Consider the following 57,547-nt stretch of genomic DNA (forward strand, 5'->3'; position numbering starts at 1 on the left):
GATCAGCGCCCACGCCTTGTGGCCCTCGGGGTTCTTGAACGTCGACCCGCCCGTGCGCGAGCGGAGCGGCTGCGACGCTTCGCGCTCCGCGGCGATGCGGTCCATCTCCGCCTGGACCACGGCGGGTTCCTCCGGATGCCCGCGGAACGTCGCGCTGACGACGACGCAGCCTTCGGGCAGCGTCGAATGCCGATAGCTGTACCCAAGCTCCCCGACCGACAGCACCCGCCGCTCGCCAGACCGCAGCACGATCTCGCATTCGACCAGCACGTCCCTGGTCTCGCATCCGTAGGCGCCGCCGTTCATCCGCACGAACCCGCCGACCGTGCCCGGGATCGAGCGCAGGAACTCGACCCCGCCGATCCCGGCGTCGCGCGCCGACGAGGATACCAGGATCCCGCTTGCCCCGCCTCCGCACACCAGCGTCGTCGCGTCGATCGCCGCGACCTTGGCAAACGGCTTGCCGAGCCGGATCACCACGCCCGGTACCCCGCCATCGCGGACGATCAGGTTCGAGCCCAGCCCGAGCGGCATCACCGGCACCGAAGGATCGAGCGCCGCGAGGAATTGTGCCAGATCCTCCGCATCGCTCGGCTCGAACAGCCAGTCGGCCGCGCCGCCCGACTTGAACCATACGAGCGGCGCAAGCGGTGCATGCCGCGTCAGACGACCGGCTACGATCGGCATCGGTTCGGCCGTGGCTGCCGTCGGATCCTGATGCGCCGCCTCAGGCACGCGCCGCCTCGATCGCGCCGGCAAGACCCGCCGCCCATTTCGTGATGTCGCCAGCACCAAGGCACACGACCATGTCCCCGGCCTGGACCAGCGGGGCCAGCACCTGCGCCAGCGCGCCGGCGTCGGCGATCGTCGCCGCCGAGCGATGCCCGCGCCGCTTGATTCCCTCGACCAGCGCGTCCGCGTCGACACCCGCGACCGGCTGCTCGCCCGCGGCATAGACCGGGGTCACCAGCACCATGTCGGCATCGTTGAACGCGCCCTGGAACTCCTCCATCAGATCGCCCAATCGCGAATAGCGATGCGGCTGCACCACCGCGATCACGCGGTTGCGCACGCCCTCGCGCGCCGCGGCGAGCACCGCGCGGATCTCGACCGGATGATGCCCGTAGTCGTCGATCACCGTGACGACCCCGCCGGGCACCACGATTTCGCCGACCTTGGTGAAGCGCCGCTTGACCCCGCCGAACTGTGCGAACCCCTGCTGGATCGTCGCGTCCTCGATCCCCAGTTCGAGCGCGACCCCGATCGCGGCGAGCGCGTTCTGGACGTTGTGGCGGCCGGGCATCGGCAGCTCGATTCCCTCGATCGAGCGGCTCGTCCCGTCGCGGTGGCGGATGATCACCTCGAAGCGGTTGCCGCCCGGCACCGGCGTCACGTTGACCCCGCGCACGTCGGCCTGCGCCGCGAAGCCGTAGGTCACGACGCGCCGGTCACGGACGCGCGGGATGATGTTCTGGACCTCGGGGTGATCGAGGCACAGCAACGCAGCACCATAGAAGGGCACGTTCTCGATGAACTCGACATAGGCGTTCTTCGCATGCTCGAAGCTGCCGTAATGGTCGAGATGCTCGGGATCGATGTTGGTGACGACCGCGATCGTCCCGTCGAGCCGCAGGAAGCTGCCGTCGCTCTCGTCCGCCTCGACCACCATCCAGTCGCTCGCGCCGAGCCGCGCGTTCGAGCCGTAGCTGTTGATGATCCCGCCGTTGATCACGGTCGGATCGACCCCGCCGGCGTCGAGCAGCGCGGCGACCATGCTGGTCGTCGTCGTCTTGCCGTGCGTCCCCGCGACCGCGACGGTCGATTTGAGCCGCATCAGCTCGGCCAGCATCTCCGCGCGCCGCACCACCGGGATGCGGCGTTCGAGCGCGGCCTCGACTTCGGGGTTGCCGCGCTTGATCGCGGTCGACGTGACGATCACCGCCGCGTCGCCGAGATTGTCGGCGTGGTGCCCGATCGCGACCGGAATGCCCTTCTCGCGCAGCCCCTCGATGACATAGCCCTCGGCCACGTCGGACCCCTGCACGCTGTAGCCGAGGTTCTTCATCACCTCGGCGATGCCCGACATGCCGATCCCGCCGATGCCGACGAAATGGATCGTGCCGATGTCGGTTGCGACACCCTTCATGCGAATGCTGCCTTCTGACTGGGTTTGCGCGGTCGCGCCGCGCCGATCGGCATGTCGCCGTGAGGATTGACGAGGCTCTCGACCAGATCCGCGAGATCGCTCGCCGCTTCGGGGCGACCGCACGCGCGCGCCCGCGCGGCGGCATTCTGCAACGCCGCCGGGTCAAGCCCGAGCTTCTGCATCTGCTTGGCGAGTTCCACCGGCGTAAAGCTGCGCTGGTCGATCGTCCGCGCGCCCCCCGCCTGCGTCATTTCGCGTGCGTTGACGGTCTGGTGGTCGTCGGTCGCCGACGGCAGCGGCACGAGGATCGCAGGCCGCCCGGCGCAGGTCAGCTCGGCCAGCGTCGAGGCGCCCGCGCGCGCGATCACGACATGCGCCCACGCCAGCTGCTCGGGCAGGTCGGGCAGATAGGTCGCGAGGTCCGCCGCGATCGACAGCTCGGCATATTTCGCGCGGCAGGCGTCGATATCCTCGATCCGCGCCTGATGCGTCACCTGCAGCCGCCGCCGGAATGCGAGCGGCAGCAGCGACAGGCCGTCGGGGACGACCTGGCTCAGCACACTCGCGCCCTGGCTGCCACCGGTGACGAGCACGCGGAAGATCCCGTCTTCCTCGAGCAGCGGATACGGTTTGGCGCGCAGCGCCAGCACCGCGTCGCGCACTGGGTTGCCGACGAGATGGGTCTTGGCGCGCATTCCCGGCTTGAGCCGCTCGACCTCGGCATAGGAGGTGGCGATCGCATCGACCTTGCGCGCGACCAGCCGGTTGACCCGGCCCAGCACCGCATTCTGTTCGTGCACCGCGGTCGGGATGTTCTGGTTGAACGCGCCGAGCAGCGCGGGGAGCGCGGGGTAGCCGCCGAAGCCGATCACCGCGTCGGGGCGGAAGCTGCGGTACAGCTGGATCGCCATCGCGCGGCCCTTCAGCATCGCCGAGGCCGCCTTGGCATAGCCGATCGGCCCACCCCCCGGTCGCCCGGCGGGGAGGATATGCGTCTGGATCCCCTCGAACAGGCCGGAGAAGCGCACGCCGCGCTCGTCGCTGATCAGCGCAACATGATGGCCGCGGCGCATCAGTTCGGTCGCCAACGCCGCCGCGGGAACCATGTGCCCGCCGGTCCCCCCGGCGGCCAGTACGAAATGTCTCGCCACGCTCATTCGCCGCTCCATCGTGCGATATATTTGGATCGCATGACGAACGGATTGCGTCGGGTAAACGCCAGCAGCAAGCCCATTCCGATCGACAGCGCGACCAGCGACGACCCACCATAGGAAATGAACGGCAGCGTCATTCCCTTGGAGGGGGCGATCCCGGTGTTGACCGCCATCGAGATGAGCGCCTGCACGCCGAACTGCGTCGCCAGCCCGGCCGCTGCAAAGAGCCGGAATTCGTCCTGCTCGTCCAGCAGCTTGACGAACACGCGCACGACGATCGCGAGGAACAGCAACGCGATGATGACGCAGGCGATCAGCCCGAATTCCTCGCCGATCACCGAGAAGATGTAGTCGGTATGCCCCTCGGGCAGCCGGAACTTCATCGTCCCGCCGCCCGGCCCGGTCCCGCGCCAGCCGCCCGCGGTGATCGTGTCGTGTGCGGCATTGGTCTGGTAATGGTCGGCCGCGCCGACGCCGTCATGGTCCGGGAACAGGAACGCGTTGATCCGCGCACGCGCCGTACCGTAGAACATATAGGCGGCGGTCAGCCCGGCGGGGACCGCGGCGAGCAGCCCCGCGATGATCCTGGGCGACGTCCCCGAGATCAGCAGCAGCGCCATCCACACCGTGCAGAACACCACCGTCTGCCCGAAATCCGGCTGGAGCATCAGCAGCACCGCGACGAGCGCGGTCATCCCCGCGGTGATCGTGACCACGGGAAGCGATTCATCCTGCGCCCGCATCGACAGCACCCAGGCGGCGGTGACGATGAAGAAGGGCTTGAGGAATTCGGATGGCTGGAGCAGCGAAACACCGAGATTGAGCCAGCGCGTCGCGCCGTTCTTCTCGACGCCGAACACGGGGACCAGCATCAGCAGGACAAGGCACGCGACCGTCCCGATCAACGCCATCCGCCGCGCGACCGGAACCGGCAGCATCGATACGGCCAGCAATACCGGGAGCGACACGCCGACCCACGCCAGCTGCCACCACAGATAGAAGAGCGGCGCGACGTGGTGCTTTTCGTCCGAATAGCGCGTCGCCGCGGCGGGCGACGCCGCACCGACCGCGACCAGCCCGACCGCGATCAGCAGCAGCGTCAGCAGCAGCAGCATCCGGTCGATATCCCAGAACCACGTGCCCAGCGGCGACCGGTCGCCGCGTCCGCCGCGACCCTTCATGCTTTTCCACAATTTCGGCGGGCTATTGCTCATGTCGTTCACGCGAGCGCCTCGACCAGAGTGCGGAACTGGTTCCCACGATCCTCGAAATCACGGAACTGGTCGAACGACGCACATGCCGGCGACAGCAGCACCGTATCGCCGGGGGCGGCGCTGCGCGCGGCGGCGGCGACCGCGGTGGCGAGATCGCCGCAGTGTTCGACCGGCACCTTCCCCGCGAGGATCGCGGCGAAGCGCGGGCCGGCGGCGCCGATCGTATAGGCGCTCGCGATATGCCCGAACTGGGGCGCGCAGGCGTCGAGATCGTCGGACTTGGCTTCGCCGCCGAGGATCCAGTGGATCCGCTCGAATGCGGCGAGCGCGGGGGCGGTGGATTCGGGGTTGGTCGCCTTGCTGTCGTTGACCCAGGCGACGCCGTTGTGCGTGCGGACGCGCTCCATCCGGTGCGGCAGGCCGGTGAAGCTGCGCAAACCCGCGTCGATCGCGGCTTCGGCGACGCCGAGCGCTTGCGCCACCGCGATCGCGGCGAGCGCGTTCTGGGCGTTGTGCGGGCCTTGCAGCGACGGCCAGCGCGACTGGTCCATGCACACGCCGGGTGCGATCTTGGTGAGCTGCTCGCCGCGCGCGGACAGGCTGCGTGCGATCAGCGCGGAGGGGGTATCGCCGATCCCGATGATCGCGGCGTGCTCGGGCGACTGCATCGCGAACAGCCGCGCCTTGGACGCGGCGTAAGCCTCGAACCCGTCGTAGCGGTCGAGATGATCGGGCGTGACGTTGAGCAGCACCGCGACGTCGCAATCGAGGCTCTGCGTCAGGTCGATCTGGTAGCTCGACAATTCGAGCACATAGACGCCGCCTTCGGGCAGCGGCTGCTGCTCGAGGATCGGCAGGCCGATGTTGCCGCCCATCAGGCTGGGGATGCCTGCCGTTTGCAGGATGTGGTGGACGAGTGCGGTGGTGGTCGACTTGCCGTTGGTGCCGGTGATGCCGACGACCTTGTGGCGCGGCAGGGTGCTGCGCGCTTGGGCGAAGAGTTCGATGTCGCCGAGGATGGGGACGTTCGCTGCGCGTGCTTTCTCCGCCACAGGATGGCGGTTGAGGGGGACGCCGGGGGAGACGACGAGGGCGTTGAAGGCCGAGAGGTCGAAGGTTTCGGGATCGTGGAACTCTATAAGCCCCTCCCCTTCAGGGGAGGGGTTGGGGGTGGGGGAAGTCTCACCGAGACCTGCGCCTGGTACAGCCCCACCCCAACCCCTCCCCTGAAGGGGAGGGGCTACAGAAAGAAGAGCGTCTCGCCTTGCCGCGCTGGAATCCCACGCAACGACCTCCGCGCCGCCCGCAACCAGCGAACGCACAGTCGCCACGCCCGACCGCGCGAGCCCCAGCACGGCGTAACGCCTCCCAGCCCAGGTCGGCGAAATAATCACAGCAGCACCACCACAGGAAAAAGCCCCTCCCCTTCAGGGGAGGTGTTGGGGGTGGGGGACGTCTCTCCGAGAGCAGCGCCTGGTACAGCCCCACCCCAACCCCTCCCCTGAAGGGGAGGGGCTAAAGAAAGAAGAGCGTCTCGCCTTGCCGCGCTGGAATCCCACGCAACGACCTCCGCGCCGCCCGCAACCAGCGAACGCACGCTCGCCACACCCGACCGCGCAAGCCCCAGCACGGCGTAGCGCTTCCCAGCCCAGGTCGGCGAAATAATCACAGCAGCACCACCACAGGAAAAAGCCCCTCCCCTTCAGGGGAGGGGTTGGGGGTGGGGGTGGGGCGTGTCTCACCGAGAGCAGCGCCTGGTACAGCCCCACCCCAACCCCTCCCCTGAAGGGGAGGGGCTAAAGAAAGAAGAGCCGCGCGCTTCACCGCAATTTCAACGTCGAAAGACCCGCCAGCGCCAGCACCAGCGCAATGATCCAGAACCGGATCACGACGGTCGGCTCGCTCCACCCGAGCTGCTCGAAATGGTGGTGGATCGGCGCCATGCGGAACACGCGCTTGCCCGTCCGCTTGTAGAAGAACACCTGGATGATCACGCTCATCGCCTCGATCACGAATAGCCCGCCGATGATGCCGAGCACGATCTCGTGATGCGCGACCACCGAAATCGCGCCGAGCGCGCCGCCGAGCGCAAGGCTCCCGGTATCGCCCATGAACACCGCGGCCGGCGGCGCGTTGAACCACAGGAAGGCAAGCCCCGCCCCGACGATCCCGCCACAGAAAATCGCCAGATCACCCGCATGCGGCACGTGTGGAATGCCGAGATAGGCCGCGAACTTCGCGTTGCCCGCCAGATAGACGATCAGCATGAACGCGACGCTCGCGATGATCACCGGCATCGTCGCCAACCCGTCGAGACCGTCCGTCAGGTTTACCGCATTGCCGAACGCGACGATCGTGAACGCTGCGAACACGATGTAGAACCACCCGAGCTGGATCACGGGCCCGGTATAGAACGGCAGATACAGATGCGTCCCGTTCTGGTGGACGATGATCGCGCTGGCGACGAGCGCGATCGCGAACTCGCCGAGCAGCCGCAACCGGCTCGAGACGCCCGCGGTGCTCGCCTTGCGGACCTTGTCGTAATCATCGAGGAACCCGATCGCGCCGAACCCGAGCGTCACGAAGGTGCACGCCCAGACGAACGGGTTGGACAGGTCCATCCACAACAGGCTCGAAATCACCAGACTGGTCAGGATCATCAGCCCGCCCATCGTCGGCGTGCCGCGCTTCGACAGATGCGATTGCGGGCCATCGAGGCGAATCGGCTGCCCCTTGCCCTGCCGCACGCGGAGCCAGCCGATGAAGCGCGGGCCGATCAGCATGCCGAGGAACAGCGACGTCGCCACCGCCCCGCCGGTGCGGAACGAGAGATAGCGGAAGAGGTTGAGCGCCCCCGGGAATCCCAGATATTCGGCGATGAAATAGAGCATTACTGTGTCCCGCTCCGCAGGCCTGCGACGACTGCCGCCAACCCCACGCCGTTCGATCCCTTGATGAGCACCGCATCACCCGCCGCCAGCATCGTTGAAAGGCTGGCACGCGCGGCGGCGGCGTCCGCGACATGGACGAAATCGCCCTTGCCCTCAAGCGCGTTCGCCAGCGGGACGATGCGTTCACCGACCAGAATGCCCGCTTCAACCCCCGCCGCGAGGATCGGCTCGGCAAGCGCCGCATGATAGGAATCGCTGTCGTCGCCAAGCTCGCGCATCTCGCCGAGCACGACGATCCGCCGCACGCCCTTCTCCGCCGCCAGCACCGCGAGCGTCGCGCGCATCGAAGCGGGGTTGGCGTTGTAGCTCTCGTCGATCACCAGCGCAGACCCGCCCGCTGCCGCGACCGCGAACCGCGCGCCCCGCCCCGCGAGCCCGCCCATTTCGGCGAGCGCCAGCCCGGCGGCGGCGAGATCGCCCCCGACCGCATCGACCGCCGCGAGCACCGCGAGCCCGTTCGACACCCAGTGCATCCCCGGCTGCGCCATCGTGAAGCTGAGTTCGCGCGCGCCAACGCGGGCGGTGACGAAGGTCGCCCCGCGCGCGGTCCGCATCGTCTCGATCGCATGGACGTCCGCGGCCTTGTTCAGCCCGAACGTCACGATCCGCGCCGCATATGGGGTTGCCGCCGCGATCAGCCGGTCACGGTGCGGGCTGTCATAAGGGACGATCGCGACGCCGCCGGGTTCGAGCCCGGCGAAGATCTCACCCTTGGCATCCGCGATCGCTTCCTCGCTCGCGAAGAATTCGGTGTGCGCAGGCGCGATCGTCGTGACGATCGCGACGTGCGGGCGGACGAGCTGCGTCAGTTGCGCGAGTTCGCCCGCATGGTTCATCCCCATCTCGAACACGCCGAAACGAGTCGCGGCGGGCATCCGCGACAGGCTCAACGGTACGCCCGTATGGTTGTTGTAGCTCTTGACCGAGCGATGCGCGCTACCCGGCGCGCCGCGATCGAGCGCCTCGAACAGCGCCTCCTTGGTCCCCGTCTTGCCGACCGACCCGGTCACGCCGATGATCTTGGCAGACGTCCGCGCCCGCGCCGCCCGCGCGAGCGCGTCGAGCGCCAGCGTCGTGTCCGCGACCAGCACGTGCGGATGCGGCGTCGGCTGCGACACGATCGCCCCCGCCGCGCCTTGCGCGAACGCGGCGTCGAGGAAACGGTGGCCGTCGCTGAACTCGCCATGCAGCGCGATGAACAGGTCGCCCGGCCCGACCTCACGCGAATCGAAGGTGACACCGCTGGCGGCAAAGTCGGCAGATGCATTGCCACTGGTCGCAGCGGCAACGTCGGCGGCGGTCCACAGCGGCGCGCTCATGCGCTCAGCTCCTGCGCCATCTCGCGCGCGACGCCGACGTCGTCGAACGGCAGCACCAGATCGCCGACGATCTGCCCCTGCTCATGCCCCTTGCCCGCGATCAGCACGATATCCCGCGGCCCCGCCCCCGCAATCGCCGCGTGGATCGCCGCGCGCCGCGACCCGATCTCGACCGCGCCCGGCGCGCCTTCGAGCACCATCGCGCGGATCGCGGCGGGATCCTCGCTGCGGGGATTGTCATCGGTAACGATGACATGATCGGCCTGTTCGATCGCGACGCGGCCCATGTCCGCGCGCTTGCCCTGATCCCGGTCGCCGCCCGCGCCGATGACGACGATCAACCGCCCGCCCGCATGCGGCTTCAGCGCTGCGATCGCCGCATCGAGCGCATCGGGCGTATGCGCATAATCGACATAGACCGGCGCGCCGCCGGACGTGATGACCGCGCGTTCCAGGCGACCTCTAACTGGTTGTAAATGTGCGATATTTGACAATGTCTTGGCGACATCCCCGCCGGTCGCGATCACCAGCCCAGCCGCGGTCAGCGCGTTCGCCGCCTGATACGCGCCGATCAGCGGCAGGGTGATCTTGTACGTCTCGCCATCCGCCTCGATCGTCAGCGCCTGACCCAGCAGGCTCGGCACCCGCCCGACCAGCCGGAGGCGATCCCCAGCCGCCCCGACCAGCGCCACCGCAACGCCACGCGCCTGTGCAACCTTGGCAACCTTTGCGCTCGCCGCATCGTCCGCCCACAGCACCGCCGTCCCGTCGTCTGCCAGCACTTCCGCGAACAGCCGCAGCTTCGCATCCAGGTAAGCATCCATCGTCCCGTGATAATCGAGATGATCGCGGCTGAGATTGGTGAACGCCGCCGCACGCACCGCCAGCCCCTCGGTGCGATATTGCGACAAACCGTGGCTAGACGCCTCGAACGCAACGTGGCTGACGCCTTCGCGCGCAAGCCCAGCGACATTGGACAGGAAGGTGACGACATCGGGCGTCGTCAGCCCGGTCGAGACGCGGTCGTCGCCCGTCGTCACGCCGAGCGTCCCGATCGAGGCCGCGTGATACCCCGCCATCCGCCACAATTGCCGGACCATCTCGACGGTCGAGGTCTTGCCGTTGGTCCCTGTCACCGCGACCGCCACCGCCGGGAACGGCGCGAAGAAGCGCGCTGCAAGCCGGGCGAAGGCGCGACGCGGGTTGGCATCGGCGATATGCACCGCGCCCGTCACCTGCGCCTCCGGCCGCGCGACGATCGCGATCGCGCCACCCGCAACCGCTGCTTCGATAAAGTCTTCGCCGTTGACCGCAGCCCCCTGGAAGGCGCCGAACACCGTCCCCGGCGCGACCTTGCGGTGGTCGATCGCGAAGCCGCTTACCGTGGCGTTCTCGTTTCCGCCGGTCAGCGCACCCAATTTCACGTTACATCTCTCATTCTGCGGTCGGGACGAGTTTCTTCTCCCCGGTCCATACCAGAGGCAAAAGCTTGGATACATCGATGTCTCGCGACGTATCCGGCGTCACGCCGAGCATCGCCCCGGTGCGCGAGATCACCCGCCCGACGACGGGCGCGGCGTTCCACGCGGCAGTGGTCAGGCCGAAGGTTTCCTTCGTCCCGTTGGGCGAATCGAGCATGGCGACGACGACATAGCGTGGCGCATCCATCGGGAAGGCCGCCGCGAAGGTCGACACGTTCTTGCTGCGCGAATAGCCGCCCGCGCCCGCGATCTCGCCGGTTCCGGTCTTACCGCCGACCCGGTAGCCCACGGCGTCGCCCTTGCGGCCCGTGCCGACCAGAACGACCAGCCGCAGCAACTGGCGCATCCGTGCGCTGGTCTCTTCGGTCAGCACGCGGCGCCCCTTGGGGGCAGCACCCGGCGCGATCTTCAGCAGCGTCGTAGGGCGATAGATCCCGCCATTGACGAGCGTGGCATAAGCGTTGGCAAGGTGCAGCGGCGTTACCGCAATGCCGTGCCCGTACGCGGTCGTCATCACCGTCGTCCGGCCCCAGAAGCGCGGCCAGATCGGCCCGGCGCGCTCGCGCAACTCGGTCGCGGGACGTTCACCGAACCCGAGCGCGGTGAACATCGCCGCCATCCGGTCCTTGCCCATCTTGTCGGCGATCTGCGCGGTCGCGACGTTCGACGAATAGACGAGCGTCTCGGGAATGTTGAGCCAGCGTTTGGGGTCACCGCGATCGTCATGGATCGTGAACCGGCCAACCTTGAGCGGCTTGGTCGCATCGAACCGGCGGGTCATGTCGGTGATGACACCGTCGTTGATCGCCGCTGCAATCGCGATCGGCTTGAAGGTGGAACCGAGCTCATAGACCGACTGCGTCACGTTGTTGCGCAGAGCGTCGCTGCTGGAGCCGCTGATCTTGTTCGGGTTGTAGACGGGCAGCGACACCATCGAGATGATTTCGCCGGTATGGACGTCGAGCACCACGCCGGTCGCGGCCTTGGCGTGGAACGATGTCATCGCGCGCCCGAGTTCGCTTTCCATGGCGGCCTGGACGCGCGCATCGATCGACAGCGCGATCGGCTCGCCCCGCCGGCGCGGGTCGCTCAGCCGCTCGTCGAACGCGCGCTCGATCCCGGCACGGCCGGCGATGTGCGCGTCGGTCGCGGTCGGGCCAATGTAGCCGAGCACGTGCGCCGCCATCGTCGATTGCGGATACAGTCGCTCGGGCTCGCGTGCGAAGACGATGCCGGGTTCGCCGAGCGCATGGATCTGGTTCACCAGGTCGGGCGACGCGTGCTTTTCGAGATAGGTGAACTTGCCGCGCATCGTCAGCCGCTGGAAATACCAGCTCGAATCGTGCCCGGGCAGCAACCGCGCCAGCGAGTCCGCCAGCACCTGCCGGTCGCCGAGCAGCTGCGCGGGCCGGACGCCAATCGTCCATGCCTCGATCGTTCGCGCCAGCGGCTGGCCGTTGCGATCGAGAATGTCGCCGCGCACCTGCGGGTTCGCGACCAAATTGGCGGCCCCCGCCGGCGTGCCGAGTATCCCCAGCAACGCGATCCGCCCGATCACCAGCAGGAACCCCGCCATGATCAGCAGCATCAGCATCATCAGCCGCACGTGCGCGACCGCGACCAGCGCGTGGCGCTGGTCGTTACCCCGTCGCGCGGGGACCGGCCGGGCGACGAGCGTGGTCACCGACGCGACCGGGTTTCGGCACGCGCGCCGCTGCGCAGGTCGCCCAACATGCTGTCGTCCAGCAAGGCGCGATCAAGCATCGCCACCGCCGCGCGGGGCTTGGGCGCGGCCACCGCTGCCATCGCGGTGCGTGCGACCGGCGCCGCAGCCCGTACCGGGGTCGACTTGGCGTGCGGTGCCGTAGCCACCGTTGCGACCGCCGGCTGTGCCCGGGGCGTCGACAGCGCCGCCGTCTGGACGGCGGCAGCCTGGACCGGGGCGGCCGCACCTGACGTGGTTGCGGTCGCCTCAGGCAGCGGCGCGAGCGGCTTGAACGATGCGAGTTGCGGCGCGTTCGGCGCGCTCGGCTCGATCGCGGCCAGCGCCGCCTCGTCCGCGACGAACTGGCCCGCCGACGGCGCGACGAGGCCGAGCTTCTCGGCGTTCCATTTGTCGAGCTGCGCGAGATTGGCGCGCGTGTCGAATTCGGTTTCCAGCGCGCGGATATCGCGCTCGGCCCGCGCGATATCCCCGACGGTGCGGTCGAGCTTCTTGCGCTCGGCCGCAACCTGCAACGGCACGAGCAGGAAGCCGAGCGCGACAGCGACGCTCGCCAGGAACCATCCCAGACTCTTCCAAGCCAGCCCAAGCATTACAACGCCCCTTCCGTCCAGGCGGCAGCACTCGTACGCCGTGCCGTCCGCAATGTTGCCGATCGTGCGCGCGGATTGCGCGCGATTTCGTCTTCACTGGGTCGCACGCCGCGACCGACCGCCTCGAAACTGGGTGCATGCGCCGCCGCCACTTCGGGCAGATGGCGCGACCCCGACGGCAGCCCCCCCGAGCGCTCGCGCAGGAAGCGCTTGACCATCCGGTCCTCGAGGCTGTGGAACGTCACCACCGCCAGCCGCCCACCGGGTGCAAGCACGCGTTCCGCGGCGGCAAGACCATCGGCCAGTTCGCCCAGTTCACGATTGATATGGATGCGGATCGCCTGGAAGGTCCGCGTCGCCGGGTCCTTCTTGTCGTGCGCCTTGTAGCCAAGCGCGCGGCGAACGACATGTGCCAGCTCGCCGGTCCGCGTGATCGGCCGTGCCGCGACGATCGCGCGGGCGACCCGGCGCGAGCGGGGCTCGTCGCCATACTGGTAGAGCACGTCCGCGATCGCGCCTTCATCCGCCATGTTGACGAAATCCGCAGCGCTCTCGCCTTCCTGGCTCATCCGCATGTCGAGCGGACCGTCCGACTGGAAACTGAACCCGCGTTCGGCCTGGTCCAGCTGCATCGACGACACGCCGATATCCATCGTCACGCCCTGCACCGGCACGGCATCGCGCGCGGTGAGTTCGGCTTCCAGCGCGGAGAAGGTCGCGGGCACGAGCATCAACGCACCGTCGGCCGCATCGACCATCGCCGCCCCGGCGGCGATCGCGTCCGGATCACGGTCGAACGCAAACACGCGCGCGCCGCGCGCCAGCATCGCGCGGGTGTAGCCGCCCGCGCCGAAAGTCGCGTCGACATGCACGTCGCCCGCGGCAATGGCGAGCGCGTCGATCACTTCGTCGAGCAGGACGGGGACATGCGGGGCGGTGGCGGGACGATCGCTCACAGCGCGACTCCCTTGGTCTTGCAATGATAGCGGCAAGCGGCCTGCATCACCGGATCGACGTCTTCTGCATCGAGCAGCGTCTTCGGATCCCAGATCTCGATCCAGTCGAGCGTTCCCCAGAAGAAGGCATGCTCGCCAATCCCGGCATAGTCGCGCGGAAAACCGGGCATGATGAACCGCCCCGAACCGTCGAACGGCACGGGCTCGCCGCTCGCGCCGCGACGCTTGAAATTGTAATTGGGTTCGCCGTCGGCGCCGGTGTGCGCGGCTTCGCGCGCATCGAGTTGCGCGCGCAGGATGCGGACATAGGCCGGATCGTAGGCGCGCAGGCATTTGTGCTTCGGGTGAACGCCGACAATCACCGTCCCGCCGTCCTTGCCGTCAGGACGCGGCGCGTTCGCCGCCAGCGTTGCGCGGAGCGAAGCAGGAATCGCGACCCGGCCCTTGTCGTCGACAAGGCCAAGACCGTCCCCCTGATAATCTCCGCGTTCGTCCACGCTTACCCCGCACTAGGCGGGCAAGCCTCCCCCGTACCGAGAATCGCATCTCTGCAATCTCAGCGCCGCGAAATGCAGGCGAGTTCGGTCTGCCCCTGTCGCTAAAGAGGTATCACGGGGAGCGGCGGGGATACAAGGGGAAACCCGGGGATTGGACGGGACTAAAGTCTAATCCGAAGGTTTTCGGCGCAAAAATACTTTCATCAATTTAGCCCGTTCCCGGTGTGTTCGAATGGTTGATAGCCGGAACAGAGCGAATCTCTTCCCTCAGGGGCTCGGAGCATCGGCTTTCCCGCAAATTCCCCGCCTCACCCGGCCTGATGACTCGGCCCAAAAATGCCTGGATCGCACCCATGCGAGCGATGGTGTCTGTCACCGCGCGCTTTGCGCCTGCGGTTTCATCGCATTGTCGATGGCGGTCGCGTTATCCAGCTCAGCGCTGGGGGCGACCCCAAGCTCGGCGAGCGGCTCCCGATTCGCCGCCGCCCCCGGCGCACCGGCATCGCCCGATACCATGTTGGCGACGACATCGGCGCGCGCGCTGCCGATTGCCACGACCTGGCGATCATGATTGGCCGTCGAGAAGATGGCGGCAACGAGTCCGATGAACAGCAGGACCGCGGCGAGTCCGATCATCCCGACCCGGAACCGCTGCGTCGTCTGCGCTGCGTCTTTTGCGATGATTTTCATAAGCTGTGGCATAAATGTAACGTCTTAAAACGTCTTTGTCGATGCCACCCTCAATCGGCCACCAGCCACGGCGGCACGGCGAGCCCTTTCTGCTCGAGCCAAGCCCGGTTATACAGCGTGGAAAGATAGCGGAATCCCGTGTCGCACAAGATAGTTGCCACCCGTGACCCGGGCCCCAGGTGCCGCGCCAACCGCACTGCGCCGGCAACGTTGATCCCCGACGAAAGGCCGAGGCAGAGCCCTTCCTCCGCGAGCAGGCGCGTCACCCACTCCATGCCTTCGGCATCGGAAATGCGGAATTGCGTATCGATCGGCGCGCCTTCCAGATTCGCCGTGATCCGCCCCTGCCCGATGCCCTCCGCCACCGACGAGCCTTCCGACTTCAATTCCCCGTGCGCGTAATACTCATAAAGCGCTGCGCCATGCGGATCGCTGAGCGCGATGCAGATGCGCTCGTCATGCGCCTTGAGACCAAGGCCGACGCCTGCAATCGTACCGCCGGTCCCCGCGGCGCACGTGAACCCGTCGACCCGACCGTCCATCTGCGCCCAGATTTCCTCTGCCGTGCCGGTGATATGCGCGCGACGATTGGCGATATTGTCGAATTGGTTCGCCCAGACCGCATTCGGCGTTTCCTCCGCGATCCGGCGCGAGGTGTGCACGAAATGTCCGGGATTCGAATATGGCGCGGCCGGCACGAGGACCAGTTCCGCCCCCAAGGCGCGCAGCGTATCCATTTTCTCCCGGCTTTGCGTCTCCGGCATGACGATGATCGTCTTATACCCCTTCGCATTGGCGACCAGCGCAAGCCCGATGCCGGTATTGCCCGCGGTTCCCTCCACGAAGGTGCCGCCGGGCGCGATCTGATCGCGGACCTCCGCATCCTCGACGATGCCGAGCGCCGCCCGATCCTTGACCGAGGCACCTGGGTTGGCAAATTCGCACTTGCCGTAGATTTCGGCACCAGCCGCCTCGCTGGGGCCTTTCAGCAGCACGAGCGGGGTATTGCCGATCAGGGCGAGCGTGTTCGGGGTCGTATGCATACTTGCCTAGCTATGCGTCCCGATCCCGACCCGCAAGCAAGCTTCGCTTGGCCGGCCTCATGGCAAAATGCGCGATCCCGCAGTGACGCCCGGCATAACGAGGCGGGAAGCCGCTGACCGGCCAATCGCTGACGTTTACGGCACGAGACTATGCCATGAACTACGTAATCCCGAACATCTTCCTCCATGCGACGACCGTTTACGCCTTGCTGCGGAGGAGGAGCGTCGCCCTGGAGGAATTGGATTTCTGGAAAGACGCCTAAACTTTCGCACCGGAGCCGCTGCCTCCTGTTCGGGGCGTCCTGTTCGGGGGCGCGATGTTCTGCTATCGTTCCGCAGTGATGAGCGCCGCACCCGAGTCCCCTGGCGCCATGCTGGCGTTTCCACCCCGACCGCTGCGCTGGCTGTTTCTGGACCTCAACAGCTATTTCGCCAGCGTGGAGCAGCAACTGAACCCGGCGCTGCGCGGCAAGCCGGTGCTGATCGCGCCGGTCGACAGCGACACCACCGTTGCCATCGCCGCCAGCGTCGAAGCCAAGCGCTTTGGCATCAAGACCGGAACGCCCGTGTGGGAAGCCAAACGTCTTTGCCGCGACCTGATCGTGACACCTGCGCGCCACGACAAATACGTCGAATTCCATGAGGCGATCGTTGCCGAGATCTGGCGGCATATTCCCGTCACGAAGGTCTGCTCGATCGATGAAGTGGCATGCCGCCTGCTCGACAACGAGAACAGCATCGAGGCGGCAACGGCACTGGCCTATCGTATCAAGGCCGGAATACGCGCCAATGTCGGGGCGTGCATGACGAGCTCGGTCGGGATCGCGCCCAACCGGCTGCTCGCCAAACTCGCCTCGGATCTCCAGAAGCCCGATGGCCTCATCATCTTCCATGCCGAGACCCTGCCGCAGCGGCTGTACGATCTTCAACTGCGGGACATCGCGGGAATCGGTGCGAAAATGGAGCGGCGCTTGGCGCAAGAGGGGATCAACGACATCCGCCAATATTGCGAGCGCCGCCCGCGCGACGCTGGCACCGCATGGGGCGGCACCAATGGAGACCGCTTATGGTATCTCCTGCACGGGGTCGATCTTCCCGAGAAGGCAACACAGAGCCGGTCGATCGGGCATAGCCACGTCCTCTCTCCCGGGAAGCGCGGCGCGGTACCTGTGCGACTGACCGCCCGCCGGCTGGCATTGAAGGCGACGAGCCGGCTTCGCCGCAAAGCCTATCGCGCCCGCCTGCTGGTGCTGCATGCCCGGTTCGAGGACGACAAATCGACGTGGCGCTGCTCGGTAAAGCTGCCCGCGACCCAGGACAGTTTCGTAGTCCTCGCGGCCCTCGAAACGCTCTTCCCACGCCTCCTGGCGGCCGGAAAGGCGCGACCCGGCGATTTCCAGGTCAGAATGGTCGGCGTTACCCTGGCCGAGATCGAGCCGGTGAGCGGGGAACAGGAATCGCTGTTCGGCTTGCTCGATCCTGACGACCCGCTCGCCCGTGAAACGCGCACGCTTGCGCTGAGTCGTGCGATGGACCGGATTAACGAAAAGTTCGGCAGGCACGCGGTCAGCCTGGGGCCGCAACATGGGGGAAGAATAGACCGCGTCGGAACAAAGATCGCCTTTGGACGCATCCCTGATCTCGACGAGTTTCACGAATAATGATGACGTTACCATGAACTATTTGTTGCAGCGCATGAAAGCGTGATCGGCCACGACCGTCGGGTCTTGACGCATTCTACCGCGTGCGCGAAGAAAATCGAATGCTCAACCGACTCCTCCCCGCCGCTGCCGTTGCGCTCCTCGCGCTGTCGGCCTGTGACAACAAGCCAACCGAGGTCAGCTCGGTCACGCCCGACCCGATGGCTGCCGAAATTGCCAACCGCGCGCCGGTCGAACTGCCGCCCGCGATCAAGAAGGAAGTCACCTTCCGCTGCAAGGACAATAGCCTGGTCTACGTAACCTTCTTCGAAGGCGACAAGCAGGCGCTGGTGAAGACGACCGAGACCGGCACGCCGACCAAGCTCACCGCCGAAAAGGCCGGCGACCCGCTCAAGGCCGACGGCTATGAGATGACGGGTACGGTCAAGGCCGTGACGCTGACTCAGCCGGGCAAGCCGAAGCAGCTCTGCGACCTCTAACCCGCCGCCATTGTTGCGCACTACGTCGGCATCCGTCACGATAGCCATTCCTGAGCGAAGGGCCTGCCGGTGTCGACGATTGCGATCTACAGTCTGAAAGGCGGCGTCGGGAAGACGACGCTCGCCGTCAATCTGGCCTGGTCCGCCGCGATCCAATCCGCGCGGCGGACCCTGCTGTGGGATCTTGATCCACAAGCCGCCAGCAGCTTCCTTCTGACCACCCGCAACGACGGGACCAAGCTGCGCGACCTGGCGCAGTCGGTCTTCGCCAAGGACGTCGAACCCGAGCGGTTGATCGAAAAGACTGCCGTCCCGCGTCTCGATCTGCTCGGCGCCGACGCTTCGCTGCGCGGCCTGGACTTGCTGTTCCACGAGATGGACAAGAAGAAGCGCCTGCAAAAGCTGCTGACGGGCCTTCGCAAGAGTTACGATCGCATCCTGCTGGACTGTCCGCCCGGATTGACCGAGACGAGCGACCAGGTCATGCGGGCGGCCGATCTGATCGTCGTCCCGGTCATCCCCTCGCCGTTGTCCGAGCGTGCCCTGGCGGAGGTGGTCAAGCATCTGGGCAGCCGTGCCGACATCATGCCGGTCCATTCGATGGTCGATCGCCGTCGAAAACTGCACGCCGATGCGCTGGCGCGACACCCGGACTGGCCGGTCGTTCCGATGGCGAGCCTGATCGAGCAGGTCACCGCACGACGCGCGCCGGTCGGTAGCTTCGCGCCGCGCTCCGCCGGCGCCGCCGCCTTCGCGCAATTGTGGCAGGCGATCGAGCGCCGTATCGCAGCGTGAGCAAGGCCCCGAAGCGCGCAGGCGAGGCCGAGATGCTCGACCCGAACCTCGTGCTTGGCGCCTATGCCGTGGGCGTGTTTCCAATGGCCGACAGCAGGACCGCCGACGAAATCTACTGGGTTGAACCCCAGGATCGCGCAGTCCTCCCGCTCGACGGGTTTCATCTGTCGCAATCCCTGCGCAAGACGGTGGTGCGCGATCACTTTAGGGTAACGGCCGATCGCTGTTTTGCCGACATGATGCGGCTGTGTGCCGAATCGGTCCCCAATCGGCCCGACACGTGGATCAATCCGCAGATCGAACAGGTGTTCAATCGGCTCCATACCCTCGGCTTCGCGCATTCGATCGAAGTTTGGGACGGTGAGACGCTGGTGGGCGGCCTCTACGGACTGGCGCTGGGACGTGCCTTCTTTGGTGAAAGCATGGTCAGCCGGGCGCGCGACGTCTCGAAGGTGGCGATGGCATGGCTGGTCGCCCGGCTACGGGTCGGCGGTTTCGTCCTGCTCGACTGCCAGTTCATGACCGAGCATCTCGCATCGATGGGCGCGGTCGAAATTCCGCGCGCCGCCTATCTCGTGGAATTGTCGAGTGCGCTGTCGGGCGTCGTCGGCGGCGACGCCTCGGCCTCGGGCGTCGGCGACTTCTTTGCGCTGGACCGGGGGGCTGCGGCATTGGAGGCTGCTCCCGCCGGGATCGACTCCGGCCCGCCTTCCGGGAAGCTCATCGCGCAGCTCTTGGTCCAGACATCGTAAATCGGGTGTTGGACGACGTTCAGGCCGGGACGTTCCTTGAACAACCATCCCGAAAAGACCCGACGCCAGACCTTGTCCGTGCCTGACACGTCGACCTGTACAAACGCTCCGGTGTAATGCTCCTGCTCCCAGGGGGCAGTCTGCTCACAGGCTTTCAGGTGCAGCACGACATCGCCGACGCGGACTGTCTCGCCCGGCTTCAACGTCACATCCCGCGCCTGTCCATTGCGCTTGTTGAGCAGCCCGAGCGTTGCGACACGCTGCGCCATCGGCGTGGCGCCCAGGCTCGGATCGACGCCCCCCGCGACATCGACGGTCACGACGTTCTGCGCGCTCGTATCCGCATCCAGCGCGGTTTCCGCGGTTTCCGTAGGCGTGGGCTCGGGCGCCTTGGCAGCCCGGTCACATCCGCTCGTCGCTATGAGCGCGGCCAGGGCGCCGACGCCCAGCGCGCGCCGGATCACGCGTCCGGCGTCCAGGCTTCGTAGTCGCCCGTGGCCTGCGCGCGGACCCCGCCCTTCTCGAGCGCGCCGCTGGGACGATAGGCCAGTGTCGTGCCGGTAAGATTGGGTTCGGCGGGCAATTGCCACGCACGCGGAGCAGGAAGCGCACGCGCCGGCACGTCCGCCACCTGATGATGCAACCAACTGAACCATTCCGGAGCGATACGGCTCGAATCGTTCACCCCGTTGTAGATGACCCACCGGCGCGGGTTGCCCGCGGTATCGCGGCCACCCTCGTAATAGACGTTGCCGAGCGAATCCTCGCCGACCCGCGCCTTGCCACGGAGACCGAATGCCGTGCCCCAGCTCGCGCCGGTCCACCAGGTGAAGGGATTAAGATTGATGCCCATGGTGTAGCGCTTAGCGCGCCGCGCTGTCGCCTTCAACCGGCATCAACGCGCCGTCGATGCGCGCCAGCTGACCGTGTCGCCTTCCCTTATCCCGAGGTCGAGCGATCGCCCCCCGCGGATCTCCAGGACGGCAGCCACCGGCTCGCCCGAGGATACCGGCACCTCGGACTGCGGCGCGGCATTTTCCGCGATGCGGGCGATCGTATGGTCCGCCCGGACAAAGATGATGTCCAGCGGGGTCGGCGTGTCCTTCATCCAGAAACTGGCCTCACGCGGAGGTCCATTCGGTGGATATGGCGCGAACAACATGCCGCCATCAGCAGCCAGATCGGTTCGGAACATCAGCCCGCGCCGCTGCTCTTCCGCCGTTACGGCTGGCTCGACCAGGAAGCGATGCCTTCCGTTATGGCTTGCGACCGTAACGGCGACGAGGCCGGACGCCGCATCGACGGGCGGCTTCGCTGGCGCGCCGTCGTCACAACCTCCGGTTGCGACCAGCATCGCGAAGCCGATGACATTCGCGAAACGCTGGCGCACAGGGCGACTCCTAGACTTTCTGTTCCACCGTGACCGCAAGCGGCCCCTTTTCGCCGGCCACCATGCGGGCGTAAAGAAACTGTCCGGGCTCGACCTCTTCCAGGCCGGCGCGGCGAAGCGTCTCGACGTGTACGAAGATATCGCCCGAATTGTCTTCGCGCACCAGAAATCCGTACCCCTTCAACCGGTTGAACCATTTGACCGTGACCGGCTCAAACGGTCCGGCCCCTTCGATCAAAGCCGCAGGATCCGGTCGCTGCGGCTCGCTGCGGGGCTTGGGTGGTGGTTCGACGGCATTGCTCAGGTCGATCGACAGGATTTCGCTCGCCTGCAATCCGCGCTCGCGCAGCGAAGCGATACATTCCAGGCGCGCCCCTTCCGGCAGGCTGCGTCGACCGTGCGGCCGCAGCACCGAAAAGTGAATCAGAATATCGCTGACGCCCTCCTCGTCGGCAACAAGAAAGCCGAACCCACGCGTCATGTCGAACCATTTGAGTACGCCTGTATAATGTCGCGATTCTTCGTTCGCGATATGTGCGCCGTCATCCATTCGACCCTCGCGATCCGGCTCCCCAAACGCCGGAATCGGTACATTTCGCATCGTAGAAAGTCCCCCGCTCGCGCCCATAGCATGACATACAGCCCGATCCAAAGCTCTGTAATGCCGTGTCCCACAATCTTTTCTTAAACATTACGGAAATGGGGGTTCTATATACTATGACAAGGCTATTCATCAAATGAAGGACTTTCTCCGGGCAGAAGATTCGCAATCATTCGGGCCATAGAAAAACTGTGACCGCCCCGAATCATTGCGGCGATATGTTTCTCGCGCTGTGGCCGATCCACCGGCGCCAGGGCAAACGGCCCGATCCGCCGACGCCGCGCGAAGGCAAGCGCGGTTTCGAGCGCACGATCGGCCATACCGGGAGCGATCGCGGCGCTATCGGCCTCGTCCAATCCGGCCTGACGCAACGCACCGCTGACTCGCCGCTCGCCCAGACCCCGCCGACCCATCGCCGCGGCACGCGCTTCGCCGAACGCACGGTCGTCGATATAGCCGAGCTCTGCGAACTTTTCGGCGATTTCGGCCGGGTCACGCAGCGCTCCTTCCCAGCCGCGTTCGCGGATCTTGCGAACCAGATAGGTCACGAGGCGTGCGCGGGTCGTTGAAAAACGCTCGACATAGCGTAAGGCAAGTCGTTCCAATGCTCCGCTATCTAGTGGTGGGATTGGCTTTTTTTCCCGTGTTCGGGATTGGTTCGTGGGGCGTTGGTGCATGGCGCCATCATTGTGCCACAGTCGAACCGGATTTTGAACGCTTGGCATAAGCAGGGGTGCTTGCCGAAAGGGACCATAAGCGCGGCCGCTGAATGATGCCGCGATCGAGGGCGCAGATACAGATGACAGTTGACGTTGCGGGCACGCACGACCTTGAGGCCGAAACGCCGAAGCCGGTCGCCACGCCCACCGAAGATTCGCTGCCGCGGCGCTTCGCGGATTTCGAAACGCTTGGGGCGGCCCTCGATTACGCCGCCACAGGTCAACGCGGGCTTAATTTTCACGACGCGCGTGGCGCACTGACTCGCGCCTATCCGTTTGCCGAACTTCAAGGCGATGCGCTGGCAATGGCACGGCGCCTGGTCCATGCCGGCATCAAGCCGCAGGATCGGGTGGCGATCGTCGCCGAAACGAGCCCGGAGTTTGCCGCGTTGTTCTTTGGTGCCGTCTATGCCGGTGCGTGGCCCGTTCCATTGCCCTTGCCAACGTCCTTCGGCGGCCGCGATTCCTACGTCGAACAGCTGCGTGTCCAACTGTCGAGCTGCGAGCCGGTCGTCCTCATCTATCCGCCCGAACTCGCGCACATGGGCCAGGACGCTGCCCGTGCCGCTGGAACCGACGGTATCGACTGGTCCGAACTGGGCCAACGCCCCGCCCCGATGATCGCCCTACCCGAAGCAAGCGGCCAGGACGTCGCCTATCTCCAATATTCGAGCGGCTCGACCCGGTTTCCGCATGGCGTCGTGATTACCCATCACGCGCTGCTCAACAATCTGACCGCCCACGCCTATGGCATGCAGCTGGTCGATCGGGACCGCTGCATCTCGTGGCTTCCCTGGTATCATGACATGGGCCTGGTGGGCTGCTTCCTGTCGCCGGTCGCCAACCAAGTTTCCACCGATTATCTTAAGACCGAGGATTTCGCACGCCGTCCCCTGGCGTGGCTCGATCTGATCAGCCGCAATCCGGGCAATTCGATCAGCTACTCGCCGACGTTCGGCTATGACATTTGCGCGCGACGCATCTCGAGCCAAACCAAAGCGTCAGATCGCTTCGACCTGTCGCGGTGGCGGCTGGCGGGCAATGGGGCGGACATGATTAGGCCCGACGTGATGCAATGTTTCGTCGACGCCTTCGCCGACGCCGGGTTCAAGGCCAGTGCATTCCTGCCCAGCTACGGCCTGGCCGAGGCTACGCTGGCGGTGTCGATCATGCCCCCCGCCGAAGGCATTCGCGTGGAACTGGTGGAGGAAACACAACTTTCAGGCGTCGCGGCAGGCGAGGATCGCCCGCAGCGATATCGCGCGATCGTCAATTGCGGGAAGCCGGTCAAGGACATGAAGGTCGAGATCCGCGAGGAGGACGGCACGCCCTTGCCGGAACGCGCGATCGGCAAGCTCTGGTGCTCCGGCCCCTCATTGATGGTCGGTTATTTCCGCGATCAGGCGGCGACCGACGCCTGCCTCGTTGATGGCTGGCTGGACACGGGTGACATGGGCTATCTCTCCGATGGCTATGTCTACATCGTCGGCCGCGCCAAGGACATGATCATCGTCAACGGTCGGAATCACTGGCCGCAGGACATCGAATGGGCGGTCGAGCAGCTACCGGGGTTCAAGGCGGGCGACATCGCGGCTTTCGCGATCACGACCCCGGGCGGCGAGGAAACGCCGGCCGTGCTCGTCCAGTGCCGCAGTTCGGACGATGCCGAACGGGTACGCCTGCGCGAGGAAATCCGTGAGCGGGTCCGTTCGGTCACCGGAATGAACTGCGTGATCGAGCTGATCCCGCCCCGGACCCTGCCGCGCACCAGTTCGGGCAAGCTCAGTCGGGCAAAGGCGCGCAATCTTTATCTCAGCGGCGACATCAAACCCTACGATCTGGCGGCATAATCAAGCGAAATGATGGGTCAGCGCGCCCAATCCGGGCCATGGCGTACCGCTCTAACGATCCGCTAACCTTAGGGGGCGTATCGGTGTGCGGGTGAGCAACTCATCCTCCTCCCAATTCGCCAAGCCGCGCATCGACGCACGCGCGCTGCTGGGTCTGCACGATCCGGCGGACACGACGGACTGGGGGCCCATTCGGGCAGCCCAGCTCCATGCCGGAAGCCAGCTGGCACTGTTCCTGGTTGCAGCGAACGTCATCGGCGCCGCGCTGGTGACGCTGACGCTCGCGCATTGCGCGCCGCTCTGGGCGCTCGCCTTGTGGGGCACGGTTGCCGCCGTGGTCAGCGTTGCGGTCGCCGTTCGCCGCCTCGCCACCCGTCACCGCGCCGCCTATACCGCAAGCCTGCATGACGTGCGCGCCACGTTGCTCGACGGCCTGCTGCTTGGCCTGGTCTGGTCGATCCCACCCTTCGCCTGCGGCATCCGGGCCGATACGACGACCGCCCTCAACCTCTGGGTGGTCCTGTCGCTGCTGATGACCGCCTCCGCGGTAGCCATGGCCGCGTTGCCGCTTGCAACGCTGAGCTTTCTCGGCATTCTGGGCGTCGCGATTGCGGCGATGATGCTGTGGACGGGAGGACCGGTCCTGGCGTCTGCGGTGGTGCTGTTCACCGCATTGCTGATGATCGGCTGCTTCACGCGCGCAAAGGCGCTGGTCGTCGTTCGCGCCAGCGAGATCGCGCTTGGGGAACGGGACGAAACCGTCAGCTTGCTGCTGCGCGAGGCCGAGGAACATTCGTCGGACTGGTTATGGGAAACCGACGCGCAGCGGCGCGTGGTGCGCGCTTCGCCGCGGTTTGCCGAGTCGGTCGGGCTCGACACCACGACGGTCAACGGCAAGTCGCTGCTCGAGGTCCTTGCCGGCCCGACCTGGGAGGCGGGCAATTTCGCCTCGGGGCTGCGGGACCTCGCTGAATATCTCAAAGGTCGCGAGCCATTTCGCGGGCTGTTGTTGCCGGTTCAGGTCGGCGAGAGCGAGCGCTGGTTCGAGATCGCCGCCAATCCGCGCTACGATGAACGCGACATCTTCATCGGGTTTCGCGGCGTCGGCTCGGACGTCACCGAACAGCGCGCGTCCGCCGACAAGATCAACCGCATGGCGCGCTTCGACACGCTCACCGGCCTGCCCAACCGACTCTACATCAACGAATCGCTGGCGCACGCAATGACGGATGCGGCGAAATGGGGCAGCCGCTGTGCCTTCATGATGATCGATCTCGATCGCTTCAAGGCCGTGAACGACACGCTGGGACATCCGATCGGCGACCGGTTGCTGGGCCGGGTGTCGGAACGGCTCGCCGTGCTGATGACCGAAAACGAAATCATCGGACGACTCGGCGGCGACGAGTTCGCCGTCGTCGTGCGGGACGCGAGCGACACGGCGCGGGTCGAACGGCTCGCGCAGACGATCGTGGATGCGCTCTCGCGTCCGTACGAACTGGACCAGCACACGCTTTACACCGGCGCCAGCGTCGGTGTCGCCACTGGTCCACGCGACGGTCGCACCGCCGAAATGCTGATCCGTTCAGCCGATCTGGCGCTCTATCGGTCCAAGGACGCCGGCGGCGGGACGTACCATTGCTACGAACCGCAACTGCACATTGCCGCAGAAGAGCGCCGTGTCCTCGAACAGGCACTCCGCCTCGCCCTGCAAAAGGACGAATTGCACATCTGCTACCAGCCCGTGGTCGATGCCGGGAGCGAACAGCTGACCGGGTTCGAGGCGCTGGTGCGCTGGACGCACCCGGAGCTCGGCGTCATATCGCCGGCCAAGTTCATTCCGCTCGCGGAGGATGCGCGACTGATCGCGCCGATCGGCGAATGGGTACTCCGCAATGCTTGCATGGAGGCGGCGCGCTGGCCCGGACAGGCGCGGATCGCGGTCAACGTCTCGCCCGAACAGTTGCACAACCCCGGGTTCGTTGCCGTCGTCACATCGGCGCTCAGCAATTCGGGCCTTCCGGCGGGCCGGCTCGAACTGGAAGTGACCGAGAGCGTCTTCATGCGAGACGATACCGCGGCGGTGAAGGTGCTCGAGCGGATCCTGGATCTTGGCGTACGGCTCAGCCTGGACGATTTCGGAACGGGATATTCCTCGCTCGGCTATCTCAGCCGTACGCGATTCTCGACGATCAAGATCGATCGCAGCTTCGTGACCGGCGCCTCGAAGGGCGTCCGCGAGGCGCTGGCGATCGTCCGCGCCGTCGTGGCGCTGGCGCAGAGCCTGGGCATGGCGACGACCGCCGAGGGGGTTGAGACCGAGGAGGAGCATCGCATGGTGCAGAACCTCGGCTGCACCAAGGTCCAGGGCTATTATTTCGGGCGCCCCCTCCCGGTCGAGGATGCGCGCGGCGTGGCACAGCGGGCCGCGCGGGATCGCGCCGCTGCTTGATCCGCTTGCGATCCGCAGATTGTCGCGATAGAGAGGCCCTCGATAGGGGTGTAGCTCAGTTGGTTAGAGCGTCGGTCTCCAAAACCGAAGGCCCACGGTTCGAGTCCGTGCTCCCCTGCCACCTATTCCGATTCGCTCCCGTTCCGCCCGCAGCTTGATTTAAACGCCGGCGCGGATTAGGGTCGTATCATTCCGAAATTGGGAATGACCGTCATCGGCCCTTCACAGGGCCGGGCAGCGGGCCCATGTCCCATCCTTCGGCGAAAAACACGAGTGCAGCACAGTGGCGAAGACGACCCCTCTCGAATTCATCCGTCAGGTCCAGGCCGAGACCAAGAAGGTCGTCTGGCCGACGCGACGCGAAACCCTGATGACCGGCGTGATGGTCGTCATCATGGCGACGCTGCTGGGCGTCTTCTTCTTCGTCATCGACACCGCGTTCGAGGCGATCGTCCACCTGCTGCTCACCCTCGCGAAATAACGGACAGACAGACGACATGGCACGTTGGTACATCATCCACGCCTATTCGGGTTTCGAGGGCAAGGTCCGCGACGCGATCATGGCGGAAGCGACCCGCATGGGGCTCGAGCAGCTGGTCGAGCAGATCGAGGTTCCGACCGAGACCGTGACCGAAGCCCGCCGTGGCAAGAAGATCGCGGTCGAGCGCAAGTTCATGCCGGGCTATGTCCTCGCCAAGCTAAACATGAACGACGACGTCTATCACCTTGTCAAGAACACCCCGAAGGTGACCGGCTTCCTCGGGCCTAACGGCAAGCCGCAGGCGATTCCGGAATCGGAAGCCGCGCGGATGCTCAACACCAAGGACGAGGCCGCCGCCGCTGCACCCAAGCAGAAGGTCAAGGTCGACTTCGAGATCGGCGATTCGGTCAAGGTGCTTGACGGCCCGTTCGCGAGCTTCAACGGCATCGTCGAGGAACTCGATTTCGATCGCAGCCGCGTCAAGGTGTCGGTGTCGATCTTCGGTCGAGCCACCCCGGTCGAGCTCGAATTCGAGCAGGTCGAGCGCAGCAAGTAAGCGCCCCTCTGGCCGGGCCCATGTGTGCCCGGCCGTTCGGCATATTTCTCTATGTGACTGACTTATTGCTGTAATTGTACATCGTTAACGCCGCGTTCATCTTTTACGAACGCGTAGGACAGGTGTATGATGATCCGTTTCCGCTCGGCTGCAATCACGGTTGCCGCGTTGCTTTCCGTTCCCGCGACCGCCGCGCCGATCTACCTCGCCAACGGCTCGATCAACGGCAGCAGCGCTGGTGCCAACGTCGATCTGTCGGGGCTGACCGGGACGCTCGAGAACGGTCTGCCGGGGAATATTCTCGGTGGGATCGGCTCGGGGCTGGCCTATGCCGGCGGCAACACCTTCATCGCCACGCCGGACCGCGGCCCCAACGCCACCGCGTATAATTCTGCGGTCGACGATACCACGTCTTACATCAGCCGCTTCCAGACGCTGTCGCTCGCGCTGACCGCCAACACCTCCGGCAGCGGCCTGCCGTTCGGCGTGACCGCCGCGCTGACCGGTACGACGCTGTTGTCGAGCCCGACCGCGCTGAATTACGGGACGGGCGCTGGCCTCGGCAACAGGATCGACGGCACGCCGCTCGGTTCTGGTGCGCCTGCCCAGAACAGCGCGGGCGCTTATTATTTCACCGGTCGCTCGGACAATTACGCGTCCGGCCTGTCGACCGATTCGGCGAATGCGCGATTCGATCCGGAGTCGGTCCGTGTCTCGAACGATGGCAAGAGCGTCTTCGTCTCGGACGAATATGGCCCCTATGTCCGCCAGTTCGATCGCGCCACCGGCAGCCTGGTCAAGACCTTCACGCTCCCGGCCAACCTCGCCGTGACCAACCAGTCGCCCAGGGGCGACGTCGAGATCGCGGGCAATACGGTCGGCCGCGTCGCCAACAAGGGCATGGAAGGCCTCGCGCTGACGCCGGACGGCAAGACGTTGGTAGGGATCATGCAGGCACCGCTCGAGCAGGACCCGGCGAAGTTCGTGCGGATCGTGACGATCGACGTCGCGAGCGGCACGACGCATGAATATGGCTACAAGCTCACCACCGGATCGGGCGTCAGCGACATCGTCGCGATCAATGACCACGAATTCCTGGTCGACGAGCGCGACGGCAAGGGCCTCGGCGACGGCACGAACGCCGCGGTCAAGCAGTTCTTCCGGATCGACCTGAACGGCGCGACCGACATCACCGCGCTGTCAGGGACCGACGCAAGCAAGGCGACAGCGGTTACCAAGGGAACGACGCCGTTCCTCAACCTCGTCACCGCGCTGACCGCGGCGGGGATCCCCGCTTCGCAAATCCCAGCGAAGATCGAAGGTCTCGCGTTCGGGCAGGACGTGACTTACAACGGACAGCTGCTCCACACGCTGTTCGTCGCGAACGACAATGATTTCGTTCCGGCATCCGCCGGGCAGAACCAGTTCTTCGTGTTCGGGTTCAGCGACGCGGACCTGCCCGGTTTCGTCGCGCAACAACTGACCGGCGCCGTGCCCGAGCCTTCGACCTGGGCGATGATGCTGGCGGGCTTCGCGGGCATCGGTGCCATGGCGCGGCGGCGCAAGACGACCGTCCGCTACGCTTGACGCTCGGCACAGCCTCGATCCCGGCATTTTGCCGGGATCGACCGTAGTTCCCGGTCCCCGAACGGGAACCTGACGTAGCGGGTGCCGGAACAGTCCCGGCCCTTCGGGTGGCGGGTAGCGCGACCGTGTCACTGCGCCACGCGTCGCTGAAAGCAGTCCGCCAAGCCTATCCGCCGGCCTCCGATCCGCTATATGTCCCGCGATATAGCACCCGATCGGACTTCCATGAACCGCCGCACTCTTCTGACATCCTTTGCCGCGATCGCCGCTGCGATCGGCTGCGGAACGGCCCAGGCCGCGCCCCCGCCCCCCGTTACCGTGTTCGCCGCGGCGTCGCTGACCGACGCCCTGCAGGCCGTGGGCAAGGCCTATACCCAGCGTACCGGCGTTCCGGTGCGCTTTTCCTTCGCTTCGAGCAGCCTGCTCGCACGACAGATCGAATCGGGTGTCAAAGCCGACCTTTTCGTCTCGGCCGATCTCGTCTGGATGGACCATGCACAGAAGGCCGGGCGAATCGACGTCGCCAGCCGAAGTACGCTCTTGCGGGGCCGCCTCGCCTTGGTCGCGCCGGCCGACAGCAACGTCAACGTGCGGATTGCGCCGCGCTTTCCGCTTACGACACTGCTCGGACACTCCGGTCGGCTCGCCGTTGGCGACCCCGCCTATGTCCCCGCCGGAATCTATGCCCAGACCGCACTGACGCGGCTAGGCGTCTGGGCGAGCGTGCAGGGCCGGCTCGCCCGTGCGGACAATGTCCGGGTCGCACTGTCCTATGTCGCCCGTCACGAGGCACCGCTCGGGATCGTCTATGAGACCGACGCACGCGCCGAACCGGGTGTACGAATCGTCGGCATCTTCCCCGAAGCCAGCCACGCCCCGATCGATTATCCCGCTGCCCTCGTGCGCGGCGGAAGCGGGGCGGCGCGCGGCTTCCTCGGCTATCTCCACAGCCCGGCCGCACTGGCGGTGTTCCGCCGCTATGGCTTCCGGACGGCCGGCTAGAGCGTGCTCACCGCCGCCGAATGGGACGTGCTGGGGCTCAGCGTATCGATCGCCGGCCGTGCCGTGCTGGTCGCGCTGCCGGTCGCGCTGTTGCTTGGCTGGATGATGGCGCGGACGCGATTCCCAGGGCGTACCGTGCTCGACGCGGTGTTGCATTCGTCGCTCTTCCTTCCGCCGGTGGTGGTCGGGTTCGTGCTGATCCTGCTGTTCGGCGCGGACGGACCGATCGGACGTTTCCTGGCCAGCCTTGGCATCCGGCTGATCTTCACTGCCAATGGTGCGGCGCTCGCGGCCGGCGTGATGGCGTTCCCGCTGATGCTGCGCGCCTGCCGGCAGGCGGTCGAGGCGGTCGACCCCCGGATCGAGGCGGTCGCGGACAGCCTTGGCGCAGGCTTCTGGGATCGGACGCTGTCGGTGACGCTGCCGCTCGCCGCGCCCGGGCTGATCGCCGCCGCGGTCATCGGCTTTGCCGCCGCGCTTGGCGAATTCGGCGCGGTCATTACCTTTGCGGCCAACATTCCGGGCGAGACGCAGACACTCGCGCTGGCCATCTATGCCGCGCTCCAGCAACCCGGTGGCGAGGCGGTCGCGTTGCGCCTGGCGGGGATCTCGTTCGGCGTGGCGATCGTCGCGCTGCTCCTGTCGGAGGCGTTGCTGGCCTATGGCCGGCGGCGGAGTGGGCAATGATCTCGGTCGCGATCAAGCGCAGGCTCGGCGAATTCACGCTCGACGTGGCGTTCGAGGGTGCGGCCAACGGCGTGACAGCGCTGTTCGGCCCTTCGGGCGCCGGCAAAAGCGCGACGCTGGCCGCAATTGCCGGGAGCGGCATGATCGAGGCGGGGCGGATCGTGCTGGGGGACCGCGTGCTGTTCGATCATGGTTCCCGGGTCAACGTACCGCCGCGCGCGCGCCGGATCGGCTGGGTGTTCCAGGACGCGCGGTTGTTCCCCCACCTGCGGGTGGATGCGAACCTGCGTTACGGACTGAAGCGCGCGCCGGGGCCGCATCGCATCGGGTTCGACCAGGTCGTCGCGACGCTCGACATCGGCCATCTGTTGCGGCGCGGCGTTCGCGACCTGTCGGGTGGCGAGCGTCAGCGGATCGCACTCGGCCGCGCGTTGCTGAGCCAGCCCGAGCTGCTTTTGCTGGACGAACCGCTCGCCGCGCTAGATGGCGCGCGCAAGGACGAGATCCTGGCGTATATTGCGCGGCTCAAGGCCGATTTCGCGCTGCCGATGCTGTATGTCACCCACAGTCCGGACGAGGTCCGCGCGGTTGCGGATCACGTTGTGATGCTCGAGCACGGGCGGGTGGTGGCGACCGGAGGGCCGTCGATCGTCGGAGGGGATCGCATCACCGCCCGGATCGTCGCGCGCGATCGCGACGGGGTGCTGATCCGCGTGCCGCGCGGGGACGTGACGACGGGCGACCGGCTGGATCTGCTGATCGATCGCTGATGTGACGCCCCACGCCTCCCGATGACGACCAAGCCCCGGCCGTCGCCGGGGAAGCGCGGTGCCTGGTTCCCTCGAACGCCCAGCCTAGACGTTCACGCGCCCGGTCCGCACCAGCTTGCCCCATCCCACGCTTCGTCCGCGCAGCGCCTGGGTAATCGCCTTCAACACGACATAATACATGATCTGGCGATAGCCGAAGCGCTGCGGCACCAGCAGCCACAACAGCCGCCAATCCTCGCGCCGTTCCAGCGCGAACGCGACCGTCGCGGCGAGCAGGTCGATCAGCGTGAAGACCAGCCAGTAGATCAGCATCTTCTCGACATCATGCTGCGTCTGCGCCCAGCCATGCGCCAGCACGGCGAGATAGGTCATGACGAAACTGACGATCAGCGCGAGATCGATGATCGGTGAGATCGCAGCGAACACGATCTGGAACAGGATCGCCTGCGGCAGCCCGACGCGCGCGAGCCCGCGGGGTTTGCCCGTGGCCATGATCACGCCGTGCTTCCACAGGCATTGCAGCGTCCCGAACGCCCAGCGGAAGCGCTGCTTGGCGAGGCCCTTGATCGTCTCGGGCGATTCGGTCCAGGCGACGGCATATTGGTCATAGGTGACCTTCCATCCGGCGCGCTGGATCGCAATCGTCAGGTCCTGGTCCTCGGCGAGCGTGTCGTCCGGGTAGCCGCCGACCTGCTTGATCGCTGACAAACGCCACGCACCCACCGCGCCTGGCACCACCGTCATCGCATCGAGCCGCGCGAGGGCGCGCCGTTCGAGGTTCTGCGCGGTAATGTATTCGACCGCCTGGAACCGCGTGAGCAGATTGACGCGGTTGCCGACCTTGGCATTGCCCGCGACTGCCCCGAGCGCGGGGTCGACGAACCAGCGCGCCAGCCGCGCGATCGTGGTCGGCTCGAACTGCGTATCGGCATCGAGTGCGATCACGATCTCGCCGGTCGCCAGCTCGATTCCCCGATTGAGCGCGCGCGCCTTGCCGCCATTCTCGAGCGTCAGCAGCTTCACGCGGGCATCGCCGGCAAATGCGGCCTGAATCACCGCGCTGGTCCCGTCGGACGAGCCGTCGTCGATCACGATCACCTCGACCCGGACGTCGGTCGACGCGAGCACGCCGCGCACCGCGCGCTCGATCACCAGTTCCTCGTTGAACGCGGGGATCATCACCGTGACGAACGTGGTCGGGTCGATCGGCGGGAACACCATCCGCCCCTCGCGCCGCGCCTGGATCAGGGCAAGCGCCGACAGGACGATCGCGCGGGCGATTCCGATCGAGATCGCAAAGAAGAAGATCCAGCCAAGCGCGATGACGATACCGCCCAGCGCGCTGAAGATGAACAGGTTGAACTGCGCAGCGACCTGTTCGCTCTCGGTGATCGGCGGCATCGCGAGGTTGCGCGGGATGCCGGCCAGTTCCGACACCGGCACGAAGCGGTACCCCTTGGCCCGGAGCTGATCGATGATCTGCGGCAGCGCAGCCACGGTCTGCGAACGATCGCCGCCCGCGTCGTGGAGCAGCACGATGTTGCGGCTGCACTGCGGCTCACCGTCACCCGTGCACCGCCCGACCGGATCCGTGACGTCGTCGACCGTGCTGTCGATGATCGACTGCGTGCCCGGTCGTTTCCAGTCACCCGGATCGACGTGCAGACCGACCGAGATGTAGCCGCGGTTCTGCGCCTGCAACGCCGGATCGATTTCGTCCGCGGTGGTCGGCTCGGCATCGCCGAAATAGGGCGCGCGGAACAGTCGCAAGGAATGCCCCGTGAACGCCTGGAACAACCGTTGCGTGGTGTTCAGCTGGAAGCTCGTCTCGGTTTCCGAGGCACCCGCCAGATTGGGGTGGGTATAGGTGTGGCTGCCGATCTCATGGCCTTCGCGCATCATCCGTTCGAGCAGGCGGCGCTGGGTCAGCGCATTCTCGCCGATGATGAAGAACGTGCCCGGAACCTTCTTTTCCTTCAGGATGTCGAGAATGCGCGGGGTCCAGGTAGGATCGGGCCCGTCGTCGAACGTCAGCGCCACCAGGCCGGGGCGATACCCGGTCCGCGCGACGATGTACGGCGATGGCAACTGGACGAAACGAACGTCGCCGATCCCGCCGCGCGCATTGGCCACCGCTTGGCGAACACCCGCGACCGGTACGCCCGCGATCTTGAGGATCTCGCCGCTGCCCTCGATGTCGACGTCGGTACCCGCCGGGATCGCGTTGATCGTCGAAGGCGCGGGCAACGTGCGGTGCGAGCGACCGAAGACGGACCAGAGCCCGGGATCCTCCGCGCCCAGGCGCCACACCGCGACGCCGTTCAGCCCGACGCGGTTGAGGAATTTCATCTCGTTATACGCGGACGCCGCATCGAGCAGCCAGACGACATGGCGACTCTTGCCTTCCATATAGGCGAAGCTGGTGTTGCCGCTCGCCTTGTCAAACACCGGCATTGCGCTCGATTCGCGCGCGTTCTGCCATGCCTCGTCGATCGAGAGCGGTTCGCCGCCGCCGTCGTGCCAGTCATAGCCATAGCTGCCGATCGCGACGACGATCTTGCTGCGCGGGACACCGCGCACCGCGCGTGCGACCGACTGTTCGAACCACCCCTGCGAGGCGATCGGTCCGGACTCGCCGCCGACCTCGTGCTCGTCATAGGCCATCAGGAACACGCGATCGACGATGGCGGCGAACGCCCCGATGTTCCAGCCGTCCTCGCCCTCGGCCGCCCCGATCGGGACCGCGATCGCGATGACCCAATTGTGCCTGGCGAAGCGCGCCTTGGTTTCGCGCAGGAAGGTGCGGAAGTCGGCCTGCCCGCGCGGGCTCAGTTCCTCGAAGTCGAAGAACGCACCACCCGCGCGATTCTGCGCCAGCCAGGGTTCCAGTCGATCGAGGAACGCCTTGCGTTGCGCAGCCGAGCGCAACATTGCCTCCATGCCCTTCGCGTCCCAATTGCCGTCCTTGGCGTTCTGGATCATCGGCAGCAGCAACGGGCGATGCGGCGAGCGGTTGAGGATCTCGCGCCCAGCGGTATCGCGATAGACGGTGATGTCGTGCGCGGCGCCCGTCACCGATACCCAGCCGGGGATCAGCCAGTCGAGTTCCCCGATGTGACGCCTCAACGACGCGACGCTCGACTGATCCCATGGCACGTGAAAGGCGATCGCCAGCGGCTGGTCGACCGCTGCCCCGACCCCACGCGGCGGCGCGGCGCCCATCAACCGTGCATAATCGATGATCCTCCGCCGCGCGCGCTTGAGCAACGGATCGTGCGGCGGGGGCAGCTTGGTAAAAGCCGCATGTTCCGCTTCGACGGGCAGCAACGGGGGCGCCGGCACCGCACCGATCGACACCCCGAGCGCGGCGATCGACAGCAGCAGCAGCAATATGAAAGCTGCCACGGCCATGGCAAAGCGACGACGCCGGCGACCCGAGGCATCATAGAAAACGGGCGCACGGCTCATCGGCGAGACTTCCTTTGTAACAGCCTGACACAATCGCATCGGTCCCTTCGCATGGCCATAGCCCGACGCCAAGATGACATTGAATTCATTCGGCCCTTCGCGGGCGGCGGATCGTTGCGGCCGGGCTTCATTGCTTGCCCCGTTGCGACATGCGGCTACGATCGACCGACAGGAGAACGAACGACATGCGCCACATCGCAATCATCGGTTCGGGACCGGCCGGATATTATACCGCCGAGGCGTGCCAGAAGGCGTTCGGCAGCGATTGCCGGATCGACATCCTCGATCGGCTGCCGGTGCCTTATGGCCTGATCCGCACCGGCGTCGCCCCGGATCATCAATCGATCAAGGGCGTCGCGCGGCGCTACGAAGCGGTCGCGTTGAGCGATACCGTGCGGTTCGTCGGCAATGTATCGGTCGGGGACGATGTCGCGATCGCGGAACTGCTCGACCTGTACGATGCGGTCGTGCTTGCGACCGGCGCGCCGGCGGACAAGCCGCTCGGGGTGCCGGGGGACGATTTGCCGGGCGTGATCGGCTCGGCGGCGTTCGTCGGGTGGTACAATGGCCACCCTGATTTCGCGCAGCTCGATCCCCCCGTCCACGGACTGGACGCCGTCGTCGTCGGCGCGGGGAACGTCGCGCTCGACGTCGCGCGGATCCTCGCCAAGACCGAGGCCGAATTCGGCGGGTCGGATATCGTCGGCCATGCGCTCGACCGGCTGCGGGCGGCCGAACATGCGACCGTGACCTTGCTCGCGCGGCGTGGCCCGCACCAGATCGCGATGACACCCAAGGAACTCGGCGAGCTGGCGCATCTGACCCGGGCCGTCCCGCTGGTCGACCCTGCCGACCTTCCACCGATCGCGGCGGATGCCGAGCTCGAACCAGGGCTGTGCAAATCGGTCGCGTATTTGCGCGACTTCGCAGCCGTGCACGATGACAAGCCGGTACGGATCGTGTTCGATTTCTTCGCCCGCCCGGTCCGGATCGAAGGCGACGCCAGCGCAGAGCGGGTCATCGTCGCCCGCACGCGAATCGATCCGACGGGTCGCGTCGTCGATACCGGCGAGGAATATGCCATCCCCGCAACGCTGGTGGTGAGCTGCATCGGTTATCGCACCCCCCCGATCGCCGGCGTGCCCTATGACGATGCGCTGGGCCGCTTCGCCAATGTCGACGGACGCATCGCGCCGGGGCTCTATGCGGTCGGCTGGGCACGGCGCGGCCCGACGGGTACGATCGGGACCAACCGCCCGGACGGCTTCGCGATCGCCGAGTTGATCGCGGCGGACATCGCAGCCGGCAGCGGCAAGCCGGGTCGTGCCGGGCTCGATGCGCTGCTCGATCAGCGCGGCGTCGATATCGTCACCTTCCGCGACTGGCAGAAGATCGAAGCCGCCGAAATCACCCGAGCGAGAACAGGCGCGCCGCGCGAGAAATTCGCGACGATCGCCGAGATGCTCGCCGCGCGTGCCTAGCGTTCGGCGGAGCGATCATCGCCAACCGCCACTTTTCGCTTGATCGCAGCCCGCCGCCCGGCTAACCGCTCGCCCCTGCAATGTGTCGGGGCGTGGCGCAGTCTGGTAGCGCACTGGTCTCGGGGTCCAGGGGTCGTAGGTTCGAATCCTATCGCCCCGACCATTGCAGCGATAGCTTCGCCCTGGCGGCTCGAGGCGTGATCCCCGAAAATTTTTTGATAGTCTTGTACACTTCCCCGGCGAAGGCCGGGGCCCAGTAGCGGGCGTTTTGCCTGCGGGCGCTGCGCTACCTTACCTCGACCTTCGCTACTGGGCCCCGGCCTTCGCCGGGGTGGTAGAACTTTGCTGTAAAACCTCAGCCCTTGTGCTTCGCGCGCCAGTCGCGAACCGCCTGGAGTGTCCCCTCGACATGGCCGACCGGGTTGTTCTGGGTGAGCTCGTAGATCACCTCGCCGGTCGGCGCGATGACATAGGACGTGCGGCTCGTGATCTTCGAGCCCGCCGCATAGGACACGTCATAGTTGCTGATCATCGGCGGAGTCGCGGCGGCGACCGGGAAGGCGCTGCGGCATTCTTCCTTCGAGAAGGCATCGATCTTGTCGATCCCGCCCGCGGTCAAGCCGACCAGCGTCGCACCCGCCTTCTTGAAGTCGGCGGCGGCCTCGGCGAACTTGTGCGCTTCGATCGTGCAGCCTGCAGTAAAGGCGGCGGGGAAGAAGTAGACCACGACCGGGCCCTTCTTGAGCGCCGATGCGAGCGAGAAGGTGAACGGCTTGCCACCGAGCGCGCCCTGCGTGGTGAAGTCGGGGGCCTTCGCCCCGACCTTGAGCGCAGCCGTCGCCGGGGCGGCGAGCATCAGCGTGCCGGCAAGCGCGGCAGCGGCGTACGAACGGGCGAGCTTCATCCAAATTCTCCTGTCGATTTGATCCGGAGCGTAGCTCGCCCCCTGCCCCGCCGCCAGCGGCAATTGTGCCGCTGCGACTCGCGCGATGTTGCGTTGGCCCGCGTGCATGCTATCGCCACGAGCATGACCACCCCGCTCGACCGCATCCGCAACTTTTCGATCATCGCGCATATCGACCACGGCAAGTCGACGCTTGCCGACCGCCTGATCCAGCAGACCGGCGGCCTCACCGCGCGCGAAATGTCCGAGCAGGTGCTCGACAATATGGAGATCGAGAAGGAGCGCGGGATCACGATCAAGGCGCAGACCGTGCGCCTCGCCTATCACGCCAAGGACGGTCTCGATTACGTCCTCAACCTGATGGACACGCCCGGCCACGTCGACTTCGCCTACGAAGTGAGCCGCAGCCTCGCCGCGTGCGAGGGCGCGCTGCTGGTGGTCGACGCGGCGCAGGGCGTCGAGGCGCAGACGCTGGCCAACGTCTACCAGTCGATCGAGCATGACCACGAGATCGTGCCGGTCATCAACAAGATCGATCTGCCCGCCGCCGAACCCGAAAAGGTCCGCAAGGAAATCGAGGACGTGATCGGCATCGACGCGTCCGGCGCGGTGCTCGCGTCGGCCAAGTCGGGAATCGGCATCGAGGACATCCTCGAGGCGATCGTCACCAAGATCCCGCCGCCCAAGGGCGACCCCGAAGCGCCGCTGAAGGCGATGCTGGTCGACAGCTGGTACGATCCGTATCTCGGCGTCGTCATCCTCGTCCGCGTGATCGACGGCGTCCTGAAGAAGGGCCAGCAGATCAAGTTCATGCAGACCGGCACGATGCATCTGGTCGACCGGGTCGGGTGTTTCCGCCCCAAGATCGAGCAGTTGACCGAACTCGGCACGGGCGAGATGGGCTTCATCACCGCGCAGATCAAAGAAGTCGCGCAGACTCGCGTCGGCGACACGATCACCGATGCGAAGCGCCCCGCGCTCGAGGCGCTGGCGGGCTTCAAGGAAGTCCAGCCGGTGGTGTTCTGCGGCCTCTTCCCGGTCGACGCCGCCGAGTTCGAGAAGCTGCGCGAGAGCATCAGCAAGCTGCGGTTGAACGATGCGAGCTTCTCGTTCGAGATGGAGACGTCGGCGGCGCTCGGCTTCGGCTTCCGCTGCGGCTTCCTGGGGCTGCTGCATCTGGAGATCATCCAGGAGCGCCTGACGCGCGAATATGACCTCGACCTGATCACCACTGCGCCGTCGGTGGTGTATGAGATCGAGCTGACTCACCCCGATCCTGCGGGCACGACGCAAATCGAGTTGCACAACCCCGCCGACATGCCCGAGCCCAACAAGATCGCGACGATCAGCGAGCCGTGGATCGAGGCGACGATCTACGTCCCCGACGAATATCTCGGCAGCGTATTGAAGCTGTGCCAGGACCGCCGCGGTATCCAGAAGAACCTGACCTATGTCGGCGGCCGCGCCCAGGCGACCTACGAGCTGCCGCTCAACGAAGTGGTGTTCGATTTCTACGATCGGCTGAAGTCGATGTCGAAGGGTTATGCCAGCTTCGATTATCATCAGATCGGCTATCGCGAAGGCGACCTCGTCAAGATGAGCATCCTCGTCAACGAGGAGCCGGTCGATGCGCTGTCGATGATCGTCCACCGCGGCACCGCCGAAGTGCGCGGGCGCGGCATGGTCGAGCGGTTGAAGGACCTCATCCCGCGGCATCTGTTCAAGATTCCGATCCAGGCGGCGATCGGCGGCAAGGTGATCGCGCGCGAGACGATCAGCGCGATGCGCAAGGACGTCACCGCGAAATGCTATGGCGGCGATGCCAGCCGCAAGCGCAAGCTGCTCGACAAGCAGAAGAAGGGCAAGCTCAAGATGCGCGAATATGGCTCGGTCAGCATCCCGCAGGAGGCGTTCATCGCCGCGCTGCGGATGGGCGACGAGAACTGAACGGCCTTCCCAGACGATCGGAAGGTTAGGGGAAAGTTAGGCGGAATCGTGCGGCATCCGGGCGCTGTTCCGCTGTGCCGTCGCTATGTGTGCCAGTGCTGTCAAAGAGCCCGGGGACCCTATCAGAGACGCGCGGTGTAGGAGACCGTCGCAAGCGGGCCGCGTGCCGATAGCGCTCCTGCAGCAAACCAGCCCCTTGCGCTCGACTGCTTCATTTTAGATGCGTCGGCCTTTGTCCCCGCTCGAAACGGACGGATAGGACGTCCCGGGCAAGGGTCATTTCGCTCCAAGCGCACCAGCCCCAAAACGCCAAGACCCCGACGCATCGCGCCGGGGTCCTGGGTATTCTCACATCTGCGAAGCGATCAGTTGCCCTGCGGCGGTGCTCCGTTCGGGCCGCCCGCAGGCGCTCCACCGGGGACGCCGCCCGGCGGCATCCCGCCCGGCGCGCCGCCGCCCTGCATCATCTGCTGCTGCATCTGCTGCTGTTGCTGGAGCTGCTGGACCGCCGCCTTCGACAGGAAATCGAGCATCTCGATATCGAAGACGAGCGTCGAGTGCGCCGGCATCCCCGGACGCGCGGTATCGCCATAAGCAAGGCTAGGCTTGATCCAAACCCGATACTTGCCGCCCTTGGGGATCAGCGACAGCGCTTCCTCGAAACCGGGAACGACCGCATGCTCGCCGAGCGGCACCGGGAACGGGCGCTGGCTCTTGTCGAAGGTCGTGCCGTCGACGAACTTTCCCTCGTAATTGACGAGCGCGACGTCCTGGTCGGTCGGCGGCGTACCCGTGCCCGGTGTCAGCACCTGATATTGCAGGCCCGACGGAGTCTGCTTGACGCCCTTGTTCTGCGCATTGTGCGCAAGGAACGTCGCCGACGGATCGACCGGAGTCTGCATCGCCAGCGCCCCAGCGCCGACCGCGGCCACCGCGATGCCGGCCCACAGATACACCAAGACACGCCGCTTGACGGGCTTCAGCGGAACGGCGGTGATCGACATGGGAGCTCCCGGGTGGGCGGTCGGTTCAGGATCGGCAAGTCAGGATAGCAGCGGGCCAGACTGGCCCGCCCGGAACACGGGTCTTACCGTGCGCCGTCACGCTCCATGCGCTTGCGCTCGAGCTTGCGCGCGCGGCGAACGGCAGCAGCGCGCTCGCGCGCACGCTTCTCGCTCGGCTTCTCGTAATGACGGCGCAACTTCATTTCGCGATACACGCCTTCGCGCTGCAGCTTCTTCTTGAGCGCGCGCAGCGCCTGGTCGACATTGTTGTCGCGAACGATGATTTGCATAAACCCGAACAGCTCCGAATCGATAGAAAAGCGCCGCCGCGGACATCAGGTCCGCGTCGCAAGGCGTGCGCCCTACACGGGTGGGTTGTAAGTTTCAACCCGTGGCGCAGCTTTTACGTGACTTGCCGGCCCTGCGCTCGCTAAGCGAACACCATGACCGGAACACCCCTTACGCTCTATAACAGCCTTACGCGAACGCTAGAGCCGTTCGTGCCGATCGACCCGCGCGTGGTGCGAATCTACACCTGCGGCCCGACCGTCTATAACTATCAGCACATCGGCAACATGCGCGCGTTCCTCTTCGCGGACACGCTGGGGCGGGTGATTCGGTGGAAGGGCTGGCCGACCAAGCACGTCATCAACATCACCGACGTCGGCCACCTGACCAGCGACGCGGATGCGGGCGACGACAAGATGGAAAAGGCCGCCGCCGCGCAGGCCAAGTCGATCTGGGACATCGCCGCGCATTATACGGCGGCGTTCAAGGACGATGTCGCGCGGCTCAACATCGAGCCGCCGGCCGAATGGACCGTCGCAACCGACCACATCCCGCAGATGATCGACTTTGCCAAGACGATCGAGAAGGACTGCTACCTGATCGAAGGCGGCCTGTATTTCGACACCAGCAAAGTGCCGCATTATGGCGCGCTCGCGCGGGCTACGACGGATCTCGACGAAAGCCGGGGCGAAAGTCGGATCGACCCGGTATCGGGCAAGCGCAACGCCGCCGACTTCGCGATCTGGCGGCGCTCGCCGCCGGGCGAGCAACGCCAGATGGAATGGGATTCGCCGTGGGGCAAGGGCGCGCCGGGCTGGCATCTCGAATGTTCGGTGATGAGCCTCCAGCATCTCGGACATCCATTCGACATCCATACCGGCGGGATCGACCACCGCGAGATCCACCACCCGAATGAGATCGCGCAGAACCAGGCGTTCTGCTCGTGCGAGGATACCGGTGCGCGAATCTGGATGCATAACAACTTCCTCGTTGATCGCGGGGGAAAGATGTCGAAGTCGAGTGGCGAATTCCTGCGCTTGCAGACGCTGGTCGACGCAGGCTTCCACCCCCTCGCCTACCGGCTGATGTGCCTGCAGGCGCACTATCGCAGCGAGCTCGAGTTTACCTGGGAGAACCTCGCCGCCGCCCTCACCCGGCTGAAGCGGCTGGTGATCGCGCTCGACGCCCTGCGCGCGCGCGACGACGGAACACTCAAGGGCAACGCCGAACCCTATCTCGCGCGGCTCGAGGAAGCGGTGGCGGACGATCTCAACACGCCGCGCGCGCTGACGGTGCTCGACGAGATGATCGCGGACAAGAAGCTGTCGCCGGCGGTGCGGACTGGCGCGATCGGGGATTTCGATGCCGTGCTGGGGCTGCGGCTGGCGGACCTGACCCGGTCCGAGATGCGAGTGCGCCCGGTGGAAGCGACGATCGACGCGGCAACGATCGAAGCGCGGATCGCGGAACGCAGGCAGGCGCGGGTCGACAAGGATTTCGCGGCGTCGGATGCGATCCGCGATGCGCTTGCGGCGGCCGGCGTCGAAGTGATGGACGGCGATGCGCTGGGGTGGGACTGGAAGCTGGGGGCGGCATAAGACGGCTGCCGCCGGCCCGCCTACCCCGAACCTCGCGTTCCGGGATGAACCCGCGGCTCGGGCATTCTCCCATTCCCCGGGGGTGCAGGACCGTCGGCACCACACCAGCCGAACCTGCACCGACCCCGTCGGATCCCCCCACGAATGCACTTGTGGAACACGTCTGGTAGCGCTAACTTTGTCTGGAACACGCGACAACGAGCGCGGGATTCGGGAGAAGCAGGATGACGAAGGGCATGTATATCGCCGCACTATGCGGCATGGCTGGCATTGGCCTCGCCGCGACGACCGCGCTGGTCGCGCAAGACAAACCCGCGAACGCCAAGCGCTTCCTGTCACAACCGCTGGTGAAGTCGATCTACACGGCCGACCCGTCGGCCCACGTCTTCGCCGGCAAGATCTACGTCTACCCCAGCCACGACGTCCCGACCGCAATTGCTGACGATGATCTCGGCAACGAATATGCGATGCACGACTACCGCGTCCTCAAGATGGACCGGATCGGTGCGCCGGTAACGGTCGGCCCGGTCGCGCTTGACGTGAAGCAGGTCCCCTGGGCGTCGCAGCAGATGTGGGCGCCCGACGCCGCGTACAAGAACGGCACTTATTATCTGTACTTCCCGGCGCGCGACAAGACCAAGGACAAGAACGGCCTCGGCAAGTTCATGATCGGCGTGGCGACGTCGAAGAGCCCGATGGGCCCGTTCAAGGCCGACCCCAAGCCGATCGCGGGCGCGTTCTCGATGGATCCGGCCGTGTTCACCGACGCGGACGGCAAGAGCTACATGTATTTCGGCGGGATCTGGGGCGGACAGCTTCAACGCTGGAAGGACGGCAAGTTCGACCCCAACGGCAGCGATACCGATCTGCTGCAGGACGGGCAGCCCGCGCTGACCGGCAAGGTCGCGCGGATGAACCCCGACATGAAAAGCCTCGCCGAGACGCCGCGCGACGCGGTGATCCTCGACGCAAACGGCAAGCCGATCCTCGGCGGCGACCATGAGAAGCGCTTCTTCGAGGCGTCGTGGATGTTCAAGCGCGGCGGGCAATATTATTACACCTACTCGACCGGCGACACGCATTTCCTCAACTATGCGACCGGGACCAACCCCTATGGCCCATTCACCTATCGCGGGCATTTCCTGCTGCCGGTGCAGGGTTGGACGACGCATCATTCGATCATCCAGACCGGCGGCAAATGGTGGCTGTTCTATGCGGACACGCAGTTGAGCAACAAGAACCACCTGCGCAACGTCAAGGTGACCGAACTCCATTTCAACAATGACGGGACGATCCAGACGATCGATCCGTTGGTCAAATAAGGCAGCCGATGTTCTTGGGAATCGATATCGGCACGTCGGGCGTCAAGGCCGTCGTCCTCGACACGCATGGCGCGGTCGTCGGCCAGGGCGTTGCCGCGCTCACCGTCCAGCGCCCCCAGCCCTTGTGGTCCGAACAGGACCCCGAGGACTGGTGGAAGGCGACGACCGCCGCGGTCCTCGCGATCGACCCGGAGGTTCGCCGTTCGGTGCGCGGGATCGGGCTTGCCGGGCAGATGCACGGCGCGACCCTGCTCGGCGCGGACGATAAACCCTTGCGCCCCGCGATCCTGTGGAACGACGGGCGCTCCTTCGCCGAATGCGCGGCGCTGGAAGCGGTCACGGGTGATTTCCGCACCGTCGGCGGCAACATCGTGATGCCGGGCTTCACCGCGCCCAAGCTCGAATGGGTCCGGCGGCACGAGCCCGAGATCTTCGCGGAGGTCGCGACCGTGCTGTTGCCCAAGGACTATGTCCGGCTGCGAATGACGGGCGAGAAGGCCTCCGACATGTCGGATTCGGCGGGCACCTTGTGGCTCGACGTCGCCGGACGCCGCTGGAGCGAGAGGTTGCTCGCGGCGTGCGGGCTGACCGAGGCGCAGATGCCGCGGCTGGTCGAGGGCACCGACGTCGCGGGGAAGCTCCGCGCCGACATCGCCGAGGCCTGGGGCATGGCGCAGGTGCCGGTCGCGGGTGGCGCTGGCGACAATGCCGGTGGTGCTGCGGGCGTTGGCGTCGTCACCGATGGCAAGGCGTTGCTGTCGCTCGGCACGTCGGGCGTCATCTTCGTCGCCAATGATGCGTTCCGGCCCAACCCGGCGCGCGCGGTCCATGCGTTCGCGCATTGCCTGCCCGACATGTGGCATCAGATGGCGGTCCATCTCAGCGCCGCCTCGTGCATCGACTGGGTCGCCCGCCTGACCGGCGCGAGCGGTGCCGCCGAGCTGTTCCAGCGCGCCGAAGCGGCGGGTGTCGCGAACGGTCCCGAGATTTTCCTCCCCTATCTCTCGGGCGAACGCACACCCCATAACGACGCGCAGGTCCGCGGCGCGTTCTTCGGGCTAGACAATGACACCGACCCCAACCGGCTCGCGCAGGCGGTGCTCGAAGGCGTCGCCTTCGCGCTCGCGGACGGGCTCGACGTGCTGCGCGAAGCCGGAACGCAAGTCGCCGAACTCGCGGTCATCGGTGGCGGCGCACGCTCGCGCTACTGGGGCGAGACGCTCGCCGCCGCGATGGAGGTGCCGCTGGTGTATCTCCAGGGCGGCGAAGTCGGCCCCGCGCTCGGCGCAGCCCGGCTTGCGCAGATTGCGGTCGACGGCGGGACCCCGGCTGAAGTCTGCGTCGCCCCACCCGTTTCGCACCGGATTGCGCCCGATGCGGAATTGACCGCACGGCTTGCGCCCAAGAAGGCTGCGTTCCGCGCCGCCTACGCCCGCATCGCCCCCCTCACCGCATCCAACTGACTTTTCGAAGGAGCGCCCCAATGGCCAATGATTTCTTTGCCGACATTCCCCAGATCGCCTTCAAGGGCCCCGAGACCGACGACGAGCTCGCCTATCGCTATTACGACAAGGACCGGGTCGTCATGGGCAAGCGGATGGAAGACCATCTGCGCTTCGCCGCGTGCTTCTGGCACACCTTCTGCTGGCCGGGTTCGGACGTGTTCGGCGGGGGCACGTTCAACCGCCCGTGGCATGCCGGTGCCAACGATGCAGCCGCCGCCGCGCAGAAGCGCGAAGTCGCATTCGACTTCTTCACCAAGCTCGACATCCCCTTCTATGCGTTCCACGACGTCGACGTGATGGCGGATGCCGCCAACATCACCGAGCATCGCCGCAACTTCGCCGAGGCGGTCGATCACCTCGAGAAGCTGCAGGCCGCGTCGGGCCGCAAGCTGTTGTGGGGCACCGCCAACCTGTTCAGCCACCCGCGCTTCGCCGCTGGCGGCGCGACCAACCCCAACCCGGAAGTGTTCGCGTTCGGCGCGATGCAGGTGCGCGACGCGCTCGAAGCGACGCATCGCCTCGGCGGCGCGAACTACGTGCTGTGGGGCGGTCGCGAGGGCTATGAGACGCTGCTCAACACCGACATGAAGCGCGAGCTCGACAATTTCGGGCGCTTCCTGTCGCTCGTCGTCGAGCACAAGCACAAGATCGGCTTCACCGGCACGATCCTGATCGAGCCCAAGCCGTTCGAGCCGACCAAGCATCAATATGATTTCGACACCGCGACGGTGTACGGCTTCCTCAAGCGCTACGGCCTCGAGAATGAAGTGAAGGTCAACATCGAGGCGAACCACGCGACCCTCGCCAGCCACACGTTCGAGCATGAGATCGCCACCGCCGCAGCGCTCGGCATCTTCGGCTCGATCGACGCGAACCGCGGCGATCCGCAGAATGGCTGGGATACCGACCAGTTCCCCAATTCGGTCGAGGAACTGACGCTCGCCAATCTCGAGATCATCCGCGCGGGCGGCTTCACCACCGGCGGGTTCAACTTCGACGCCAAGGTCCGCCGTCAGTCGATGGACGCGGTCGACCTGTTCCACGGCCATGTCGGCGCGATCGACGTCGTCGCCAAGGGCCTGCTTAATGCAGCGGCGCTGATCGAGGACGGTCGTCTCGATGCGGTCAAGACCGAGCGGTATGCCGGTTGGGATGCCGAGTTCGGCCAGAAGGTCGGGTCGCTCGACCTGGCGGGAATCGCGGATCTCGCGGTCGAGCAGGGCATCGACCCGCAGCCGCGCTCGGGCCGTCAGGAGCGGATCGAGAATCTGATCAACCGCTTCCTCTGATCGCAACGATCCCGTGATGGATACTGGGGCGCAGGCACATCGTGCCGCGCCCCCTTTTTTTTTGCCTGCGTTTCAGATGCAGCGCGCTGCCAAACCTGTTCTAGCCCCAGGTTCGTAACGCGAGAAACACTGTGATCGCCCAAACGGACACGACACCGCAAGCGGCCGTCAAAGCCCTCGCGGGCGGCTCAGCTACCATGATAGAAACCCGATTATACGGTATGATGAGCGCAACGAAGGGAAGTATCGGCAGCAGATACCGTCCTTGATACCCTGCGACGTCAACCCCTGCGACCGGGCTGTTCTGGATGTACAGAAAGAGAAATGTCGCCGTGGCACAGCCAGTCACCACGATCCCGACGAAAGCGCGAAACAGCATCGGCAAACGATAGGCCCCAAACGACAAGACAGCACTGGCGAGCGCCACCATCGACGCCAGCAAATACCAGAAGGGCACATGCACTTTGAGGTCGGAGAGGCTGTTCCCGAGCATGGTCTTGAGCGCGTAGGGCGCGACATGGAACATCGATTTACCCATCACCGCAAGTGTTGCCAGAGGATGGTGCCGGATGAATGCGATCTGCATTTTGGGAATGACATCCGGATCCTGCGAGATCGGAAAGACATAGTCGTTTATCGTCAGGGACCAGGCAAGCGTTGCGGCGATCGCCACTGCTGCAATGGCGAGCGTCGCAAGGATGAACATCGTTCTTTGGCGTGCCGCCAACGCTGACCCGACGGGAATGAAAGCCAATGGCAGGTAAGCCAGCTTCGCCGCCGCGGCCGCTGAAACCGCGAAGACGAGCAACGGCCAAAGCCACCAGTGCCAACGCCGATCGTCAAACATCCGGACACAAAGCGCTAACAGCAGAAAACTGCCGCTCAGGACGGCCGCGTCGGCACTGAGCGTCGGCATCACGGAAACACCCATCGGCACGGTAGCTACGGCAAAGACCACGAGCGCCGCTCGGTTTCTGCCCAGCAAGCCCAGCGCAAGCCACGTGATGCCGACCGCCAACGCCCCGTTAGCGATCCGGCCGGCATAGAGCCAAGCGATCGGCGAAAAACCGAAGGAGCGCGCGGCGGCGATGCCCAACGCCGGTGCCAGATGCGCGATCGGCAGATACACGACGGTGTTGCTGAAAGACGTTAGCTGACGTGCATGGCCCATGGCCGGGCGCTTCAGCAGGTCGGACAGGCTTGGCCGGACCATCATCGGACAGCGCCAGTTCGGGAAAGCGCAGTAGGTTTTGACCAGCGCCACGGAGTCCGCGTCCACGAGGCCGCCTGCCCCTTGGCGATAGATGTTATCCACCAGTACCGGTCGGACGTCCCCATGCGACAACTGAATCGATCGATAGAAATGGGCGGCCTCATCCGGCGCCTGGAAGGGCGGCAATATGTAGGCCAGCGCGAGAATGACGGGAATGCAGCACAGCAGGTAAATCCGATCGAGCCCCCAGGCCGATTTCTCCGTTAAACGCATCTGTCCCCCGACGTCCCATCCGCAAGATGGGCGATGGGTAGCACAACCAACGCATTATAAAACTCGGTCAAAATGTTCCTGGGGGGGAGCCCGTTTGGATCTGATGCCCTCGGCTGCTACCGCGCCCCTTGCGCGAACGGGCCGATCATCGTGCCCACGAACCCGCCCGCCTTGTCGGTGCTGAGGTTGGTCGCATCCACCCCCGGCGCGAGCGTCACCCAGTCCTTGCCGACCGCATAAGCCAGATCGTACCGCCCCCCGTTCGCGGAAATGCGGAACCGCACCGGCCCGCTGACCGCAACCGCGCGCTCCGCCACGGTCACGCCGGTCCGCGGATCGTCCTTGCCCGCGCGGCGGGCGACCCGGACGAAGGTCTTGCCGTCGTGCCGCGTAAGCGCGATCGTCAGGAAATAGGCGTCGTTCTGGACCGCGGCGAGCCCCGCCATCTCGCCCTCGCCCGGGGTGAAGCGGACTTCGGTCGAAACGCGCGCGACCGCATGTTCCTGCCGCCGCGCGACGAACGCGGGCTTGCCGAAATCGCCGATCCCATCCGCCAGCGGATCGAGCAACAGTTCGCCACCCCCCAGCCGATAGGGCGCACCGCGCATCGTCATCCACTCGCGACCCAGCTGTGGCCCGGTGAAGTCGGTGCGGACCGAATAGCTCCCGGTCAGCGGGGTCGACGAAGTCGGCATCGAAGGCAACGGCGCGCGCGCCACGCGTGGCACGCCTTGGCCCTTGGGCAGGATCACCGGCCACCCCGAAGACCAGTCGACCGGCAGCAGGAAAGTCTCGCGCCCGATGTTGTAATAGTCCTGCGCATAGGGCCGCGTGCCGAGGAACACCGCCCACCAACGCCCGTCGGGTAGCTGGACCAGATCGGCATGGCCCGTCGCACTGACGGGATTGGGCCGGCCGACTGGCTGATCGCGCTGGGTCAGCACCGGGTTGATGTCCCGCGGCGCGGGGACATACGGCCCCTCGACCGACTTCGCGCGGAACACGACCTCGCTGTGATTGACGCCGGTGTCGCCCTCGGCCGCAAGCAGGTAATATGTATCCTCGATGCGATAGATATGCGGTCCCTCGATCCACACCGGCTTGGCCGCGAGATCGACCCCGCCGTCGACGATCATCCTGGGATGCCCGAGCATCCTGAGCGCGACCGGATCGAACTGTTCGATCCACAACGAGCGGTGACCGTCGTATTTGGATCCGCCGACCGGCGCGCGGTTGTTGACCAGCCACGCCTTGCCATCGGTATCAAAGTACAGCGACGGATCGATCCCCTCCACGCTCGGCAGGAACACGGGATCGGACCATGGTCCCGCCGGGTTGGTCGCGGTGATTACGAAGTTGCCGCCGCATTTGACGCAGGTGTTGACGATGAAGAAGCGCCCGGCGTGGTAATTGATCGCGGGGGCAAACACCCCCTCCGACATCGCACGCCCGGTGAAGTCGAGCTGACCGGGCCGGTCGATCGCATTGCCGATCTGGCGCCAGTGGACGAGATCGCGGCTGTGGAAAACCGGGATGCCGGGGAACCAGGAGAAGGTCGAATTGACGAGGTAATAATCCGCACCCACCCGGACGATGCTCGGGTCGGGATGATAGCCTGCGAGAATCGGATTGCGATAGCTTCCAGCAGGAACCGTCGCGCCATCGCTGCCGCTGTAGGACACCCAGGCGAACCGTGCCGGGCCCGCCGCCTGCGCCGCGCCCGTGACCAGCGCCAGTGCGCCGATTGCCATGGCGCTGTAACGGCCTGCCGCTAGCACTATCCGGACGATGCGGGCCGTCGTCGAAATCGGTCGGGACATGGCGCGCATCCTCAGTCTCGCCTTGCAGTTGGCGTCCGTAAACCCTATTATGTCTGAGTTATTATGGAAGGGCTTTTCGTGATCGATGGAGCAATTTTGATCGGTGCTGACGTTCGTCAGGCCGATACGCGGTTCACCGCAATCAACCCCGCGACCGGCGAAACGCTCGAGCCGAACTTCTCGGCCGCCGGGCCCGAAGCCGTCGCCGAAGCGGCCGCGCTCGCCGAAGCAGCGTTCCCGGTCTATTCGACGACCGACCTCACCACGCGCGCCGCATTCCTCGAGGCGATCGCCGAGGCGATCCTCGCGATCGGCGACGATCTGATCGTTCGCGCGATGAGCGAGAGCGGTCTCCCCCGCCCGCGTCTCGAAGGCGAGCGCGGTCGTACCGTCGGCCAGCTTCGCATGTTCGCGCAAATGGTTCGCCAGGGCGATTTCCTCGATGCGACGATCGACCCGGCGCTCCCCGACCGTGCCCCGCTGCCGCGTCCGGACCTGCGCCGCATCAACGTCGCGGTCGGCCCCGTCGCCGTCTTCGGCGCGTCCAACTTTCCGCTCGCCTTCTCGGTCGCAGGCGGCGACACCGCATCGGCGCTGGCAGCTGGCTGCCCGGTGATCGTCAAGGGCCATCCGGCGCATCCCGGCACCGGCGAACTCGTCGCGCGCGCGATCGCCTCGGCGGTCCAGTCGAGCGGTCTGCCCGCGGGTGTCTTCTCCTATCTGCCCGGCGACACGAACGCGCTGGGAGGCGCGCTCGTCGCGGACCCGCGCGTCAAGGCGGTCGGTTTCACCGGTTCGCGTGGCGGTGGCCTTGCGCTGATGAAGATCGCGGCCGAGCGCGACGAACCGATCCCGGTCTATGCCGAGATGTCGAGCATCAACCCGGTCATCCTGTTCCCCGCCGCGCTCGCCGCGCGCGCGAAAGAACTGGGTGCCGCTTACGTCCAGTCGCTGACGATGGGCGCAGGCCAGTTCTGCACGAACCCGGGCCTGGTGATCGCAGTCGAGGGGCCGGATCTCGACACGTTCGTCGCGGCTGCGGGCGAAGAGCTGACGGGTAGCGCGGCGCTGACGATGCTGACGCCGGGGATCCACGAAGCCTATCAGAAGGGCGTCGATGCGCTCGGTGGACATTCGGCGGTCCGGACCGTTGCCCGCGGTGTCGCCGACACCGGCCCGAACCAGGCGATCGGCGCGCTGTTCGAAACCGACGCGGCGAGCTTCCTCGCAGACCGCGCACTCGGGCACGAGGTGTTCGGCTCGTCGTCGGTCGTCGTGCGCTGCAAGGATCTTGCCGAGGTCGGCCATGTCATCGCCTCGCTCGAAGGCCAGTTGACCGCGACGGTCCAGATCGACGCGGGCGATGCCGAAGCGGCAGCGGGAATCGTCCCGATCATCGCTGGGCGGGTTGGCCGTATTCTCGCAAACGGCTGGCCGACGGGTGTCGAAGTCAGTCACGCGATGGTCCACGGCGGCCCCTTCCCCGCCACCAGCGACGGGCGCACGACCTCGGTCGGCACGCTCGCCATCTATCGCTTCCTGCGCCCGGTCTCGTTCCAGAACCTGCCGCAGGCGATGCTTCCGGCGGCGTTGCGCGATGGCAACCCGTGGGACATCGCGCGCCGGATCGACGGGGTGCGCGAGGCTTCCGCACGATGATCATCTCGCTCGTCCAGTTCGACGATGGCGCGCGCGGCGTTGCCGCGCTGACCCCCGATGGCGCACGCCGCGTCATCGGGGTGTCGACCGTGTTCGCGCTCGCCGATCTCGCGGTCCAGTCCGAAATGGGGCTGGCCGCGCTTGCGGAGACGCGACTCGGGGACGTCGTGGATCTGGCGGGCGTCCGCGTGTTGTCGCCGATCGATCACGCCGACGACGCGCATCTGCTCGTCAGCGGGACCGGGCTGACGCATCTCGGCTCGGCCGAGGGCCGCGACCAGATGCATCGCAAGGCAGCGGAACATCCCGACCCGACCGATTCGATGAAGATGTTCCTGATGGGCGTCGATGGCGGCAAGCCTGCGGCGGGCGAAACGGGCGTCCAGCCCGAATGGTTCTACAAGGGCGACGGTGCGATTCTCGCTGCCCCCGGCGAACCGCTGACGATGCCGGGCTTCGCGCTCGACGGTGGCGAAGAACCCGAGATCGCGGGGATCTACCTGATCGCGTCGGACGGAACGCCGGTGCGGCTCGGCTTTGCGCTCGGCAACGAATTCTCGGACCACGTGACCGAACGCGGCAATTACCTGTGGCTCGCGCATTCGAAGCTGCGTCCTGCCGCGCTCGGCCCCGAACTGCTGCTCGGCGACCTCCCCGCCGACGTGCGCGGTACCAGCCGGATCGTGCGGGATGGCGCGACCGTTTGGGAAAAGCCGTTCCTGTCGGGCGAGGCGAACATGTCGCACAGCATCGCCAACCTCGAGCATCATCATTTCAAATATGCCGGCTTTCGCCGCCCCGGCGACGTTCACGTGCACTTCTTCGGGACTGCGACACTGTCGTTCAGCGAAGGCTTCCAGACACGGCCGGGGGACGTATTCGAAATTGCGGCGGCGCCATTCACGCTTCCCGTCAGCAACCCGCTGGCTGTGGGGGAGACGGTCGTTCCGCAGGTCCGCGCGCTATAATCGCGTGCAGCTTCCGGAGCGCTACGCGATCGGCTAGCATCGGTGCCACACGCAAGGAAGCGGCATGACCGGAGACGACGACCGCAGCTTTGCCCCGCGCATTCACGGGATCATCGCGCACGACATTGGCGTCGAGATCGTCAGCGGGGTACGCCAGCCCGGCACCGTGTTCGGCGGCGAGATCGAGGCGAGCGAGGCGCTCGGCATCTCGCGCACCGCCTACCGCGAGGCGATCCGTATCCTGGCCGCCAAGGGACTGGTCGAGAGCCGACCCAAGGCCGGCACGCGCGTCACCCCCCGCAGCCGCTGGAACCTGCTCGACGTCGACGTGCTGGCATGGACGTTCGAGGGCGAACCCGACACCGATTTCATCATCGACCTGTTCGAATTGCGCGGCGTGATCGAACCCGCGGCCGCTGCGTTTGCGGCGCGGCGGCGGACAGATACCGATCTGGCCGAGATGAGCGACGCGCTCGAAGCAATGCGGCTATACGGGCTGAAGGACGCGCGCGGGCAGACCGCGGACCAGCGTTTCCACCGCGCGATCCTCGCCGCCGCGCGCAATGAACCGCTTGCGGCGCTCGCCAACAGCGTCGGCGCGGCGGTGCGCTGGACGACGACGTTCAAGCACCGCAAGCACGCTTTGCCACGCGATCCATTGCCGGACCACGAGCGGGTGCAGGAGGCAATCGTCGCAGGGGATGCCAAGGCAGCGCATGACGCGATGGTGGATCTGTTGCGGCTCGCGCTCGGCGACATGGGGCTGGCGGAGCGGGACTAGAGAGCCGCTCGACAGTACAGCATCGCAAGGGACATGCCTCCCGCCTTCCCCTAAACCTGAATCGCTTCCCCGGCGAAGGCCGGGGCCCAGTAGCAGTGGCCGTGGTTGCTCGGACGCACCTGCCCGTTACTTCGACCTTCCCGACTGGGCCCCGGCCTCCGCCGGGGAAGTCGCCAGCTCAGAGACCAGCGACTTCCCAAGACGGAAGTCTCGGTCGCCTTAATGGTTATCTCGCGGCAATCCGCGCGTCTGCGCGATGCGCTGATACGCCTCCGAGCCTTCGAGGATCGCGCCCGTCCCCAACTGCCCGACCACGGACCGCTGGATTTCCTGCCACGGGGTCTGCGACGCGGGATACTGATACCCCCCCGCCGCCTTCAGCGCGTCACGCCGTGCCGCGATCTCGGCATCGTCGATCAGCACGTCGGCGGTGCCGCGGTTGAGGTCGATCCGCACCCGGTCCCCCGTGCGCAGTAGCGCGAGCGTGCCGCCGGCGGCTGCCTCGGGCGAGGCGTTGAGGATCGACGGGCTGCCGCTCGTCCCCGACTGGCGACCGTCGCCGATGCACGGCAGCGCATGGACGCCGTCGAGGATCAGATGCGCGGGCGGACGCATATTGACGACTTCGGCCGCGCCCGGATAACCGATCGGCCCCGCGCCGCGCATCACCAGCAAGGTTTCCGGCGTGATCCCGGTCGCGGGATCGTCGATCAGCCGGTGATATTCCTCAGGGCCGTCGAAAACCACGACCGGCCCCTCGAACGCATCGAGATCGCCCGGGGTCGACAAATAGCGCTCGCGGAATTCGGGCGAGATCACGCTCGTCTTCATCACGGCATTGTCGAACAGATTGCCCGACAGCACGACGAAGCCCGCCGCTTCCATCAGCGGGGTCGCGAACGGACGGATCACCTTCTCGTCCTCGATTCCGACGCCGCGGCAATTCTCGCCCATCGTCTTGCCGTTGACGGTCATCGCGCCCTCGGCGATTAGCCCTTGGTCGATCAGCTGCGACACGACCGCCGGGACACCGCCCGCACGGTAGAAATCCTCGCCGAGATATTCGCCCGCGGGCTGCAAATTGACGAGCAACGGAATATCCAGCCCATGCGACTGCCACGTCTCGACCGGCACATCGACGCCGATGTGGCGCGAGATCGCCGTCAGATGGATCGGCGCGTTGGTCGACCCGCCGATCGCGGAATTGACCCGAATCGCGTTGAGGAAGGCGTCGCGTGTCATGATGTCCGAGGGCTTGAGGTCCTCGGCGACCATGTCGACGATGCGCTTGCCGGTCAGATACGCGACTTCCTGGCGATCACGATACGGCGCGGGGATCGCGGCCGAACCCGGCAACGACATGCCGAGCGCCTCGCACAGCGAGTTCATCGTCGTCGCGGTGCCCATCGTGTTGCAATAGCCGGTCGACGGTGCCGACGACGCCACCAGGCGGATGAATTCGGCGTGATCGATCTCGCCCGCCGCGAGCAGCTCGCGCGCCTTCCACACGATCGTGCCCGACCCGGTGCGCTCGCCCTTGTGCCAGCCGTTGAGCATCGGGCCGACCGACAGAGCGATCGCCGGAATGTTCACGGTCGCCGCCGCCATCAGACAGGCCGGGGTGGTCTTGTCGCAGCCGATCGTCAGCACGACGCCGTCGAGCGGATAGCCGTACAGCGTCTCGACCAGCCCGAGATACGCAAGGTTGCGGTCGAGGCCCGCGGTCGGGCGCTTGCCGGTTTCCTGGATCGGGTGGACCGGGAATTCGAGCGCGATGCCGCCCGCTTCGCGAATGCCTTCGCGCAGCCGCTCGGCGAGCACGAGGTGGTGGCGGTTGCACGGCGACAGGTCGGAACCCGTCTGCGCAATGCCGATGATCGGCTTGCCCGATTGCAGCTCGGCAAGGCTCAGGCCGAAGTTGAGATACCGCTCGAGATACAGAGCGGTCATGTCGATGTTGTCAGGATTATCGAACCACGCACGGCTGCGGAGCTTGGGAGGGGTGGACTCGGACATTTTCGGGAACTCCGCGTTTGACGCTATCGGTACGGGGATATACTCAGACAATTATAAGATCAATGAGGATGCGAGCCAATGGCGATTACTCCGACCCGGCAATCTGCCCCTGATATGGCGGCGACGGAGGACGGGATACGCCCGTCCTATGTCAGCGCGCTCGTGCTGCTCGGTACCCTGTTCTTCATGTGGGGTTTCATCACGGTCATCAACAACACGTTGCTGCCGCATCTGCGCAGCGTGTTCGACCTGAGCTACACCCAGACGACGCTGATCGAGAGCGTCTGGTTCATCGCCTATTTCTTCGCGTCGATCCCCTCGGCCAAGCTGATCGAGCGGATCGGCTACAAGCGCTCGCTCGTCACCGGGTTGCTGATCATGGCAGCGGGCGCGGTCGGGATGACGCTTGCCGCGAGCATTCCGTCCTACGGCGTCACGCTCGTCATGCTGTTCGTGATCGCCAGCGGGATCACGCTGCTGCAGGTCGCCGCCAACCCCTATGTCGCCGTGATCGGCGCCCCCGAGACCGCCTCTGCGCGGCTCAACCTGGTCCAGGCGCTCAACTCGGCCGGGACGATGCTCGCGCCCTTGTTCGGCGCCTATCTGATCCTCGGGCGCTCGACCAGCGGCACCGCCAAGTCGGGGGCTGTCTTCACCCAGGCCGAGCGGCTCGCAGATGCGCAGTCGGTGGTGTTGCCCTATGTGCTGGTGGCGATCGTACTGGTCGTCCTCGCGGTCGTGATCGCACGCTTTCCCCTGCCCGCGATGGGGGGCACGACCAGCCGAATGGCGAAGGAAGAGCGCAAGAACCATTCGCTCTGGCGCCACCGCAACCTGGTGTTCGGTATTCCCGCGATCTTCATCTATCTGATCGCCGAGATCGGCGTCGCCAACCTGTTCGTCAATTTCGTCAGCCAGCCGCAGATCGCCGACCTGACGCACGAACAGGCCGGCCGTTACCTGACCTTCCTGTGGGGCGGGATGATGATCGGGCGGTTCGTGGGTTCGTTCATCATGCAGAAGATTCCGGCTGAAACGGTGCTCGCGGCCTTCTCGATCGGCGCGTTCGTGGTGATGCTCGTCACCGTGTTTACGACCGGTCCGGTTGCGATGTGGGCGCTGATCCTCGTCGGGCTGTTCCACTCGATCATGTTCCCGACGATCTTCACGCTCGGGATCAAGGGCCTTGGGCCGCTCACCGAGGAAGGTTCGGGGCTGCTGATCATGGCGATCGCCGGCGGCGCGCTGGTCGTGGTGCAGGGCAAGCTCGCCGACATGTACGGGTTGCAGGCGTCGTTCCTGCTGACGGCCGCGTGCGAGCTGTACGTACTGTTCTACGCGCTGTGGGGCTGCCGTACCACGGCGACGGCGCCGGATTGATCGCACCCCTGCGCGGTGGTCAGCCCATCGGGTCGCGCGCGCTTTCCCCCAGCACGCGCGCCACCGCCAGCAACACCTCCGGACGAACCTGGACCAGCACGTGGCTGCTGCGTACCTCGATCGTCCGGCCGTTCGTATCGTGACAGATCATGCCGTTGACGAAGCCGTCGCTCCGGCTCCAGATTGCGGTGGACGGTACCGGCAGCGGTTCCGCCACCAGCTTGCGTTGCGCCAGCACGTTGGGCGCGTCGATCTGCTCCCCGGTCAGCACCTGGAACGATCGCCATACGTTCGTGGCGCGCGGCGACCCGGCGAACGGCGAGCTGATCGTGACGACCTCGCGCACCATGTCGGGCAGGCGGTGCGCCGCATACCGTGCCATGATCCCGCCAAGACTGACCCCGATCAGCGTGACGCGTTCCCCGGTTTCGGCATGCAGCGCACGGACCCGATCGAGCAGCAGCGCGCCTTCGTTGCCGATCGCGCGAACCCCGAAATTACGGCCCAGGCCCCACCCTTCGGCACGATAGCCGAGCTGGTTCAGATAGCGTCGCAGCACGACGAGCGAGCGATCGCTGTTGATCAGCCCGGGCAGCAACAGGATCGGCCGCCCGTCGCCGCGCGGTGCCTTGGCGAGCTTTCCCTGCGCGCCCAGCAGCGACGCGAGGCCAAAGGCGGCACGCGGCAGTTCCGCCGCCCACAACAGACGCGACGGGGGCCTCATGCCGCGAACCAGCCGAGTACGGTCACCGGAAACGGGGTCCACGCGCCGATCCTGACGCCCGCCGCGCGCAGGGCGTCCCCGGTCCAGCTGTTGCAGGTACGCAGCGCATCATAGCGACCGGTCGCCGCGTAAAACGCGTCATCCATGCCATAACCGGTGCGGTGCCAGCCACGTGGGCCGAAACTGCCCCGGACGAAGGCGGCGAGCCGCCGGTATTCCGCGGGACGCAGCGTCACCACGCGCGCCTGATCACCCGGCGATGGCAGCGCGATATGCTCGACGTGCAGCACGGTCTGCCCACTTCCGAGCGCCGCTGCCGCCACGGTGGCCGGCCGGACGTCGCGCCATGTGGGTGTTTCCA

49 protein-coding genes, 2 tRNA genes and 2 pseudogenes (2 of these 53 cut by a window edge) are annotated in these 57,547 nt (G+C 66.1%); 25 read left to right on the top strand and 28 right to left on the bottom strand.

The genetic code is table 11. From position 1 onward, the window contains the following. The 14 genes and pseudogenes from murB to L8K25_RS04655 all read right to left on the bottom strand — a co-directional run. A pseudogene (gene murB / locus L8K25_RS04590) lies at nt 1–687 on the bottom strand (UDP-N-acetylmuramate dehydrogenase); its annotated part reaches 186 nt to the left of the window's first position; the annotation flags it as partial. A gap of 40 nt (nt 688–727) precedes the next feature. Continuing rightward, entirely contained in the window at nt 728–2,146 is a 1,419-nt protein-coding gene (gene murC / locus L8K25_RS04595) for a UDP-N-acetylmuramate--L-alanine ligase (protein ID WP_242137704.1), read from the bottom strand. After that, nucleotides 2,143–3,303 (bottom strand): undecaprenyldiphospho-muramoylpentapeptide beta-N-acetylglucosaminyltransferase, encoded by a 1,161-nt coding sequence (gene murG, locus L8K25_RS04600; protein WP_242137705.1) that lies wholly within the window; start codon nt 3,301–3,303, stop codon nt 2,143–2,145. Before murG ends, murC begins: the two co-directional genes overlap by 4 nt. After that, nucleotides 3,300–4,514: a putative peptidoglycan glycosyltransferase FtsW gene (locus tag L8K25_RS04605; RefSeq protein WP_242137706.1), complete on the bottom strand. Its 1,215-nt coding sequence runs from the start codon at nt 4,512–4,514 to the stop codon at nt 3,300–3,302. Before L8K25_RS04605 ends, murG begins: the two co-directional genes overlap by 4 nt. Nucleotides 4,515–4,519: 5 nt before the next feature. Beyond that, nucleotides 4,520–5,908, bottom strand: coding sequence for a UDP-N-acetylmuramoyl-L-alanine--D-glutamate ligase (murD, locus tag L8K25_RS04610; RefSeq protein ID WP_242137707.1), 1,389 nt, complete (start codon nt 5,906–5,908; stop codon nt 4,520–4,522). A gap of 426 nt (nt 5,909–6,334) precedes the next feature. Next, nucleotides 6,335–7,405 (bottom strand): phospho-N-acetylmuramoyl-pentapeptide-transferase, encoded by a 1,071-nt coding sequence (gene mraY, locus L8K25_RS04615; protein ID WP_242137708.1) that lies wholly within the window; start codon nt 7,403–7,405, stop codon nt 6,335–6,337. Next, nucleotides 7,405–8,784, bottom strand: coding sequence for a UDP-N-acetylmuramoyl-tripeptide--D-alanyl-D-alanine ligase (gene murF, locus L8K25_RS04620; protein WP_242137709.1), 1,380 nt, complete (start codon nt 8,782–8,784; stop codon nt 7,405–7,407). Before murF ends, mraY begins: the two co-directional genes overlap by 1 nt. After that, nucleotides 8,781–10,208: a UDP-N-acetylmuramoyl-L-alanyl-D-glutamate--2,6-diaminopimelate ligase gene (locus L8K25_RS04625; RefSeq protein WP_242137710.1), complete on the bottom strand. Its 1,428-nt coding sequence runs from the start codon at nt 10,206–10,208 to the stop codon at nt 8,781–8,783. Before L8K25_RS04625 ends, murF begins: the two co-directional genes overlap by 4 nt. Nucleotides 10,209–10,218: 10 nt before the next feature. Continuing rightward, nucleotides 10,219–11,949 (bottom strand): penicillin-binding protein 2, encoded by a 1,731-nt coding sequence (locus tag L8K25_RS04630; protein ID WP_242137711.1) that lies wholly within the window; start codon nt 11,947–11,949, stop codon nt 10,219–10,221. Beyond that, nucleotides 11,946–12,581 carry a hypothetical protein gene (locus tag L8K25_RS04635; RefSeq protein WP_242137712.1) on the bottom strand — a complete coding sequence of 212 codons (636 nt, stop codon included), beginning with the start codon at nt 12,579–12,581 and terminating at the stop codon, nt 11,946–11,948. Before L8K25_RS04635 ends, L8K25_RS04630 begins: the two co-directional genes overlap by 4 nt. Next, nucleotides 12,581–13,537, bottom strand: coding sequence for a 16S rRNA (cytosine(1402)-N(4))-methyltransferase RsmH (gene rsmH, locus L8K25_RS04640; protein WP_242137713.1), 957 nt, complete (start codon nt 13,535–13,537; stop codon nt 12,581–12,583). The genes L8K25_RS04635 and rsmH overlap by 1 nt, the downstream gene beginning before the upstream one ends. Further along, nucleotides 13,534–14,034, bottom strand: coding sequence for a division/cell wall cluster transcriptional repressor MraZ (locus L8K25_RS04645; RefSeq protein ID WP_242137714.1), 501 nt, complete (start codon nt 14,032–14,034; stop codon nt 13,534–13,536). Before L8K25_RS04645 ends, rsmH begins: the two co-directional genes overlap by 4 nt. Nucleotides 14,035–14,406: 372 nt before the next feature. Next, nucleotides 14,407–14,724, bottom strand: a complete 318-nt coding sequence (locus L8K25_RS04650) for a hypothetical protein (RefSeq protein WP_242137715.1) — start codon at nt 14,722–14,724, stop codon at nt 14,407–14,409. A gap of 50 nt (nt 14,725–14,774) precedes the next feature. After that, complete coding sequence (locus tag L8K25_RS04655) at nt 14,775–15,767, bottom strand: cysteine synthase A (RefSeq protein WP_242137716.1); 993 nt, start codon at nt 15,765–15,767, stop codon at nt 14,775–14,777. A gap of 341 nt (nt 15,768–16,108) precedes the next feature. Here L8K25_RS04655 and L8K25_RS04660 point away from each other — a divergent pair, with 341 nt between their 5' ends. The 4 genes from L8K25_RS04660 to aat all read left to right on the top strand — a co-directional run bounded on the left by L8K25_RS04660 (nt 16,109) and on the right by aat (nt 19,454). Continuing rightward, nucleotides 16,109–17,428 (top strand): type VI secretion protein ImpB, encoded by a 1,320-nt coding sequence (locus L8K25_RS04660; RefSeq protein WP_242137717.1) that lies wholly within the window; start codon nt 16,109–16,111, stop codon nt 17,426–17,428. Nucleotides 17,429–17,529: 101 nt separating this feature from the next. Further along, entirely contained in the window at nt 17,530–17,907 is a 378-nt protein-coding gene (locus L8K25_RS04665) for a hypothetical protein (protein WP_242137718.1), read from the top strand. A 69-nt stretch (nt 17,908–17,976) separates the two neighbouring features. Beyond that, nucleotides 17,977–18,702, top strand: a complete 726-nt coding sequence (locus tag L8K25_RS04670) for a ParA family protein (RefSeq protein ID WP_242137719.1) — start codon at nt 17,977–17,979, stop codon at nt 18,700–18,702. A gap of 32 nt (nt 18,703–18,734) precedes the next feature. After that, nucleotides 18,735–19,454, top strand: a complete 720-nt coding sequence (gene aat / locus L8K25_RS04675; RefSeq protein ID WP_242137896.1) for a leucyl/phenylalanyl-tRNA--protein transferase — start codon at nt 18,735–18,737, stop codon at nt 19,452–19,454. A gap of 35 nt (nt 19,455–19,489) precedes the next feature. On the opposite strand, the pseudogene L8K25_RS04680 reads toward aat, so the two are convergent. Continuing rightward, nucleotides 19,490–19,723, bottom strand: a pseudogene (locus L8K25_RS04680) (DUF2155 domain-containing protein); the annotation flags it as partial. On the opposite strand from L8K25_RS04680, the gene L8K25_RS04685 reads away from it, so the two are divergent. After that, the gene (locus L8K25_RS04685; protein ID WP_242137905.1) at nt 19,613–19,942 is read left to right on the top strand and encodes a hypothetical protein; all 330 of its coding nucleotides are present in this window, start codon (nt 19,613–19,615) and stop codon (nt 19,940–19,942) included. The pseudogene L8K25_RS04680 and the gene L8K25_RS04685 overlap by 111 nt on opposite strands. Here the strand turns inward: L8K25_RS04685 and L8K25_RS04690 are convergent. The 4 genes from L8K25_RS04690 to L8K25_RS04705 form a co-directional block, all read right to left on the bottom strand. Then, complete coding sequence (locus L8K25_RS04690; protein ID WP_242137720.1) at nt 19,915–20,307, bottom strand: NADH:ubiquinone oxidoreductase subunit NDUFA12; 393 nt, start codon at nt 20,305–20,307, stop codon at nt 19,915–19,917. The two genes, L8K25_RS04685 and L8K25_RS04690, sit on opposite strands and share 28 nt — an antisense overlap. Before the next feature lie 42 nt (nt 20,308–20,349). Beyond that, nucleotides 20,350–20,844, bottom strand: a complete 495-nt coding sequence (locus L8K25_RS04695; RefSeq protein WP_242137721.1) for a DUF192 domain-containing protein — start codon at nt 20,842–20,844, stop codon at nt 20,350–20,352. 10 nt (nt 20,845–20,854) lie between these two features. Then, nucleotides 20,855–21,394: a cold shock domain-containing protein gene (locus tag L8K25_RS04700; protein ID WP_242137722.1), complete on the bottom strand. Its 540-nt coding sequence runs from the start codon at nt 21,392–21,394 to the stop codon at nt 20,855–20,857. A gap of 176 nt (nt 21,395–21,570) precedes the next feature. Then, nucleotides 21,571–22,050, bottom strand: a complete 480-nt coding sequence (locus L8K25_RS04705; protein ID WP_347341139.1) for a RecX family transcriptional regulator — start codon at nt 22,048–22,050, stop codon at nt 21,571–21,573. 194 nt (nt 22,051–22,244) lie between these two features. Between L8K25_RS04705 and L8K25_RS04710 the strand changes: the two genes are divergently transcribed. From L8K25_RS04710 to modC, 9 genes are all read left to right on the top strand, one after another. Further along, nucleotides 22,245–24,014 (top strand): fatty acyl-AMP ligase, encoded by a 1,770-nt coding sequence (locus L8K25_RS04710; protein WP_242137723.1) that lies wholly within the window; start codon nt 22,245–22,247, stop codon nt 24,012–24,014. A 91-nt stretch (nt 24,015–24,105) separates the two neighbouring features. Further along, on the top strand, nt 24,106–26,463 hold the full coding sequence (locus tag L8K25_RS04715; RefSeq protein WP_242137724.1) for an EAL domain-containing protein: 2,358 nt from the start codon (nt 24,106–24,108) through the stop codon (nt 26,461–26,463). 44 nt (nt 26,464–26,507) lie between these two features. Next, nucleotides 26,508–26,584 (top strand) — tRNA-Trp (locus L8K25_RS04720). Between the two features lie 162 nt (nt 26,585–26,746). Further along, nucleotides 26,747–26,944: a preprotein translocase subunit SecE gene (gene secE, locus L8K25_RS04725; RefSeq protein WP_242137725.1), complete on the top strand. Its 198-nt coding sequence runs from the start codon at nt 26,747–26,749 to the stop codon at nt 26,942–26,944. Nucleotides 26,945–26,960: 16 nt separating this feature from the next. After that, nucleotides 26,961–27,500, top strand: a complete 540-nt coding sequence (gene nusG / locus L8K25_RS04730; RefSeq protein WP_010162674.1) for a transcription termination/antitermination protein NusG — start codon at nt 26,961–26,963, stop codon at nt 27,498–27,500. Nucleotides 27,501–27,626: 126 nt separating this feature from the next. Continuing rightward, nucleotides 27,627–29,087: an esterase-like activity of phytase family protein gene (locus L8K25_RS04735; protein WP_242137726.1), complete on the top strand. Its 1,461-nt coding sequence runs from the start codon at nt 27,627–27,629 to the stop codon at nt 29,085–29,087. 225 nt (nt 29,088–29,312) lie between these two features. Continuing rightward, complete coding sequence (gene modA / locus L8K25_RS04740; protein ID WP_242137727.1) at nt 29,313–30,089, top strand: molybdate ABC transporter substrate-binding protein; 777 nt, start codon at nt 29,313–29,315, stop codon at nt 30,087–30,089. Between the two features lie 3 nt (nt 30,090–30,092). Then, entirely contained in the window at nt 30,093–30,776 is a 684-nt protein-coding gene (gene modB, locus L8K25_RS04745; protein WP_242137728.1) for a molybdate ABC transporter permease subunit, read from the top strand. Beyond that, the gene (gene modC / locus L8K25_RS04750) at nt 30,773–31,546 is read left to right on the top strand and encodes a molybdenum ABC transporter ATP-binding protein (protein WP_242137729.1); all 774 of its coding nucleotides are present in this window, start codon (nt 30,773–30,775) and stop codon (nt 31,544–31,546) included. The genes modB and modC overlap by 4 nt, the downstream gene beginning before the upstream one ends. Nucleotides 31,547–31,630: 84 nt before the next feature. Here modC and L8K25_RS04755 read toward each other — a convergent pair whose 3' ends face one another. Then, complete coding sequence (locus L8K25_RS04755; RefSeq protein WP_242137730.1) at nt 31,631–35,014, bottom strand: glycosyltransferase; 3,384 nt, start codon at nt 35,012–35,014, stop codon at nt 31,631–31,633. A gap of 185 nt (nt 35,015–35,199) precedes the next feature. Between L8K25_RS04755 and L8K25_RS04760 the strand changes: the two genes are divergently transcribed. Together L8K25_RS04760 and L8K25_RS04765 are read left to right on the top strand one after the other, a co-directional pair. After that, entirely contained in the window at nt 35,200–36,495 is a 1,296-nt protein-coding gene (locus tag L8K25_RS04760; protein ID WP_242137731.1) for an FAD-dependent oxidoreductase, read from the top strand. 86 nt (nt 36,496–36,581) lie between these two features. After that, nucleotides 36,582–36,658 (top strand) — tRNA-Pro (locus L8K25_RS04765). Nucleotides 36,659–36,850: 192 nt separating this feature from the next. Here L8K25_RS04765 and L8K25_RS04770 read toward each other — a convergent pair. Beyond that, a complete protein-coding gene (locus L8K25_RS04770) occupies nt 36,851–37,399 on the bottom strand; it encodes a peroxiredoxin (RefSeq protein WP_242137732.1) in 549 nt (182 codons plus the stop codon). A gap of 123 nt (nt 37,400–37,522) precedes the next feature. Between L8K25_RS04770 and lepA the strand changes: the two genes are divergently transcribed. Then, nucleotides 37,523–39,346 (top strand): translation elongation factor 4, encoded by a 1,824-nt coding sequence (gene lepA / locus L8K25_RS04775; protein ID WP_242137733.1) that lies wholly within the window; start codon nt 37,523–37,525, stop codon nt 39,344–39,346. 365 nt (nt 39,347–39,711) lie between these two features. Here the strand turns inward: lepA and L8K25_RS04780 are convergent, their stop codons facing one another. Next, complete coding sequence (locus tag L8K25_RS04780) at nt 39,712–40,350, bottom strand: FKBP-type peptidyl-prolyl cis-trans isomerase (protein ID WP_242137734.1); 639 nt, start codon at nt 40,348–40,350, stop codon at nt 39,712–39,714. An 83-nt stretch (nt 40,351–40,433) separates the two neighbouring features. Then, nucleotides 40,434–40,640, bottom strand: coding sequence for a 30S ribosomal protein S21 (rpsU, locus tag L8K25_RS04785; protein WP_010162663.1), 207 nt, complete (start codon nt 40,638–40,640; stop codon nt 40,434–40,436). A gap of 153 nt (nt 40,641–40,793) precedes the next feature. On the opposite strand from rpsU, the gene cysS reads away from it, so the two are divergent. The 4 genes from cysS to xylA all read left to right on the top strand — a co-directional run bounded on the left by cysS (nt 40,794) and on the right by xylA (nt 46,352). Next, the gene (cysS, locus tag L8K25_RS04790) at nt 40,794–42,236 is read left to right on the top strand and encodes a cysteine--tRNA ligase (protein WP_242137735.1); all 1,443 of its coding nucleotides are present in this window, start codon (nt 40,794–40,796) and stop codon (nt 42,234–42,236) included. Between the two features lie 224 nt (nt 42,237–42,460). Beyond that, the gene (locus L8K25_RS04795) at nt 42,461–43,558 is read left to right on the top strand and encodes a glycoside hydrolase family 43 protein (protein WP_242137736.1); all 1,098 of its coding nucleotides are present in this window, start codon (nt 42,461–42,463) and stop codon (nt 43,556–43,558) included. A gap of 8 nt (nt 43,559–43,566) precedes the next feature. Further along, nucleotides 43,567–45,021, top strand: a complete 1,455-nt coding sequence (gene xylB, locus L8K25_RS04800; protein ID WP_242137737.1) for a xylulokinase — start codon at nt 43,567–43,569, stop codon at nt 45,019–45,021. A gap of 20 nt (nt 45,022–45,041) precedes the next feature. Beyond that, the gene (gene xylA, locus L8K25_RS04805; protein WP_242137738.1) at nt 45,042–46,352 is read left to right on the top strand and encodes a xylose isomerase; all 1,311 of its coding nucleotides are present in this window, start codon (nt 45,042–45,044) and stop codon (nt 46,350–46,352) included. Between the two features lie 100 nt (nt 46,353–46,452). Here the strand turns inward: xylA and L8K25_RS04810 are convergent, their stop codons facing one another. Together L8K25_RS04810 and L8K25_RS04815 are read right to left on the bottom strand one after the other, a co-directional pair. Continuing rightward, on the bottom strand, nt 46,453–47,838 hold the full coding sequence (locus L8K25_RS04810) for a DUF2142 domain-containing protein (protein ID WP_242137739.1): 1,386 nt from the start codon (nt 47,836–47,838) through the stop codon (nt 46,453–46,455). A 116-nt stretch (nt 47,839–47,954) separates the two neighbouring features. Then, on the bottom strand, nt 47,955–49,658 hold the full coding sequence (locus tag L8K25_RS04815; protein WP_242137740.1) for a glycoside hydrolase family 43 protein: 1,704 nt from the start codon (nt 49,656–49,658) through the stop codon (nt 47,955–47,957). A 78-nt stretch (nt 49,659–49,736) separates the two neighbouring features. Here L8K25_RS04815 and L8K25_RS04820 point away from each other — a divergent pair, with 78 nt between their 5' ends. From L8K25_RS04820 to L8K25_RS04830, 3 genes are all read left to right on the top strand, one after another. Then, nucleotides 49,737–51,317: an aldehyde dehydrogenase (NADP(+)) gene (locus L8K25_RS04820; protein ID WP_242137741.1), complete on the top strand. Its 1,581-nt coding sequence runs from the start codon at nt 49,737–49,739 to the stop codon at nt 51,315–51,317. After that, on the top strand, nt 51,314–52,285 hold the full coding sequence (gene araD1 / locus L8K25_RS04825) for an AraD1 family protein (RefSeq protein ID WP_242137742.1): 972 nt from the start codon (nt 51,314–51,316) through the stop codon (nt 52,283–52,285). Before L8K25_RS04820 ends, araD1 begins: the two co-directional genes overlap by 4 nt. A 64-nt stretch (nt 52,286–52,349) precedes the next feature. Next, nucleotides 52,350–53,066 carry a FadR/GntR family transcriptional regulator gene (locus L8K25_RS04830; protein ID WP_242137743.1) on the top strand — a complete coding sequence of 239 codons (717 nt, stop codon included), beginning with the start codon at nt 52,350–52,352 and terminating at the stop codon, nt 53,064–53,066. A 219-nt stretch (nt 53,067–53,285) separates the two neighbouring features. Here L8K25_RS04830 and L8K25_RS04835 read toward each other — a convergent pair whose 3' ends face one another. Next, nucleotides 53,286–55,082, bottom strand: coding sequence for an IlvD/Edd family dehydratase (locus L8K25_RS04835; protein WP_242137744.1), 1,797 nt, complete (start codon nt 55,080–55,082; stop codon nt 53,286–53,288). A 114-nt stretch (nt 55,083–55,196) separates the two neighbouring features. Between L8K25_RS04835 and L8K25_RS04840 the strand changes: the two genes are divergently transcribed. Beyond that, complete coding sequence (locus L8K25_RS04840; RefSeq protein ID WP_242137898.1) at nt 55,197–56,462, top strand: sugar MFS transporter; 1,266 nt, start codon at nt 55,197–55,199, stop codon at nt 56,460–56,462. 19 nt (nt 56,463–56,481) lie between these two features. Here L8K25_RS04840 and L8K25_RS04845 read toward each other — a convergent pair whose 3' ends face one another. Both L8K25_RS04845 and L8K25_RS04850 read right to left on the bottom strand, forming a co-directional pair. Continuing rightward, the gene (locus L8K25_RS04845; protein WP_242137745.1) at nt 56,482–57,186 is read right to left on the bottom strand and encodes an alpha/beta fold hydrolase; all 705 of its coding nucleotides are present in this window, start codon (nt 57,184–57,186) and stop codon (nt 56,482–56,484) included. Beyond that, nucleotides 57,183–57,547: the 3' portion of a TIGR02117 family protein gene (locus tag L8K25_RS04850; protein WP_242137746.1), read on the bottom strand. The gene runs 298 nt beyond the window's last position; only the last 365 of its 663 coding nucleotides appear in the window; the start codon falls outside the window, past its right edge; it ends in the stop codon at nt 57,183–57,185. Before L8K25_RS04850 ends, L8K25_RS04845 begins: the two co-directional genes overlap by 4 nt.

The organism is Sphingomonas sp. TREG-RG-20F-R18-01, assembly GCF_022662475.1.
Lineage (GTDB): Bacteria > Pseudomonadota > Alphaproteobacteria > Sphingomonadales > Sphingomonadaceae > Sphingomonas.

What these genes read in the sequence shown, in the direction of transcription:
- L8K25_RS04700 (WP_242137722.1), bottom strand. Translation starts at nt 21,394, where the DNA reads ATGGATGACGGCGCACATATCGCGAACGAAGAATCGCGACATTATACA.
- lepA (WP_242137733.1), top strand. Translation starts at nt 37,523, where the DNA reads ATGACCACCCCGCTCGACCGCATCCGCAACTTTTCGATCATCGCGCAT.
- L8K25_RS04755 (WP_242137730.1), bottom strand. Translation starts at nt 35,014, where the DNA reads ATGAGCCGTGCGCCCGTTTTCTATGATGCCTCGGGTCGCCGGCGTCGT.
- L8K25_RS04815 (WP_242137740.1), bottom strand. Translation starts at nt 49,658, where the DNA reads ATGTCCCGACCGATTTCGACGACGGCCCGCATCGTCCGGATAGTGCTA.
- L8K25_RS04835 (WP_242137744.1), bottom strand. Translation starts at nt 55,082, where the DNA reads ATGTCCGAGTCCACCCCTCCCAAGCTCCGCAGCCGTGCGTGGTTCGAT.
- rpsU (WP_010162663.1), bottom strand. Translation starts at nt 40,640, where the DNA reads ATGCAAATCATCGTTCGCGACAACAATGTCGACCAGGCGCTGCGCGCG.
- murG (WP_242137705.1), bottom strand. Translation starts at nt 3,303, where the DNA reads ATGAGCGTGGCGAGACATTTCGTACTGGCCGCCGGGGGGACCGGCGGG.
- L8K25_RS04845 (WP_242137745.1), bottom strand. Translation starts at nt 57,186, where the DNA reads ATGAGGCCCCCGTCGCGTCTGTTGTGGGCGGCGGAACTGCCGCGTGCC.
- L8K25_RS04605 (WP_242137706.1), bottom strand. Translation starts at nt 4,514, where the DNA reads ATGAGCAATAGCCCGCCGAAATTGTGGAAAAGCATGAAGGGTCGCGGC.
- xylA (WP_242137738.1), top strand. Translation starts at nt 45,042, where the DNA reads ATGGCCAATGATTTCTTTGCCGACATTCCCCAGATCGCCTTCAAGGGC.
- nusG (WP_010162674.1), top strand. Translation starts at nt 26,961, where the DNA reads ATGGCACGTTGGTACATCATCCACGCCTATTCGGGTTTCGAGGGCAAG.
- mraY (WP_242137708.1), bottom strand. Translation starts at nt 7,405, where the DNA reads ATGCTCTATTTCATCGCCGAATATCTGGGATTCCCGGGGGCGCTCAAC.
- cysS (WP_242137735.1), top strand. Translation starts at nt 40,794, where the DNA reads ATGACCGGAACACCCCTTACGCTCTATAACAGCCTTACGCGAACGCTA.
- L8K25_RS04690 (WP_242137720.1), bottom strand. Translation starts at nt 20,307, where the DNA reads ATGGGCATCAATCTTAATCCCTTCACCTGGTGGACCGGCGCGAGCTGG.
- L8K25_RS04655 (WP_242137716.1), bottom strand. Translation starts at nt 15,767, where the DNA reads ATGCATACGACCCCGAACACGCTCGCCCTGATCGGCAATACCCCGCTC.
- murC (WP_242137704.1), bottom strand. Translation starts at nt 2,146, where the DNA reads ATGAAGGGTGTCGCAACCGACATCGGCACGATCCATTTCGTCGGCATC.
- L8K25_RS04660 (WP_242137717.1), top strand. Translation starts at nt 16,109, where the DNA reads ATGAGCGCCGCACCCGAGTCCCCTGGCGCCATGCTGGCGTTTCCACCC.
- modA (WP_242137727.1), top strand. Translation starts at nt 29,313, where the DNA reads ATGAACCGCCGCACTCTTCTGACATCCTTTGCCGCGATCGCCGCTGCG.
- L8K25_RS04770 (WP_242137732.1), bottom strand. Translation starts at nt 37,399, where the DNA reads ATGAAGCTCGCCCGTTCGTACGCCGCTGCCGCGCTTGCCGGCACGCTG.
- L8K25_RS04780 (WP_242137734.1), bottom strand. Translation starts at nt 40,350, where the DNA reads ATGTCGATCACCGCCGTTCCGCTGAAGCCCGTCAAGCGGCGTGTCTTG.
- aat (WP_242137896.1), top strand. Translation starts at nt 18,735, where the DNA reads ATGCTCGACCCGAACCTCGTGCTTGGCGCCTATGCCGTGGGCGTGTTT.
- L8K25_RS04840 (WP_242137898.1), top strand. Translation starts at nt 55,197, where the DNA reads ATGGCGGCGACGGAGGACGGGATACGCCCGTCCTATGTCAGCGCGCTC.
- xylB (WP_242137737.1), top strand. Translation starts at nt 43,567, where the DNA reads ATGTTCTTGGGAATCGATATCGGCACGTCGGGCGTCAAGGCCGTCGTC.
- modC (WP_242137729.1), top strand. Translation starts at nt 30,773, where the DNA reads ATGATCTCGGTCGCGATCAAGCGCAGGCTCGGCGAATTCACGCTCGAC.
- L8K25_RS04710 (WP_242137723.1), top strand. Translation starts at nt 22,245, where the DNA reads ATGACAGTTGACGTTGCGGGCACGCACGACCTTGAGGCCGAAACGCCG.
- L8K25_RS04665 (WP_242137718.1), top strand. Translation starts at nt 17,530, where the DNA reads ATGCTCAACCGACTCCTCCCCGCCGCTGCCGTTGCGCTCCTCGCGCTG.
- L8K25_RS04795 (WP_242137736.1), top strand. Translation starts at nt 42,461, where the DNA reads ATGACGAAGGGCATGTATATCGCCGCACTATGCGGCATGGCTGGCATT.
- L8K25_RS04810 (WP_242137739.1), bottom strand. Translation starts at nt 47,838, where the DNA reads ATGCGTTTAACGGAGAAATCGGCCTGGGGGCTCGATCGGATTTACCTG.
- araD1 (WP_242137742.1), top strand. Translation starts at nt 51,314, where the DNA reads ATGATCATCTCGCTCGTCCAGTTCGACGATGGCGCGCGCGGCGTTGCC.
- murF (WP_242137709.1), bottom strand. Translation starts at nt 8,784, where the DNA reads ATGAGCGCGCCGCTGTGGACCGCCGCCGACGTTGCCGCTGCGACCAGT.
- L8K25_RS04635 (WP_242137712.1), bottom strand. Translation starts at nt 12,581, where the DNA reads ATGCTTGGGCTGGCTTGGAAGAGTCTGGGATGGTTCCTGGCGAGCGTC.
- L8K25_RS04735 (WP_242137726.1), top strand. Translation starts at nt 27,627, where the DNA reads ATGATGATCCGTTTCCGCTCGGCTGCAATCACGGTTGCCGCGTTGCTT.
- L8K25_RS04650 (WP_242137715.1), bottom strand. Translation starts at nt 14,724, where the DNA reads ATGAAAATCATCGCAAAAGACGCAGCGCAGACGACGCAGCGGTTCCGG.
- L8K25_RS04830 (WP_242137743.1), top strand. Translation starts at nt 52,350, where the DNA reads ATGACCGGAGACGACGACCGCAGCTTTGCCCCGCGCATTCACGGGATC.
- L8K25_RS04760 (WP_242137731.1), top strand. Translation starts at nt 35,200, where the DNA reads ATGCGCCACATCGCAATCATCGGTTCGGGACCGGCCGGATATTATACC.